At 40.0% G+C, this 49,308-nt stretch carries 41 protein-coding genes, 1 pseudogene and 1 riboswitch (1 of these 43 running past the window's edge); of the genes and pseudogenes, 27 read left to right on the forward strand and 15 right to left on the reverse strand.

Going from position 1 to position 49,308, the window contains the following annotated elements; all coding sequences use genetic code 11:
* Positions 1-1,563, forward strand: the 3' portion of a protein-coding gene (nt5e, locus tag HMPREF2979_RS08540) for a cell surface ecto-5'-nucleotidase Nt5e (protein ID WP_070656217.1). It extends 684 nt beyond the left edge of the window; only the last 1,563 of its 2,247 coding nucleotides appear in the window; its start codon lies beyond the left edge, outside the window; the stop codon is at positions 1,561-1,563.
* A 35-nt stretch (positions 1,564-1,598) separates the two neighbouring features.
* Here nt5e and HMPREF2979_RS08545 read toward each other — a convergent pair whose 3' ends face one another.
* The 3 genes from HMPREF2979_RS08545 to HMPREF2979_RS08555 form a co-directional block, all read right to left on the reverse strand.
* Positions 1,599-2,540, reverse strand: a complete 942-nt coding sequence (locus tag HMPREF2979_RS08545) for an AraC family transcriptional regulator (RefSeq protein WP_083312383.1) — start codon at positions 2,538-2,540, stop codon at positions 1,599-1,601.
* 142 nt (positions 2,541-2,682) lie between these two features.
* Positions 2,683-4,053, reverse strand: a complete 1,371-nt coding sequence (mnmE, locus tag HMPREF2979_RS08550) for a tRNA uridine-5-carboxymethylaminomethyl(34) synthesis GTPase MnmE (protein ID WP_048675770.1) — start codon at positions 4,051-4,053, stop codon at positions 2,683-2,685.
* Between the two features lie 127 nt (positions 4,054-4,180).
* On the reverse strand, positions 4,181-5,524 hold the full coding sequence (locus HMPREF2979_RS08555; RefSeq protein ID WP_070656219.1) for an alanine/glycine:cation symporter family protein: 1,344 nt from the start codon (positions 5,522-5,524) through the stop codon (positions 4,181-4,183).
* Positions 5,525-5,620: 96 nt separating this feature from the next.
* Positions 5,621-5,727, reverse strand: a riboswitch (glycine riboswitch).
* 305 nt (positions 5,728-6,032) lie between these two features.
* Between HMPREF2979_RS08555 and pcrA the strand changes: the two genes are divergently transcribed.
* The 20 genes and pseudogenes from pcrA (at position 6,033) to HMPREF2979_RS08655 (ending at position 26,081) form a co-directional block, all read left to right on the forward strand.
* Positions 6,033-8,342, forward strand: a complete 2,310-nt coding sequence (pcrA, locus tag HMPREF2979_RS08560; RefSeq protein ID WP_070656220.1) for a DNA helicase PcrA — start codon at positions 6,033-6,035, stop codon at positions 8,340-8,342.
* 120 nt (positions 8,343-8,462) lie between these two features.
* Complete coding sequence (locus tag HMPREF2979_RS08565; RefSeq protein WP_049553693.1) at positions 8,463-9,743, forward strand: O-acetylhomoserine aminocarboxypropyltransferase/cysteine synthase family protein; 1,281 nt, start codon at positions 8,463-8,465, stop codon at positions 9,741-9,743.
* Positions 9,744-9,803: 60 nt separating this feature from the next.
* Positions 9,804-10,559: pseudogene (locus tag HMPREF2979_RS08570) on the forward strand (HAD-IIB family hydrolase).
* Between the two features lie 64 nt (positions 10,560-10,623).
* Positions 10,624-11,118: a thiol peroxidase gene (gene tpx, locus HMPREF2979_RS08575; protein WP_070656224.1), complete on the forward strand. Its 495-nt coding sequence runs from the start codon at positions 10,624-10,626 to the stop codon at positions 11,116-11,118.
* A 126-nt stretch (positions 11,119-11,244) separates the two neighbouring features.
* Positions 11,245-11,865 carry a restriction endonuclease subunit S gene (locus HMPREF2979_RS08580; protein ID WP_070656226.1) on the forward strand — a complete coding sequence of 207 codons (621 nt, stop codon included), beginning with the start codon at positions 11,245-11,247 and terminating at the stop codon, positions 11,863-11,865.
* Between the two features lie 88 nt (positions 11,866-11,953).
* Entirely contained in the window at positions 11,954-12,187 is a 234-nt protein-coding gene (locus HMPREF2979_RS08585) for a DUF1858 domain-containing protein (RefSeq protein WP_004182516.1), read from the forward strand.
* 1 nt (position 12,188) lies between these two features.
* The gene (locus HMPREF2979_RS08590; protein WP_004182517.1) at positions 12,189-13,535 is read left to right on the forward strand and encodes a DUF438 domain-containing protein; all 1,347 of its coding nucleotides are present in this window, start codon (positions 12,189-12,191) and stop codon (positions 13,533-13,535) included.
* A gap of 119 nt (positions 13,536-13,654) precedes the next feature.
* Positions 13,655-14,536 (forward strand): tRNA pseudouridine(55) synthase TruB, encoded by an 882-nt coding sequence (gene truB / locus HMPREF2979_RS08595; RefSeq protein WP_004182518.1) that lies wholly within the window; start codon positions 13,655-13,657, stop codon positions 14,534-14,536.
* Positions 14,533-15,444 carry a bifunctional riboflavin kinase/FAD synthetase gene (locus tag HMPREF2979_RS08600; RefSeq protein ID WP_070656228.1) on the forward strand — a complete coding sequence of 304 codons (912 nt, stop codon included), beginning with the start codon at positions 14,533-14,535 and terminating at the stop codon, positions 15,442-15,444. Before truB ends, HMPREF2979_RS08600 begins: the two co-directional genes overlap by 4 nt.
* 69 nt (positions 15,445-15,513) lie before the next feature.
* Complete coding sequence (locus tag HMPREF2979_RS08605; RefSeq protein ID WP_004182520.1) at positions 15,514-15,927, forward strand: Spx/MgsR family RNA polymerase-binding regulatory protein; 414 nt, start codon at positions 15,514-15,516, stop codon at positions 15,925-15,927.
* Positions 15,920-16,201, forward strand: a complete 282-nt coding sequence (locus tag HMPREF2979_RS08610; protein WP_004182521.1) for a UPF0223 family protein — start codon at positions 15,920-15,922, stop codon at positions 16,199-16,201. Before HMPREF2979_RS08605 ends, HMPREF2979_RS08610 begins: the two co-directional genes overlap by 8 nt.
* The gene (locus HMPREF2979_RS08615) at positions 16,191-16,958 is read left to right on the forward strand and encodes an inositol monophosphatase family protein (RefSeq protein WP_004182522.1); all 768 of its coding nucleotides are present in this window, start codon (positions 16,191-16,193) and stop codon (positions 16,956-16,958) included. The genes HMPREF2979_RS08610 and HMPREF2979_RS08615 overlap by 11 nt, the downstream gene beginning before the upstream one ends.
* Positions 16,959-17,037: 79 nt before the next feature.
* A complete protein-coding gene (locus HMPREF2979_RS08620) occupies positions 17,038-18,348 on the forward strand; it encodes an RsmF rRNA methyltransferase first C-terminal domain-containing protein (protein ID WP_070656231.1) in 1,311 nt (436 codons plus the stop codon).
* 125 nt (positions 18,349-18,473) lie between these two features.
* Positions 18,474-19,349 carry a phosphate ABC transporter substrate-binding protein PstS family protein gene (locus tag HMPREF2979_RS08625; protein WP_014634491.1) on the forward strand — a complete coding sequence of 292 codons (876 nt, stop codon included), beginning with the start codon at positions 18,474-18,476 and terminating at the stop codon, positions 19,347-19,349.
* A 2-nt stretch (positions 19,350-19,351) separates the two neighbouring features.
* Positions 19,352-20,266, forward strand: coding sequence for a phosphate ABC transporter permease subunit PstC (gene pstC / locus HMPREF2979_RS08630; protein WP_002885101.1), 915 nt, complete (start codon positions 19,352-19,354; stop codon positions 20,264-20,266).
* Entirely contained in the window at positions 20,256-21,140 is an 885-nt protein-coding gene (gene pstA / locus HMPREF2979_RS08635; protein WP_013990602.1) for a phosphate ABC transporter permease PstA, read from the forward strand. Before pstC ends, pstA begins: the two co-directional genes overlap by 11 nt.
* Positions 21,141-21,150: 10 nt before the next feature.
* On the forward strand, positions 21,151-21,954 hold the full coding sequence (gene pstB, locus HMPREF2979_RS08640) for a phosphate ABC transporter ATP-binding protein PstB (RefSeq protein ID WP_070656234.1): 804 nt from the start codon (positions 21,151-21,153) through the stop codon (positions 21,952-21,954).
* A 12-nt stretch (positions 21,955-21,966) separates the two neighbouring features.
* On the forward strand, positions 21,967-22,725 hold the full coding sequence (gene pstB / locus HMPREF2979_RS08645; protein WP_070656235.1) for a phosphate ABC transporter ATP-binding protein PstB: 759 nt from the start codon (positions 21,967-21,969) through the stop codon (positions 22,723-22,725).
* 28 nt (positions 22,726-22,753) lie between these two features.
* Entirely contained in the window at positions 22,754-23,407 is a 654-nt protein-coding gene (phoU, locus tag HMPREF2979_RS08650) for a phosphate signaling complex protein PhoU (RefSeq protein WP_021146873.1), read from the forward strand.
* 133 nt (positions 23,408-23,540) lie between these two features.
* Entirely contained in the window at positions 23,541-26,081 is a 2,541-nt protein-coding gene (locus tag HMPREF2979_RS08655) for a M1 family metallopeptidase (protein WP_070656240.1), read from the forward strand.
* Between the two features lie 163 nt (positions 26,082-26,244).
* Here the strand turns inward: HMPREF2979_RS08655 and xerS are convergent, their stop codons facing one another.
* Together xerS and HMPREF2979_RS08665 are read right to left on the reverse strand one after the other, a co-directional pair.
* Positions 26,245-27,315, reverse strand: a complete 1,071-nt coding sequence (xerS, locus tag HMPREF2979_RS08660) for a tyrosine recombinase XerS (RefSeq protein ID WP_002884881.1) — start codon at positions 27,313-27,315, stop codon at positions 26,245-26,247.
* A gap of 284 nt (positions 27,316-27,599) precedes the next feature.
* Positions 27,600-28,589 carry a lipoate--protein ligase gene (locus HMPREF2979_RS08665; RefSeq protein WP_014634486.1) on the reverse strand — a complete coding sequence of 330 codons (990 nt, stop codon included), beginning with the start codon at positions 28,587-28,589 and terminating at the stop codon, positions 27,600-27,602.
* Between the two features lie 108 nt (positions 28,590-28,697).
* Between HMPREF2979_RS08665 and HMPREF2979_RS10180 the strand changes: the two genes are divergently transcribed.
* Complete coding sequence (locus HMPREF2979_RS10180) at positions 28,698-29,837, forward strand: hypothetical protein (protein ID WP_083312384.1); 1,140 nt, start codon at positions 28,698-28,700, stop codon at positions 29,835-29,837.
* Between the two features lie 114 nt (positions 29,838-29,951).
* Here HMPREF2979_RS10180 and glgP read toward each other — a convergent pair whose 3' ends face one another.
* The 3 genes from glgP to HMPREF2979_RS08690 all read right to left on the reverse strand — a co-directional run bounded on the left by glgP (position 29,952) and on the right by HMPREF2979_RS08690 (position 34,972).
* Complete coding sequence (gene glgP / locus HMPREF2979_RS08680) at positions 29,952-32,213, reverse strand: glycogen/starch/alpha-glucan family phosphorylase (protein ID WP_070656243.1); 2,262 nt, start codon at positions 32,211-32,213, stop codon at positions 29,952-29,954.
* A 1-nt stretch (position 32,214) separates the two neighbouring features.
* Positions 32,215-33,714: a 4-alpha-glucanotransferase gene (malQ, locus tag HMPREF2979_RS08685; RefSeq protein ID WP_070656245.1), complete on the reverse strand. Its 1,500-nt coding sequence runs from the start codon at positions 33,712-33,714 to the stop codon at positions 32,215-32,217.
* 253 nt (positions 33,715-33,967) lie between these two features.
* Entirely contained in the window at positions 33,968-34,972 is a 1,005-nt protein-coding gene (locus HMPREF2979_RS08690; protein WP_002885097.1) for a LacI family DNA-binding transcriptional regulator, read from the reverse strand.
* A gap of 180 nt (positions 34,973-35,152) precedes the next feature.
* Between HMPREF2979_RS08690 and HMPREF2979_RS08695 the strand changes: the two genes are divergently transcribed.
* From HMPREF2979_RS08695 to HMPREF2979_RS10185, 5 genes are all read left to right on the forward strand, one after another.
* Positions 35,153-36,400 (forward strand): extracellular solute-binding protein, encoded by a 1,248-nt coding sequence (locus HMPREF2979_RS08695; protein ID WP_070656250.1) that lies wholly within the window; start codon positions 35,153-35,155, stop codon positions 36,398-36,400.
* An 89-nt stretch (positions 36,401-36,489) separates the two neighbouring features.
* Positions 36,490-37,848 carry a carbohydrate ABC transporter permease gene (locus tag HMPREF2979_RS08700; protein ID WP_070656251.1) on the forward strand — a complete coding sequence of 453 codons (1,359 nt, stop codon included), beginning with the start codon at positions 36,490-36,492 and terminating at the stop codon, positions 37,846-37,848.
* Positions 37,848-38,684, forward strand: coding sequence for a sugar ABC transporter permease (locus HMPREF2979_RS08705; protein WP_004182537.1), 837 nt, complete (start codon positions 37,848-37,850; stop codon positions 38,682-38,684). Before HMPREF2979_RS08700 ends, HMPREF2979_RS08705 begins: the two co-directional genes overlap by 1 nt.
* Positions 38,685-38,699: 15 nt before the next feature.
* Positions 38,700-39,836, forward strand: a complete 1,137-nt coding sequence (locus HMPREF2979_RS08710; RefSeq protein ID WP_070656254.1) for an ABC transporter ATP-binding protein — start codon at positions 38,700-38,702, stop codon at positions 39,834-39,836.
* 159 nt (positions 39,837-39,995) lie between these two features.
* Positions 39,996-40,088 carry a type I toxin-antitoxin system Fst family toxin gene (locus HMPREF2979_RS10185; RefSeq protein ID WP_004182539.1) on the forward strand — a complete coding sequence of 31 codons (93 nt, stop codon included), beginning with the start codon at positions 39,996-39,998 and terminating at the stop codon, positions 40,086-40,088.
* Positions 40,089-40,234: 146 nt separating this feature from the next.
* On the opposite strand, the gene HMPREF2979_RS08715 is transcribed toward HMPREF2979_RS10185, so the two are convergent.
* From HMPREF2979_RS08715 to HMPREF2979_RS08745, 7 genes are all read right to left on the reverse strand, one after another.
* Complete coding sequence (locus HMPREF2979_RS08715; protein ID WP_004182540.1) at positions 40,235-40,423, reverse strand: twin-arginine translocase TatA/TatE family subunit; 189 nt, start codon at positions 40,421-40,423, stop codon at positions 40,235-40,237.
* 12 nt (positions 40,424-40,435) lie between these two features.
* Complete coding sequence (gene tatC / locus HMPREF2979_RS08720; protein ID WP_070656255.1) at positions 40,436-41,164, reverse strand: twin-arginine translocase subunit TatC; 729 nt, start codon at positions 41,162-41,164, stop codon at positions 40,436-40,438.
* Positions 41,151-42,836 (reverse strand): FTR1 family iron permease, encoded by a 1,686-nt coding sequence (locus HMPREF2979_RS08725; RefSeq protein WP_070656258.1) that lies wholly within the window; start codon positions 42,834-42,836, stop codon positions 41,151-41,153. The genes tatC and HMPREF2979_RS08725 overlap by 14 nt, the downstream gene beginning before the upstream one ends.
* On the reverse strand, positions 42,814-44,019 hold the full coding sequence (gene efeB, locus HMPREF2979_RS08730) for an iron uptake transporter deferrochelatase/peroxidase subunit (RefSeq protein WP_070656261.1): 1,206 nt from the start codon (positions 44,017-44,019) through the stop codon (positions 42,814-42,816). Before efeB ends, HMPREF2979_RS08725 begins: the two co-directional genes overlap by 23 nt.
* A 5-nt stretch (positions 44,020-44,024) precedes the next feature.
* Positions 44,025-44,897, reverse strand: a complete 873-nt coding sequence (gene efeO / locus HMPREF2979_RS08735; RefSeq protein ID WP_070656264.1) for an iron uptake system protein EfeO — start codon at positions 44,895-44,897, stop codon at positions 44,025-44,027.
* 251 nt (positions 44,898-45,148) lie between these two features.
* Positions 45,149-48,862: a pullulanase gene (locus tag HMPREF2979_RS08740; RefSeq protein WP_070656268.1), complete on the reverse strand. Its 3,714-nt coding sequence runs from the start codon at positions 48,860-48,862 to the stop codon at positions 45,149-45,151.
* A 119-nt stretch (positions 48,863-48,981) separates the two neighbouring features.
* Positions 48,982-49,308 (reverse strand): N-acetylmuramoyl-L-alanine amidase family protein (locus HMPREF2979_RS08745; RefSeq protein ID WP_148132242.1); only part of this gene is annotated, 327 nt, incomplete at its 5' end.

Consider the following 49,308-nt stretch of genomic DNA (forward strand, 5'->3'; position numbering starts at 1 on the left):
TTCCAACCATCTACAATCGTTGACAAAACACCTGGTGTTGATGGAGATGAAGTAGTCGTTATTGGTGTTACAACACCTGAGACAGCTACTAAGACACACCCACGTAATATCCCTGGTGTCTCTTTCACTGATCCTATTACTGAGGTTAAGGCTGTTGTTGACCAAGTGGAATCAAATGCCCGTGCCGAAGGTAAGGAATACAAGACTTATGTTGTCCTTAGTCACTTGGGTATTGATACAACAACCCCAGTTGAATGGCGTGGATCAACTTTGGCAGAAGCTCTTTCAAACTATGCACCTTTGAAAGGAAAACGTGTTCTTGTCCTTGATGGTCACTCACACACTCTTCACACAGCGACATACGGCGATAACGTCACTTACAACCAAACTGGTAGCTACCTTAACAATGTTGGTCGCGTCGTTTATAATTCTGACCGTGTCTTGTCACATGGCGTGATTTCACACGACGAAGCTAAAAAGAATTATCAAGTTAACCCAACAGTTAAAGCTATGATTGATGATATCCAAGCTAAGTACAAGGCAGATTCTTCGAAAGTCGTTATTGAAAATAGCCCTGTTAAACTTAGTGGTGACCGTATGGACGTTCGTGTTCGCGAAACGAATCTTGGTAATGTGGTCGCTGATGCTCTCTTAGATTACGGACAATCAGCCTTCACACACAAGTCTAACCTTGCCGTAACAAATGGTGGTGGTCTTCGTGAAACAATCGCTAAAGACAAACCAATCACTAAAGGTGATATCATTGCCGTTCTTCCATTTGGTAACTCAGTTGCTCAAATTCAAGTAACAGGTCAAAATATCCATGATATGTTTGTCAAATCTCTTGGTTCTATTCTCCAAGTTGACGAAAGTGGTAAAACTGTTCTGGATGAAAATGGTCAACCTCTCCTTGAACCATCTGGCGGTTTCCTTCAAGTTTCTGGAGCTCGTGTTTACTATGACACAACTCTTCCAGCTGAAAAACGTATCTTGTCAATTGACATTTTGGATCCAGAAACTGGTGTCTATAAACCACTTAACACAAACGGAACTTACTACCTTGTAACGAATGACTTCTTGGCTGCTGGTGGTGATGGCTTTACAATGTTGGGTGGCCCTCGTGAAGAAGGTCCTTCAATGGATACCATCTTTGCTGATTACTTGACACGTGCAGACCTTTCTAAGTATGCCGTTATCAATCCAAACTCACGTACCATTTCAATTTCAAGTGCTGATTTTGCTGCCTTGAACAAGAAAGAAAATGCAGCAGACCCTACACTTAATCCATTGGCACCAGTCACTCCATCAACTATCGCTAAAGATTTAGAAACTAGTAAACCAGTCGTATCTAAAGTAGTGACGACTCCTAATGGCAAAGTATTCTTCATTTCAACAAGAAGCGAAGCGCTTAAAGAAACAGAAAAAGTGACAGAAGCTTCTACACAAACTGAAATCCTTCCTACAACAGGTGACAAGGGCTCACACGCAGGTCTCCTCGGACTTGGTATGTTGCTCACTCTCTTTGGACTTAGTGGTAAACACAAAGGCAAAGAGAAAAACTAAGAAGTTTGCAGATAAAAAAAGAGTTAACCATTTGGCTAACTCTTTTTTGTTTTCTTCTTGTTGCTATGTGTTTTTCGATACTGGCTTGGTGTTTGGTCGTAATAGTGTTTAAATTGGCGGTTGAAATTGGATAGGTTATTAAAACCAACATTGGTAGCGATTTCCAAGACTGGTTTAACGCTATTACGAAGCTCCTCGCAGGCAGCATTAAGTCTTGCTTGAATGATAAATTCCGTACAAGAAGTACCGGTATGTTGCTTAAAAATCGTCATAAAGTGTGTCTTACTATAACCCATAAGTTCTGACAACTTTTCAATCGTGAGATTTTCAGCATAGTGTTGATTAATGTAATCTATGATTTCTCGAATTTTTTCGTTTTTGCGGTAATGATCATCAGAAGTTTTTCGCTCGACCAATCGATAGAAGTAGAAGAGGTAGATTAATTCCTCCAACTTTGACTTGAGAAGAAGTTCATAGTGACGGTCTTTCTGACGAATCATTTTAAAAATCTCAAGGAGGAGAGTTTTGATTTCCCTATACCCTTCATCTGATGGTCGTAGACATTGTTTAAACTTGAAATTAGAATTCTGCAAAGGCTGTAGATAACGAAGACTAAGTGGGTCCACCAGCGACTGCCCCAACATATCCAAATGAAAATGTAGGGTGTCCGTATGATGAGGCTGATTATCTACTGGGTGAATCGAATGAAGGCCATTCGGACGAATTAAAAAGATATCTCCAGCTTGACTGTCAAAATAGTCATAATCAATGTGATAACGAGCTGTCCCCTCATAAACATACTGAATCTCAAGTTCAGGATGCCAATGGAAAAGAATATCAGGGCGTCCATTTTCAACCTTGGTTTCCGTCAGTCGAAATGGAAGCAGGTTATCGTCAAAATCTATCAAATGTTTAAAATCAGTATCAGTAGCTGTTTGACCCATCGTAAACCTTTCAAAATCATAGGATAGTACCATGATAGCATTTTCTTTCTTAAAAAGCATGAGTAAATCGTTTTATGGTATTGATAGGTTTTAGTTTACATAAATATATTTCTGTATTTATATTATGAACAAAAAAAAGATGACAAAGCATCTTTTTACATAAATTTAGTTATGTTTATTTTCCTAGACAGAACTGACTAAATAGTTGAGTAATCAGTTCATCTGGAGCAGCATCACCAGTAATTTCACCAAGAATTTCCCAAGTACGTGTCATATCAACCTGTAAGAGGTCAACAGGCATGCCTAACTCAAGACCTTGATTGACTGCTTCAAGACTTTCGAGAGCTTTTTCAATGAGTGAAATGTGACGAGCATTTGAGAGATAAGTAGCATCTTTCTCTACTAAACCAGCATTATCAAAGAAGAGTTGATTGATGCGGTCTTCGATTTTATCAATGTTCTCATTTTTCAAAACTGAGATTGGGATGACATCTTCGGGAAGTTCTTCCATTTGGATTGCTTGAGGAAGGTCAGTCTTATTTAGGAGAATGATGCGATTGCTATTTTGGCTGATTTCTAGTAATGTACGGTCTTGTTCAGTTAGCGGTTCAGAGCTATTGAGGACAAGAAGAACCAGGTCAGCCTCTTCGAGAGCTTTTTTAGAACGCTCTACACCAATCTTTTCAACAACATCGTCTGTGTCACGGATACCAGCGGTATCAATTAACTTAAGGGGAACGCCTTTGATATTAACGTATTCTTCAATGACATCACGTGTTGTACCCTCAATGTCTGTAACGATAGCTTTCTCTTCACGTAGAAGATTGTTAAGGAGACTAGATTTTCCGACATTTGGACGACCAATGATTGCCGTTGAAAGACCTTCTCGTAGGATTTTTCCTCGTTTGGCAGTAGCCAGAAGATTTTCTAGAAGTGCTTGGAACTCTTGAGTTTTTTCACGGACAAGATTTGTGGTCACTTCTTCAACATCATCATACTCTGGGTAATCAATATTCACTTCAACTTGAGCCAAAGTGTTAAGGATTTCTTGGCGCGTGTTATTAATGAGATCCTTGAGCGAGCCATCAAGTTGAGAAACGGCAACGGCCATAGCCTTATCAGTCTTAGCACGAATCAAATCCATGACAGCTTCGGCCTGGGTCAAGTCCACACGACCATTCAAGAAGGCACGCTTGGTAAATTCTCCAGGTTCGGCCATACGAGCACCAGAACGGATAAGGAGTTGAAGGATTTCATTGGTTACAGCGACACCACCATGGGTGTTGATTTCTACGACATCCTCACGTGTAAAGGTCTTTGGTGCACGCATAACACTGACCATGACTTCATCAATGGTTTCATCATTTTCCACGATATGACCGTAATTGATAGTATGTGAAGCGACCGTTTCTAAATTTTTTCCTTTGAAAACCTTATTAGCAATAGCAACTGCATCGGTTCCAGATAGGCGAACAATACCGATAGCACCTTCACCTAAAGGTGTTGAAATTGCAGTAATCGTATCAAATTCTTTGGTAATTGACATAGTTATTCCTTTGGATTTTTTCTGTATTAGTTGTAAAATGATTTAATTTCATTGTAACGCAAAAGACCAGTAGTAGCAAGGATTGGTGCCGATAAAGTCAAGAAAAAAGAGCCTAGGCTCTTTTTGTTTATTTGTGACGTTCAAAGTATGATTTAGTTTCTTTGAAGATGATTGGTGAGAGGACAAGTAGGGCAATCAAGTTAGGCAATGCCATCAAACCGTTTACGATATCCGCAATTTTCCAAACAACATCAAGAGTGAGGTAACCACCAAGAGCAACCATGACTACAAAAATGAGGCGGTAGAGTGGAAGGAATTTCGTTGATTTGAAAATGAATTCGAAACAACGTTCACCGTAGTAAGACCAACCCAAGATTGTTGTGAAGGCAAAGAGAACCAAAGAAAGTGTTAAGGCAATTTCACCAAATGTACCAAAAACAGAAGAGAAGGCTGCTTGTGTCATTGGGGCACCTTCCAGGCTACCTGACCATTGACCCGTTACAAGGATAGCAAGACCAGTAAGCGTACAGATGATGATCGTATCAATGAAAGTACCTGTCATTGAAATCAAACCTTGTTCAACAGGTTCTTCGGTCTTAGCAGCAGCTGCAGCGATAGGAGCTGATCCAAGACCTGACTCATTTGAGAAGACACCACGCGCAATACCAAGACGCATTGCAACCATGACTGTCGCACCAGCAAAACCACCAACGGCTGCTTTACCAGTAAAGGCAGATTGGAAGACCGTTTCAAGGACTGGAAGAAGTTGATTAAAGTTAGTAAAGATAACTACAAGAGCTGCTAGGATATAAAGTCCAGCCATAAACGGTACGACTTTTTCAGAAACTTTAGAGATAGATTGGATACCACCAAAAATGATGGCCGCAGTGATAAGTGCAAGTAAGATACTTACAATTTTTGGTGACCAGTCAAAGCTATTTTGAAGTGAAGCGGTGATTGAGTTAACTTGAGAGAAAGTACCAATCCCCAACCATGCAACAAGCACACCTGCAAAGGCAAAGAAGTAGGCCAAAGGTTTAGCAATTGTTTGCCATTTCCCAGAAAAACCGTGTGTAATGTAATACATTGGACCACCAGAAACATTACCTTGGTCGTCAAGTGTACGGAATTTAATAGCCAAAAGACCTTCGGAATATTTGGTTGCCATACCAAAGAAAGCGGCAATCCACATCCAGAAAAGGGCACCAGGTCCACCAGTCTTGATGGCAGTAGCTACACCGACAATGTTACCTGTACCAACAGTTGCTGCAAGAGCTGTTGCAAGGGCAGCAAAACTAGAAATGTCACCTTCCCCTTTATCTTCAGCAAAGATAAGTTTAAAAGCTTTAGGAAGACGAAGAACCTGCAAAAGTCCAAGGCGAATCGTTAGGTAAATCCCTGTACCTACAAGGAGGAAGAGAAGGGGTGGCCCCCAGACAAAATCATCAATAGTAGTAAAAAAGTCTAACATAAGTATACAATCTCCTTGAACCGAGACGTCAAAAAAGAGGTTTGGCTTAACCAGACCTCTGAGAATACAAAGCTATTACTACAAGTTAAAAAACTTGCAATGCTTTCTGTCCTTTTACCTGAGAGTTTCGGTTGTTACCCCTTGCCCCTTCGGTGTCTTGTTTACAGCTAAGGCTGCTTCAAGATCTCTCCAGAAGTCCGTCAATCACCAGTCATCCTGATGACATCATTCGGTTGTTATTTTATTGTGATTATATCTTATCGAAAAAACCGAACAGTGTCAACACTAATTTTCATCAAAACTATAAAAATCCGAATATTATTCTTTAGAATGTCTTCCTCTAAAGCTAGAAAAATCTAGGAAAATCAGTAATCTTAAGCAAAATCCATCTAAATAAAAACAAACAATTATTTTCTAAGGATATTTGACACTCATTATGAATAGAGTCTGCATTTTCATCCAAAAAATGATAAAATAGTAGAGCTTATTTTTGAGAATGGAGAATATGATGAACCCATTATTAACTGGTATGAATGACAAACAGGCCGAAGCCGTCCAAACGACTGAGGGGCCTTTATTGATTATGGCTGGTGCAGGATCTGGGAAGACACGTGTGCTTACCCACCGCATTGCCTACCTCATTGACGAGAAAATGATTAACCCCTGGAATATCCTAGCCATTACCTTTACCAATAAGGCAGCTCGTGAGATGCGTGAACGTGCTATGTCTTTAAATCCAGCAACTTCAGAAACCTTGATTGCGACCTTCCATAGTATGTGTGTGCGAATCCTTCGTCGTGAAGCGGACCATATTGGCTACAACCGAAATTTTACTATCGTAGATCCTGGGGAACAACGTACTTTGATGAAACGTATTCTCAAGAATCTTAACCTGGATCCTAAGAAGTGGAATGAACGTGCCATCTTAGGGACGATTTCCAACGCCAAAAATGATCTATTGGATGAAGTGGCCTATGAGCATCAAGCTGGTGATATGTACACCCAAATCGTTGCTAAATGTTACAAGGCCTATCAGGAAGAGCTCCGTCGTAGTGAAGCTATGGATTTTGACGATTTAATTATGATGACTTTGCGTCTCTTTGACAAAAATCCTGATGTCCTCGCCTATTATCAGCAGCGTTATCAGTACATTCACGTCGATGAGTACCAAGATACCAACCATGCTCAGTATCAGTTGGTAAAACTCTTGGCTTCTCGCTTCAAGAATATCTGTGTCGTAGGTGATGCGGACCAATCAATCTACGGTTGGCGGGGGGCTGATATGCAGAACATCCTTGACTTTGAGAAGGACTATCCTGAAGCCAAGGTAGTTCTCTTGGAAGAAAACTACCGTTCAACCAAGAAAATTCTCCAGGCAGCCAACGAAGTTATCAAGAATAACCGCAACCGCCGTCCAAAGAAACTTTGGACTCAAAATGACGACGGTGAACAAATCGTTTATTACCGTGCTAATGACGAGCGTGATGAAGCTGTTTTTGTTGCTTCAACTATTGATAACATTATTCGTGAAGAAGGTAAGAACTTCAAGGATTTTGCTGTACTTTACCGTACCAATGCTCAGTCTCGTACTATCGAGGAAGCCTTGCTCAAGTCAAATATTCCTTATACCATGGTTGGAGGTACCAAGTTCTACAGCCGTAAAGAAATTCGTGATGTCATTTCTTACTTGAACTTGATTGCCAATCCTGCGGATAATATTAGCTTTGAACGTGTGGTTAATGAACCTAAACGTGGAGTTGGACCTGGTACACTCGAAAAAATTCGTACCTTTGCCTATGAGCAAAACATGAGTCTCCTAGATGCATCAGCTAATATTATGTTGTCACCGATCAAGGGGAAAGCAGCTCAGGGCGTTTACGATTTTGCTAACATGATTCTGAATCTACGTGACCAGCTAGACGGGCTAAGTATTACTGAAGCGGTAGAGGCTGTTTTAGATAAGTCTGGTTATCTGGATGCTCTTTCTATGCAACAAACACTTGAAAGTCAAGCACGCATTGAAAATATCGAAGAGTTCATGTCTGTTACTAAGAATTTTGATGAAACCAACTCCGATGGTACGGAAGATGAGACTGGTATTGACCGTTTAGGCCGTTTCTTGAACGATCTAGCTTTGATTGCTGATACGGACGATGGTGATATGGAAGCAGCAGAAGTAACCTTGATGACTCTCCATGCTGCTAAAGGACTTGAATTTCCAGTTGTCTTTCTTATCGGTATGGAAGAGGGGGTCTTCCCTTTGTCTCGTGCCTCAGAAGATCCAGAAGAACTCGAAGAAGAGCGTCGCTTAGCTTACGTAGGTATTACCCGTGCTGAAGAGATTCTTTTCCTTACCAACGCTAATACACGTACGCTTTTTGGTAAGACTAACTATAATCGTCCTAGCCGTTTCTTGCGTGAAATTTCAGATGATTTATTACAATATCAAGGTCTAGCACGTCCAGCAAATTCATCATTTGGTGTTCGTTTTACAAAGGAAGAGCCAACACAATTTGGTCAAGGCATGAGTTTACAACAAGCGCTTCAGACCAGAAAAGCAAATGCACAACCTCAAAGACATACTGGCGCTCAGCCATTTTCAAAAGCTACTGGCGGACTACCTTTTGGTAAGACTTCAGACTCTGGGAATTCAGCTACTGACTGGGAAATCGGAGATATCGCTCACCACAAGAAGTGGGGAGATGGGACCGTCCTAGAAGTAACTGGAAGTGGCAAGACACAAGAACTTAAGATAAAATTCCCAGAAGTTGGACTTAAAAAGGTTTTAGCAAGTGTAGCACCTATTGAGAAGAAATAGAAAGGGACCGAAAGGTCCTTTTAATAAGCCCTCCCTATCACATTGATAAAAAATTTCTATTAGACAGCTAGCTTTTCTGGGTGTAGAATGAAAGCAACTTTTGTTTTGGAGGACACCCATATGTCACGAGAATTTTCATTTGAAACCTTACAATTACACGCTGGACAAACACCTGACAAGGAAACAAAATCACGTGCGGTTCCAATTTACCAAACGACTTCATATGTTTTTGACGATGCTCAAGAAGGTGAAGATCTCTTTGCTCTTAGAAAACCGGGTAATATTTACACACGTATTACCAATCCAACAGTAGCAGTACTTGAAGAACGTATTGCAGCCCTCGAAGGTGGTGTTGGTGCCTTGGCTACGGCTTCAGGTATGGCGGCAATTACCTATGCGATCCTTGGTTTGGCACATGCTGGCGATCATGTTGTTGCTGCGACAACCCTCTACGGTGGAACATTCAATCTCTTAAAAGAAACTCTTCCACGCTATGGTGTCACAACAACTTTTGTAGATGTTGACAATCCTGAAGAAATTGAAGCTGCTATCAAAGATAATACCAAACTAGTCTTGATTGAGTCTTTAGGTAATCCGCTTATCAACATTCCTGATTTTGAAAAGATTGCTGAAATTGCTCACAGCCATAAGATTCCATTGGTTGCTGACAATACTTTTGGTACTCCATATCTCATCAATGTTATCTCCCATGGTGTAGATATCGTAGTTCATTCTGCGACTAAGTTTATCGGTGGACATGGAACAACTATCGGTGGTCTTATCGTCGATTCTGGTAAATTTGACTGGGAAGCTTCAGGCAAATTCCCACAGTTGGTTGACGAAGATCCATCTTACCACAATATCAGCTATACACGTGATGTTGGTCCTGCAGCATTTATCACTGCCCTTCGTACACAACTTTTGCGTGACACAGGGGCTGCCTTGGCACCTTTCAATGCTTTCTTACTTTTACAAGGACTTGAAACACTTTCACTTCGTGTCGAACGCCACGTCGAAAATGCTAAAAAAATCGTAGACTTTTTGGAAAATCATCCAAAAGTTGAAAAAGTGAACTATCCTGGATTACCATCAAGTCCTTACTATGATTTGGCACAAAAATACTTCCCTAAAGGACCAGGTTCTATTTTCACTTTCCATGTTAAAGGTGGACAAGACGAAGCACGTACCGTTATTGATAATCTTGAAATCTTCTCAGATTTAGCTAACGTTGCTGATGCAAAATCTTTGGTGGTTCACCCTGCAACAACAACTCACCAACAATTGGCAGAAGCAGATTTGCTAGCTTGTGGTGTCACTCCAAATCAAATTCGTATCTCAGTTGGTTTAGAAAATGCAGATGATTTGATTGAAGATTTAAAACTAGCCCTTGATAAAATCTAAGTATTTTGATACTAAATATTCAAACCAGCTATAGAGCTGGTTTTTTGTTATACTATCCCTATGAAATTTGTTTTTGATTTGGATGGAACCCTGTGTTTCGATGGTATGACCATGTCAAAAGAACTACAAGAGGTTCTTTTAACAGCACCTAAATACGGTCATGAGATTATTTTTGCAACAGCACGCTCTTAGAGAGACTGTCTTAGTATTTTGGAGGGAGAATTGAAAAAGCTGACAGTAGTTGGCTTAAACGGTGGTGAAGTCTTTCAAGATGGATATTTAGTATCGCAATACACAATACCTTCACATGCTCTCAGAACGATTGTTAGCTACTGTGATACCTATAATCTCCCTTATTTTATTGATGATACCTTTAATTATGCTATTCAAAATCCTGAACAGATTCCTTTTCTCTCAAATGTTGACCCATTAAACAAAGCAAAGATTTTGCCTGTCCAAGAACTTAATAAGCCCATTAAAGCTGTTATTCCACTTGCAGAGCATGAGGATATACGAGAAGACCTTATCTTTAATCTAAACAAACTGGAATGTTTAGACCTTACTTACCATGATATCGAAAGGTGTCTCTACATTAATCCAAAAGGAGTGACTAAGGCTAGTACTGTTTTAAACCACTTTGGTAGAGACTTTGTAGCTTTTGGAAATGACCAAAATGATATTTCTCTTTTCAAATATGCTATATATGGTGTGCAAGTTGGCGATTATCCCTATCTGAAAGACTTTGCGGATGAAGTTATTCCTGCAATTAATACAGTGATTGCTGAAAAAATTAAACTACTGTTTGAAAAGTTCTAAACAAATGCTTAGGCTTCTTGCTCTATTTGCAGTACAATAGTAAAAAAAGTATTGGAGGACTAGCATGCCAACATTTATTGGAAAACCAGTTACTGTAGCAGAAGACAAACAACTTCAAGTTGGAGATACCTTGCGTGACTTTAATTTGACAGCAACAGATTTGACGAAAAAATCACTTTCAGAATTCGATGGAAAGAAAAAAGTTATCTCTATCGTTCCATCAATCGATACTGGTATTTGTTCAACTCAAACACGTATCTTTAACAAGGAATTGTCAGAACTAGATGATACTGTCGTTATTACTATTTCAGTGGACCTACCATTTGCGCAAGCTCGTTGGTGTGGTGCTGAGGGCCTTGAAAATGCTATCATGCTCTCTGACTACTATGATAATAGTTTCGGTAAAGACTATGGTGTCCTTATTGAAGAATGGCACTTGTTAGCGCGTGCCGTTTTAGTGGCAGACGCTGACAACAAGATTACTTATGTCGAATATTTGGACAATATCAATACTGATCCAAATTATGAAGCAGCAGTAGCAGCAGTTAAAAGCTTATAAAAAAGGGCCCCGGTCTCTTTTTTATTTTGCCTTTCTTACAGTTTTTACTTGCAAAAGTATTAGCTTCTTGCTATTATTGTATAGCAATACTCAATGTGGATAGTGAAATATAAAAAAGGAGATTCAATGTCTGAAAAAGAAAGACCTCAACTGATTATCGATTACGAAGCTAACACAGACAAACTTGTTCGTTTAGGCGATGTTGTCGATCAATTTAAAGGAAAAGCTGTTCCAGCTAAGGCAGAACCCGGTGAATTTGCTGTCATTAATCTATCGGATATGACACCCAACGGCATTGCCTACGATGACCTAAAAACATTTTCTGAGGAACGCCGCAAACTTTTACGCTTTCTCTTAGAAGATGGAGATGTGCTTATTGCCTCTAAGGGAACTGTTCAAAAAGTTGCTGTTTTCGAAAATCAGGGCAAGCGTGAAGTTGTTGCCTCATCAAATATCACAGTATTACGACCTAAGGAAAAACTCCGTGGTTTCTACATCAAGTTCTTTCTTGAGACCGAAATTGGTCGTGCCTATTTGGACTATGCTGATAAGGGAAAGGCTGTCCTCAATTTATCGACAGCTGACCTCTTGGACATCAAAATTCCTGAGATACCGATTGTTAAGCAAGATTACCAAATTGCGGCCTATCTACGTGGTCGTGCCGATTTCCACCGTAAGATGGTTCGTGCAGAGCAAGAGTGGGAAAATATTCAGAATAATGTTACAGAAGCTCTATTTGGAAATTAACTAAAAGCCAGCAAACTAGGATTTGTTGGTCTTTTTTTATTATTCTCGTGTATAATGGTAGTAGCAAATATGTTATTAGGAGGTCATTATGACTACCAACACCATAGATTTATCACAACCAGTCGCAACAATCATAAAAGAACATCCAGAGGTTAAGGATTTACTGATTGACCTTGGTTTTAAGCCCTTGTCTAACCCAGCTATGCTAAATACTGTCGGTAAGGTAACCAGTCTAAAAGCTGGCTCCAAGTTAGCTAATATTCCCCTAGATAAAATCAAGCAAACCTTACTATTCAATGGTTATGATGTCATCGGAGACTAATATGGAAAACAATCGTATTCAAATACTCAAAGAAATTCTCCTTGATTTACACCAGGGAGCCAGTCCTGAGAGTGTTCAAGAGCGCTTCAATCAACACTTCAAGGGAGTATCTGCCCTTGAAATCTCTATGATGGAGCATGAATTGATGTCTTCTGAAGATGGAGTTACCTTTGAAGATGTTATGAGCCTTTGTAATGTCCACGCTAACCTCTTTAAAGGAGCTATTGCAGATGTGGAAGTGGCGGACGCTGATCAAGAGGGCCACCCTGTCTATGTGTTTAAACAAGAGAATTTAGCCCTACGTTCAGCTATCCTACGTATTCGACGTATCATCGAAAACATTAGTAAGCCTGAAAATGAAGATTTCAAATCTGACCTACTCAATGGGCTTAGACATCAGATGTCTTTATTGGGACAATTTCATAACCATTACACACGTAAAGAAAAGCTCTTCTTTCCAATAATGGAGCGTTATGGTCATGATTCTCCTCCAAAGGTTATGTGGGGTGTAGACGATGACATCCGAAAACTTTTTAGAGCGGCAGAAGCTAAACTAAAAGAACTTCCAGATGCTGATTTAGAAGAATTTTCAAAGTCCTTCGAAGCTTTTTCAGAAGAATTTGAAGCTATGATTTTCAAGGAAGAAGCTATCTTACTTATGATTCTGCTTGAAACCTTCACGCAGGATGATTGGCTTTCAATTGCCGAAGAAAGTGATGCCTATGGCTATGCAATTATAAAACCTACAGCCGTTTGGAAACCTAAGCGTGAGCGTTTTGAGGAAGACAATACGGAGACATTGCAAGAACAGTCTGGTCTGAGCACTGACGAACATACGGGCAATACCCGAATTATTGATACCCCGGAAGGACAATTTACCATCAGCTTCACCCCAAAACCAAAAACTGAAACTGTCGTAGATAGAGAAACAACGCAACCTTTTGGCAATGGTTATCTTTCTGTGGAGCAGGCCAATCTCATTCTTAACCATCTCCCTTTGGAAATCACTTTCGTCAATAAAGACGATATTTTCCAATACTATAATGATAATGTTCCTGCTAGTGAAATGGTTTTTAAACGAACACCTAGCCAAATTGGACGAAACGTTGAACTTTGTCATCCGCCCAAAGTGCTTGATAAGGTCAATAAAATCTTTGAATTACTAAGAAGTGGAGAGCGTGACCAAGTTCCAATGTGGTTCAAATCTGAACGTTTAGGAAAATTCGTCTATGTTACCTATGCAGCTGTTAGAGATGACAAGGGAGACTTTCAAGGTGTCCTAGAGTATGTGCAAGATATTAAACCTTTCTTTGAACTAGAAAGCGATCTTAAAAGAGATATTGATTAAAAAGCTAGCAGTCCTGCGACTGCTTATGACTATAATCCGTAAGAGGTTAGAGACTTTGCTCTCTGCCTCTTTATGTTTCTACCTAGCTCTTTAGGATTGCTTTTGATATAATTAAAAGTATGATTTCAGGAATTATTAATCTAAAAAAAGAGGCTGGAATGACCAGTCATGATGCTGTATTTAAACTACGCAAAATATTACAAGAGAAAAAAATTGGACATGGTGGTACCCTTGATCCAGATGTTACTGGTGTCCTACCTATAGCAGTTGGAAAAGCGACTCGTGTCATTGAATACATGACTGAAGCAGGGAAGGTCTATGAGGGAGAAATTACCATTGGCTTTTCGACAACTACCGAGGATGCTGGTGGAGAAATCGTCCAAACTACCCCAGTAACTGAGCTAGATGAAGAAACTGTTGACAAAGCAATGGCTAGTTTTGAGGGAGAAATCACACAAATTCCCCCTATGTACTCAGCAGTTAAGGTCAACGGAAAGAAACTTTATGAGTACGCACGCGCTGGAGAAGAAGTAGAACGTCCACAACGTCAAGTGACCATTACCGAATTTGTCCGTACCTCACCCATCGAGCTAGAAAACGACACTGCGAGATTCAGCTTCCGTGTTGCTTGTAGCAAGGGAACTTATGTCCGTACCTTATCTGTTGATTTGGGTGCTAAACTCGGCTACGCGAGTCATATGTCTGCTCTTCGTCGAACAGCCTCAGCTGGTTTAACCTTAGATAAGGCACTAACTCTCTCTCAAATTTCAGAAATGGTAGAAGCAGGGGATACATCCTTCCTCCTTCCCATCGAATTTGGTGTTCAGGATCTGCCAGCAGTACAGGTCACTGAAGATGATGCTAAAGAAATCTCATTTGGTCGCTTTATTGCTATTGATAGCCAAGAACCCTTGGTTGCGGCCTTTTTAGGAGACAAAGTTCTAGCCATCATGGAAAAGCGAAATCAAGTTTATAAACCTAGAAAAGTATTAAGTCAATGAAAATAACTTCTATTAACGATTATAAAGATATCCATCAGGAAAAGGATACAGTCCTTGTCTTAGGCTATTTCGATGCGCTTCATCGTGGTCATAAGGTCCTTTTTGATAAGGCGCGCCAGATTGCTGACGACAAACAGCTTGAAGTAGCAGTCCTTACCTTTAATGAAAGTCCTCAACTGACTTTTCAACGGTATACGGATGATCTCCTCCTTCATATCACAGCACCCAAGAGACGTTGTGATCTTTTTGAAGCCTATGGAACAGATCAGCTTTATTTAACAGATTTCAATAGTGATTTTGCCCGAACGAGTTCGGATGACTTTATTGCTCGTTATATTGATCGTTTAAAAGCTCAAGAGGTTGTTGTGGGCTTTGATTACAAGTTTGGACATCATCGAACAGATGTGGACTATCTTGCCCGTAATTTTTCAGGTACCGTCCATGTGATTGAGGAGCAGCAGAGTGGTGGCGAAAAAATTTCATCAACACGTGTGCGCCAATTAATTCGGGAAGGTAAGGTTAAAGAAGCTAATAAACTTCTTGGCCACGAATTCTCGACACGTGGCATCGTGGTACATGGTGATGCCCGTGGGCGTACCATTGGTTTTCCAACTGCTAATTTAGCACCAATCGACAGAACTTTTCTCCCTGCTGATGGCGTCTATGTTGCTGATGTGGTGATTGATGGTAAACGCTATCGTTCCATGACTAGCCTAGGTAAAAACGTTACCTTTGGGGGAACAGAACTCCGCCTTGAAGCCAATATCTTTAATTTCGAAGGCGATATTTATGGAAAAACAATCGAAGTTTTTTGGCTAGATTATATCCGTGATATGATTAAGTTCAATAATATAGAGGAACTTTGCGCTCAACTGGAGGCCGATAAAAAAATCGCGGAAAAATTTTAAGAAAGCGTAGCCAAAACTAATCAAATAATGTATAATGATTAGGAATGTTAAAGTGAAAGGGGTGTTTGCATGGTAACTTTATTTTTATCACCTAGCTGCACCAGCTGTAGGAAAGCACGAGCCTGGTTGACAAATCATGAAGTTGCTTTTGACGAACACAATATTATCACGAGCCCATTAACTCACGATGAGTTGATGAAGATTTTGTCTTACACGGAAAATGGTACCGAAGATATCATTTCAACCCGTTCAAAAGTCTTTCAGAAGCTGAATATCGATGTGGATGATTTGACCATCAAGGAACTCATTCAATTGATTTCTGAATATCCAAATCTTCTTCGTCGACCTATCATTATGGACAACAAACGCATGCAAATCGGTTTCAACGAAGATGAAATTCGTGCCTTTTTGCCTCGTGATTATAGAAAGCAAGAATTGCGTCAAGCGACCATTCGAGCTGAAATTGAGGGTAACAATGACTAAAGGAAATTATTCCTACCCACTCGATCCATCATGGAGCACTGAGGAAATCACCACAGTGCTTCATTTTTTGAGTCAGGTAGAAAAAGCATACGAGAGCAAGGTTGACCGTGACCAACTCTTGCAAGCCTATAAGGCATTTAAAACCGTTGTCCCAGGCAAAGCGCCTGAAAAGCAACTAGACAAGGCCTTTGAAGAAGCTAGCGGTTTTTCAACCTATCAAGCTGTCAAAGCTGCTAAAGCAAAAGATAAAGGATTTGTATCACTTGGAAAATAAACTGATTTTCGCCAAAGAAATCATCAAAGAAGCTGGTGCTTTTATCAAAGAAAGTTTAAGTAAAACAATTACGGTCGAAGAAAAGACGGCTTTTGATGATTTAGTCACTAATATTGACAAACAAACACAAGATTTACTCGTGGCACGTATTAAATCTGCCTTCCCTTCAGACAATATTTTCGCTGAAGAAAATGGATTGGTGCATAATATCAAAGATGGAAATGTCTGGGTCTTGGATCCTATTGATGGGACGGTCAATTTTATTGTCCAACAAGATAATTTTTGTGTGATGATTGCCTACTATGAAGAGGGGCAAGGAAAATTTGGTCTCATTTATAACGTCATGGCTGATCAACTTTTCTATGGTGGTGGCCAGTTTGATGTGTATTGCAATGACAAATTGCTTCCAGCCTATAAAAGTCGCCCATTAGACCGCTGCCTAGTCGCTAGCAATGGAGCCATGTATGCTAAAAATTTTCACGGCTTAAAAGACCTTATTGATAAGACCTTGGGTGTTCGTGTCTACGGTGGTGCCGGTTTAAGCATGTCAAAAGTCCTATCTGGTCAAATTTTAGCTTACTTTTCAGTTATTTACCCATGGGACTATGCTGCAGCAAGTATTATGGGAGAAAAATTGGGTTATCACCTTGAGACCATTACCGGAGAACCACTGGATTATTCTAGTCGTCAAGCTGTGATGCTTGTGCCCAAAGACAGACTTGAAGAAATCAAGGATATTATGGGCTCAGAAAATTAATTTAAAACAAAAACCATACTGGACAAATCAGAACAGTAAGTTCTCTTGGTTAGTCCAGTTTTTTGATAGAAAGGAAACTATGCAATTTCCATCAGACTTTATAGAAAAATATAATAAGCTCCTTGGAGATGAAGCGGAGGAATTCTTTGCATCATTTGATCAAGAAGCCGTGTCCGCCTATCGTACCAACCCTCTGAAAAAGCAACAGAAGGACTTTCCTGATGCCATTCCTGAAACACCGTGGGGCCATTACGGAAAAATTTCTGGAAAATCTGCCGATCATGCAACTGGTTTGGTTTATTCTCAGGAACCAGCTGCTCAAATGGTTGCTCAAGTAGCAGCTCCGGCCAAGGGAAGTCGAGTCTTAGACTTGGCAGCTGCTCCAGGCGGAAAGTCTACTCATCTTCTTAGTTACTTAGATAATACAGGACTGCTGGTCAGCAATGAAATCAATCCAAAGCGTAGCAAAATTCTGGTTGAAAACATTGAGCGTTTTGGAGCGAGAAATGTTATTGTGACAAACACGTCAGCTGATAAACTAGCCAAAGTTTTCAAAAATTATTTTGATACGATTGTCTTTGATGGACCATGTTCTGGAGAAGGAATGTTTCGTAAAGATCCTGATGCAATCCAATATTGGCATAAGGAGTATCCTAGTGAACTGGCACAATTACAGAAGGACATCTTATCAGACGGTTTGAAAATGCTCGCTCCTGGTGGACAATTGATCTACTCAACCTGCACATGGTCTCCTGAGGAAAATGAAGGTGTTGTTGCTTGGATTTTAGAAAATAATCCTGATCTTGAATTGGTGGCAATCCCTAAATTGAATGGCATGAGTGATGGAATTGATTTTCCGGAAACAGCTCGAATGTATCCACACCATTTCAAGGGTGAAGGCCAGTTTGTGGCAAAATTCCAGGATAAGCGTGTGTCTGAGCAAACACGTATCAAAGAGGGAAAATCTAACCTAAACAAGGAGCAGAAGCAACTTTGGGAAGAGTTTGCAAAAAAACACCTTAAAACTAGACTGGATGGTTTACTGCAAGTTTTTGGGGACAATCTCTACCTGCTTCCAAAAGGGCTCCCAGACCTTTCTAAAGTTAAAATCGCTCGTAACGGTTTGCATCTTGGTGTCTTCAAGAAAAAACGTTTCGAACCAAGTTTTGCTCTTGGAATTGCTTTAACATCTGATGAAGTTGTTTCAAGTATAGAGCTAACTCAAGACCAGTTTGCCCAATACGTTTCTGGTAATGTGGTTACTCTAGATCAAACACATCCTAACGGTTGGTATCAGCTTTTAGTGGACGGCAATGGTTTTGGGTTTGCTAAAGTTGTTGGAAATACGGTTAAAAACTACTATCCTAAAGGATTAAGATTTCACATTTAAGAACCTGTAACCAAACTTTAATATGACTTAATTATCCTATACTTGTTATAATTAGATAGGTGTCTTTTAACAGCATATCTATGAGACACTTTCTTACTTAAGTTACAAAATGTCGGAGGACAAAAATGAAAAAAACAAAAGTCCTTGCAGTGATTATGTCACTGGCAATGGCCATGCTAGTCTTAACTGGCTGTGCTTCTTGGATTGACCGTGGCCAGTCCATTACAGCAGTTGGTTCCACGGCCCTTCAACCCTTAGTGGAGGCGGCAGCAGATGGGTTCGCTGAAAAGAACCCTGAGAATATCGTTAACGTCCAAGGTGGCGGTTCTGGTACTGGACTTTCTCAAGTACAATCCGGTGCCGTTCAAATTGGGAACAGTGACCTTTTTGCCGAGGAAAAATCTGGAATCGATGCCAGTAAGCTTGTTGACTATCAAGTTGCTGTTGCTGGAATTGCAGTGATTACAAATAAAGAAGTCTCTGTCGATAACCTGACAACCGAACAACTTCGCAAGATTTTCACTGGGGAAATCACAAACTGGAAACAGCTTGGTGGTAAAGACCTTGAGATCACTATTATTAACCGTGCAGCCAGCTCAGGATCACGCGCAACTTTCGATGCAGTGATTATGGACGGCAAATCGCCAATCCGTACCCAAGAGCAAGATTCTAATGGTATGGTTAAGTCAATCGTTGCTCAGACACCAGGTGCTATTTCATACCTATCATTTGCCTACCTTGATGATTCTGTTAAAACATTGAAGTTAAATGGATTTGAACCAAAAGCTGAAAATGTTGCAACTAACGATTGGCCGATTTGGTCTTACGAGCATATGTATACCAAGGGAAAACCGGATAGCTATACCAAACAATTCTTAGATTACATGATGAGTGACGAAGTCCAAGAAAATGTCGTCGCAAAAATGGGTTACATTTCCATCCATAGCATGAAAGTTACCAAGGATGCTGATGGTAACGTCTCAAAGAAGAGTGAGGAGTAAGCATGAAAAATGAAGAATTGGTGAAACAATTAACATCACCCTCTAAAAATTCACGCCTCGAGAAGTTTGGTAAAACAATCACTTTCCTTTGCCTAGCTTTGATTGTTTTTATCGTAGCCATGATTTTACTTTTCGTTGCTCAAAAAGGGCTGGCGACTTTCTTTGTTAATAAAGTTAGCTTGATCGAGTTTCTCTTTAGTGGCGATTGGTCGCCATCTGAAGGCAAGTTCGGAGCTCTTCCAATGATTTTGGGATCATTCGTAGTTACCTTGCTCTCAGCCTTGGTAGCAACGCCATTTGCCATTGGAGCAGCCATCTTTATGACTGAAATTTCTCCGAAAGGGGCTAAATTCCTACAACCAGCTATTGAACTTTTGGTTGGGATTCCATCTGTTGTTTATGGATTTATTGGTCTCCAAGTGGTGGTTCCATTTGTTCGCTTAATTTTTGGTGGAACAGGTTTTGGTATTCTTTCAGGTACCTTTGTCTTGTTCGTCATGATTCTACCAACCGTAACCTTTATGACAACAGATACGCTTCGTGCAGTGCCTCGTCACTATCGTGAAGCTAGTCTTGCCATGGGAGCTACACGCTGGCAAACGATTTGGCGTGTGACACTTAACGCTGCTAAACCAGGTATTTTCACGGCCGTTATCTTTGGTATGGCCCGTGCCTTTGGTGAAGCTCTGGCCATCCAAATGGTTGTCGGAAATTCCGCCGTGATTCCAACTTCTTTAACGACACCAGCAGCAACATTGACATCTGTCTTGACTATGGGAATCGGAAATACAGTCATGGGTACTGTTTCAAACAATGTCCTTTGGTCTCTCGCCCTGGTGCTCTTATTGATGAGTCTTGGTTTCAATATGTTGGTGAAATTCATTACCCGTGAGAGAAAGAGAAATTATGAACGCTAAAAAAATTGATAAAATTGCCATCAGCACACTCTATGTGATTGCTGGCATTATTGTAACAATCCTGGCAGCCTTGATTCTCTATATCTTGGTTCGCGGGATACCACACATCAGCTGGTCTTTCTTGACTAGTCGATCATCATCCTACAAAGCTGGTGGAGGAATTGGGGTTCAACTCTACAACTCATTCTTCCTATTGGTTATTACTTTGATTATTTCTGTGCCTCTTTCAATGGGAGCTGGCATCTTCTTATCAGAATATGCTAAAAAAGGACGACTTACCAACTTTGTCCGTACCTGTATTGAAATCCTATCTTCACTACCTTCAGTGGTAGTCGGACTCTTTGGTTATTTGATTTTCGTTGTCCAATTTCAGTATGGATTTTCAATCCTATCAGGTGCCTTGGCCTTAACTGTCTTTAACTTGCCACAAATGACTCGTACGGTTGAAGATAGCTTAAGAACCGTTCACCATACCCAACGTGAAGCTGGCCTAGCTCTAGGTTTGTCTCGATGGGAAACTATCTGTCACGTTGTTGTTCCAGAAGCCTTACCTGGTATTGTTACTGGTATCGTTCTTGCTTCTGGCCGTATTTTCGGAGAAGCAGCAGCGCTTATCTATACAGCAGGTCAATCTGCACCAGCACTTAACTGGAGCGACTGGAATCCGCTTAGCATCTCTAGTCCAATTTCGATTTTCCGCCAAGCAGAGACACTTGCTGTTCACATCTGGAAGGTCAACTCAGAAGGTACGACACCTGACGCCACTGCAGTATCTGCTGGTTCGGCAGCAGTGCTCTTGATTTTCATTCTGATTTTCAACTTTGGTGCACGTCGTTTGGGAGCTTACCTCCATAAGAAATTAACATCCGCTTAAAGGAGTTATCATGACAAAATATAATTGGGACGAGCGTCATATTATCACCTTCCCAGAGAAGGAGCTCGCTCTTGAAACAAAGGACTTGCATGTCTACTATGGTCAAAAAGAAGCCATCAAAGGCATTGGCATGCAATTCGAGAAAAATAAAATCACAGCTCTTATTGGGCCTTCAGGATGCGGTAAATCAACTTTTCTTCGTAGTCTAAACCGTATGAATGATACGATTGATATTGCTAAGGTTACTGGACAAATCCTTTATCAAGGAGTCGATGTTAACGCAAGTAATATCAATGTTTATGAAATGCGTAAACATATTGGAATGGTTTTCCAACGTCCAAATCCATTTGCCAAGTCTATCTACAGAAACATTACCTTTGCTCACGAACGTAAAGGTGTGAGAGATAAGCAAACTTTGGACGAGATTGTTGAGACATCGCTTAAGCAAGCAGGTCTTTGGGATCAGGTTAAAGATGATCTTCATAAATCTGCCTTTACCCTATCAGGTGGTCAGCAGCAACGTCTTTGTATTGCAAGAGCTATTGCCGTGAAACCGCAGATTCTTCTCATGGATGAACCTGCAGCTTCATTGGACCCTGTAGCTACTATGCAGCTAGAAGAGACCATGTTCGAACTTAAGGAAGATTACTCTATTATCATCGTGACGCACAATATGCAGCAGGCAGCGCGTGCTAGTGATTATACAGCATTCTTCTACCTTGGTGATCTTATCGAATATGATGAAACCAAGAAAATCTTCCAAGATGCCGCCCTACAGTCAACCAATGACTATGTATCAGGACGTTTTGGATAGAAAGGAGCACTCATGACTAAACCAATCATTTCAATCAATGATTTATCGGTGTACTTCAATAAGAAAAAAGCCCTCAATAACGTGACAATGGATTTCTATCCAAATGAAATCACAGCCCTTATCGGACCTTCAGGATCGGGAAAATCAACCTTGCTCCGTTCTATCAACCGAATGGGAGATTTAAACCCCGAGTGGACACTTACTGGTGCTGTTTCTTACAACGGTCACAATGTCTATAGTCCTAGAACAGATACTGTTGAGCTCAGAAAAGAAATCGGAATGGTCTTCCAACAACCTAACCCTTTTCCAATGTCAATCTATGAAAACGTTGTTTACGGACTTCGTATCAATGGTATCAAAGATAAGGCTGTTCTTGACAAAGCAGTAGAAGAGTCACTAAAAGGTGCTTCAATCTGGGAAGAGGTTAAAGACCGTCTCCATGACTCAGCACTTGGACTTTCAGGAGGGCAACAGCAACGTGTCTGTATTGCACGGGTACTTGCCACGTCTCCAAAGGTTATCCTTCTTGACGAACCAACGTCTGCCCTCGACCCTATCTCCGCTGGTAAGATTGAGGAAACCCTATATAACCTTAAAGACCAATATACCTTGCTACTTGTTACACGTTCTATGCAACAGGCAAGCCGTATCTCACAACGAACAGCCTTTTTCCTCGATGGAGAACTCATTGAGTATTCATCAACGAAAGACATGTTCCTAAATCCACAACATAAAGAAACAGAAGATTATATTACTGGTAAATTCGGTTAAGAAAGGACAGATTACTAAAACAATTATGATGTTACGAACACCCTTCGAAGAAGAATTAGAAAAACTCCACAACCAATTTTACGCTATGGGTACAGAGGTTGCAGCTCAGCTTAAGAAAGCTGTACGTGCCTTTATCAGCCATGATCGTGATTTGGCTAAGGAAGTCATTGAAAATGACGAAATCGTCAATAACTACGAAACCAAACTTGAGAAAAAATCGCTTGAAATTATCGCTCTTCAGCAACCTGTATCAAGTGATTTGCGAACAGTTATCACAGCGCTCAAAGCATCTAGTGACGTTGAACGCATGGGTGACCATGCCGTTGCTATTGCTCAAGCAACTATCCGCATTAAAGGTGAGGAACGCCTAACTGAAATTGAAGCTGAAATCAAGAAAATGGGGAAAGCAGTTCGCCACATGGTCGAAGATGCTCTAGATGTTTACTTGAACAGTGACGAAAAACGCGCTTATGAAATCGCAGCTTCAGATGAAATCATTGATAACTATTTCCGTGATATTCAAGCCATGACAGTAGAAGGTGTTCGCAAGAATCCTGATGCTGCCTTCGCTGCCAAAGAATATTTCCAAGTACTTATGTATTTGGAACGTATTGGTGACTATGCCCGCAATCTCTGTGAGTGGGTTGTCTACCTCAAGTCTGGGAAAATCATAGAACTGTAGGCAAAGCTTCCAATCTATGTTATAATGGGTCTGTATTGAATAATTCAGACCCTTTTCTTTTGCAAAAGAGTCTGATATCGAAACATATGTCAGTCTGTTTCGATACGAAAAGTTAGATTAGGAGTATATACGTATGACAGCATCTGTTGCTCGTTTTATCGAAAGTTTCATCCCTGAAAACTACAATCTTTTCTTGGACATTAATCGTTCTGAAAAGACCTTTACAGGGAATGTTGCCATCACAGGTGAAGCCCTTGATAACCATATCTCCCTTCACCAAAAAGACCTTACCATTAGTTCCGTTCTCTTGGATAATGAATCATTGAACTTCCAAATGGATGATGCTAACGAAGCCTTCCATATTGAACTTCCAGAGACCGGTGTTTTGACGCTTGTCATTGAATTCTCTGGTCGTATTACAGATAATATGACAGGGATTTACCCATCATATTACACCTACAATGGTGAGAAGAAAGAAATTATTTCAACGCAGTTTGAATCTCATTTTGCGCGTGAAGCCTTCCCATCAGTTGATGAACCAGAAGCCAAAGCCACTTTTGATTTCTCATTGAAATTTGATGCTGAAGAAGGCGATATCGCCTTGTCAAACATGCCTGAAATCAATAGCCATTTGCGTGAAGAAACTGGGGTTTGGACTTTTGAGACAACCCCTCGTATGTCAACATACCTCCTTGCCTTTGGTTTTGGAGCTCTTCAAGGTAAGACAGCGAAAACACAAAACGGAACTGAAGTTGGTGTCTTCGCTACAGTTGCACAAGCTGAAAACAGCGTTGACTTTGCCCTTGATATTGCGGTTCGTGTCATTGATTTCTACGAAGACTACTTCCAAGTTAAGTATCCTATCCCATTGTCATACCATCTCGCGCTTCCTGACTTCTCAGCAGGTGCCATGGAAAACTGGGGACTTGTTACCTATCGTGAAGTTTACCTACTAGTAGACGAAAATAGCTCAGCTGCAAGTCGTCAACAAGTAGCTCTTGTGGTTGCCCACGAATTGGCTCACCAATGGTTCGGTAACCTTGTAACGATGAAATGGTGGGATGATTTATGGCTTAACGAAAGTTTCGCCAACATGATGGAATATGTATCAGTGGATGCTATTGAACCAAGCTGGAACATCTTTGAAGATTTCCAAACAACTGGTGTACCTCATGCCCTCCAGCGTGATGCTACAGATGGTGTTCAGTCTGTCCACATGGAAGTTAATCACCCAGATGAGATTAACACCCTCTTCGATAGTGCTATCGTTTATGCCAAAGGTAGCCGTCTCATGCATATGCTTCGCCGTTGGTTAGGTGACGAAGCCTTTGCCAAAGGACTTAAAGCTTACTTCGAAAAACACCAGTACAACAACACTATTGGACGTGACCTCTGGAATGCACTCTCTGATGCTTCTGGTAAAGATGTCTCTAGTTTCATGGATACTTGGTTGGAGCAACCAGGTTACCCTGTTGTTAGTGCAGAAGTTGTTGATGACACTCTTATTCTTAGTCAAAAACAATTCTTCATTGGCGAACATGAAGATAAAGGGCGTCTTTGGGAAATTCCATTGAACACAAACTGGAAAGGACTTCCAGACACACTCTCAGAAGAGCGTATTGAGATTCCAAATTATAGCCAGCTTGCTGCTGAAAATAATGGAGCTCTTCGCCTTAATACAGCAAATACGGCACATTACATCACAGACTACCAAGGACAACTCTTGGACCAACTCTTAGAGGAATTTGCTAACCTTGATACTGTAAGTAAACTTCAAATTTTGCAAGAACGTCGTCTTCTTGCTGAAAGTGGCCGTATCTCCTATGCAAGCCTAGTGGCTCTTCTTGATCTTGTCGAAAAAGAAGAAAGTTTCTTAATTGCACAAGCTAAGTCTCAAATCCTCGCTGGTTTGAAACGCTTTATCGATGAGGATACAGAAGCAGAAGTACACTACAAGGCTTTGGTACGTCGTCAATTCCAAAATGACTTTGAACGTCTTGGTTTCGATGCCAAGGATGGAGAGTCAGATGAAGATGAAATGGTTCGTCAAACGGCACTAAGCTACTTGATTCAAGCAGACTATCAACCAGCAGTCCTTGTAGCTGCAAGTGTTTTCCAAGCTCATAAAGAAAACATTGAAAGCATCCCTGCAAGTGTCCGTGGTCTTGTCCTCATTAACCAAATGAAACAAGAAGACAGTCTTACCCTTGTTGAGGACTATGTCAACGCATACGTCACAACAAATGATAGTAACTTCCGTCGTCAATTAACTCAAGCAGTTTCATACCTTAAAAATCAAGAAGGCCTCGACTACGTGTTAAGTCAGCTTAAAGACAAACATGTCGTTAAACCTCAAGACTTGTATCTCTGGTATATGAATTTCCTCAGCAAATCATTTGCTCAAGAAACCGTTTGGAACTGGGCAAAAGATAACTGGGATTGGATTAAAGCAGCCCTTGGTGGTGATATGAGCTTTGATAGCTTTGTTAATATCCCAGCATCAATCTTTAAAACGCAAGAACGTCTTGATCAATATATTGCTTTCTTCGAGCCACAAACAAGTGATAAAGCCTTGGAACGTAATATCTTAATGGGAATTAAGACAATTGCCGCACGAGTAAACTTGATTGAAAAAGAAAAAGCAGCCGTTGAATCTGCTCTTAAAGATTATTAATAAGAAAAACAAGCTTTCCGTGAAGGAGAGTTTGTTTTTTTGTGTACGACAGTTTACATAAATATAGTTGTGTGTTTGAAGGAATAACAAAACAACTTTAGCATAATTAAATTTATGTAAACTAAAAACAACCACTCCAAATTGGAATGGTTAGGATAGCTAATTATAAATTGTCTAGAGCATTTTTTTGTTCATCATTAACAATATGCGTATATAGATCGGTAACCTGAGTGGAAGCATGGCCAAGTTGGTGACTCACTAAAACTTGAGACTTGGTAGCATCATAAAGGCGTGTTGCCAGAGTATGTCGAAGCTTGTGGGGAGTCACACGAATTTTGAAATCCTGAGAATATTTGGCAACCATCTTTTCGATACTTGAAGCATCAATACGGTTTGGAACCCCTCGATATTCCGTTAAAAAGAGGGCAACATCTTGCTTTTCAGCCTTATAGCGTTTATCACGTATACTGAGATAAGTTTCAAGATAGGGCTTTGCAAAACTTGCTACATTAACTGAGTCCCGTTTGCCACCTTTTCGAGTGACGTCGATGACCATCATTTTTAGATTGATATCTTTAAGGTCCAGATTAACAGCTTCAGAGAGTCGAACACCTGAAGCCAGTAGCAAGGCAATGATAGCCAAATCACGTTCTTTATTCTTATAAAACGAAGATTTGGCGCGATTTGAGAGCTTGACTTCGTATTCATTTTCTACATAATCAAGGAATTCCATGGTTTCATCGCCAAGAAAGAGTTTTTGTTTGATATTCTCAGCACGTGCAGCTAGAGTTTCTTTCTTTTTCTTAGTAGAAACTTTTTTCATGACGTTACGATAGAAATAAGGCTCACCGTCAGGACCCTCGACCTCCTCGGTTAAATACTTATAGAGACTAGATAGGGCTGAAAGTGTACGATTAATAGTCGTTTGAGAGACACCCTGTTTCTTGGAATAGGTATTCAAAGATGGACGTTCACGTAGATAAAGGACAAATGACTCCATATCTTTTTTAGTTAGATTTTCCAAGGTTTTGATGTCAATTGAGGCAATATCATCAGCATCTGAAATACCTGAGTCAATCAACCAATCAAAAAAGCGTTTATATTCCTTAAGGTATTCGTATAAAGTTGTAAAAGAATACGGTACCGATAGTTTAGATTGATAATACTCCAGAACAAACCAGGGCATTAGAGATTTGTATTCCTCAATTTTTTCGAGTAAGAGTTCACGTTTCATTTGTTTTTTCTCCAAAGTTACTTAATAGAAGTATATCATACCCTTATCTTTCTTTCAAGAAAATTACAGTTTTTCGGAAAGATGCTATAAGATGTTTTTCACTTAAAGACTTTATAGGTTTAATGTCCAAATATATAAATACCACACTAAATCAATCCTAAACCAACTTTTGAAAAAATCTTTATGGTTCTTTGACTTTTAAAAATCTTTATAACGTATTATTTACTTTTAGAATTTTCCCAAGAAAAAACAACCTGGAGTTTTCCAGATTGTTCAAATAATGATTAAGCTACGATAGCTTTTGCAACGTCCTCGGTTGTCATACGTGAGAAATAATGTGTTGTGTCAATGGTTTTAAGTTTAGCCAAGACATCTTCGTACTCGTAAGGTACACCGACCAGCAAGTTTTCAATATCAGATACATCTCCAATACCAAAGAAATCTCCGTAAATCTTAACAGATTTAATGATAGAATTTTCAACATTGGCATAGGTTGAGATCTTACCAGCTGGGTAACGAACATTACGTTCTACTGTGTATTCTGGTGATTGACCGTATGTCCAGTCCCAGGTATTGAATTGTTTCTCATAAGACTCTTGGATTTTAGCTAATTCATCCTCAGAAAGGACGTATTCAGTCATGTCAGGGTAAAATTCCTTCATTTTTTCCAAGATTTTATCTGAGAATTCATTTACTGTAATCTTTTCTGGCAATTCGTCTACGATGTTTGTCACACGAGCTCGTACAGATTTAACACCTTTTGATTCAATTTTGTCTTTGCTGACTTTAAGGGCTTGGCCAAGAACGGACATATCAACGTCAAAGAGCAAGCAACCATGGTGCATCATACGACCTTTATAGTAAGCTTGAGCATTTCCACAGAACTTTTTACCGTCGATTTCAAGGTCATTTCGGCCAGTAAATTCAGCTTTAACTCCCAAATCAGCAAGTGTCGCGATTACAGGTTGAGAGAAAGTCTTAAAGTCAAAAGCACCTTCATCTGCCTTATTAGAGATAATAGTATAGTTGAGGTTATTCAAATCGTGATAAACAGCGCCACCACCAGACAAACGACGAACAACCTTGATACCATGAGCATCTGTATATTCTTTGTTAATCTCTTGAATGGTATTTTGGTGTTTACCGACAATGATAGCTGGACGGTTAATCCAAAGAATGAACAATTCATCTTCATTCACCAATTCACGAAAGGCATAGGCTTCCAAGGCAATATTATAGGCAGGATCATTTGATGTGTTTACGATATATTTCATGAGGTCTCCTCTTGTAATGTGATACTTATATTATAAAGGAAAACGGTGACAAAGTACACGAAGACGCCTTAGCTATAAGGATTTTCATGATATAATAGTAAAAAATATATGGGGAGTTTTGGAATGATACAAAATCCTAGTAAATTAAGTCTCTTTTTCTCGAGGCTAACCAGTAAAATAAATAAAAATGTCAAAATAGCATTTGCTCTGCTTCTTTTGGTCGCTCTTGGAATGTTTCTCTATAATGCCTACCAAAGAGCTTATAAGCCTTATCTCTACGACAAAAACAATTACTATTACAAAGCCTATAATTACAGCGTTAAGAAGATAATACCTCAAAGAAAAGTTGTCAAAGATATTGAGATTGAGGTCCTACACTTCGGAAAAGACGATTTCCCTGATAATCTGTCTACATATAAGGTCGGCCATTATATCGATAAAGGAATTGATCCCCGCAGACTTCTATTGCATATCACTTTTACTGATAAGACCAAAATCACTTTACCATTTGGACAGGTGACTTCTACTGAAAACTTTTTCGACCATTATGAACGCTATTTTGACCGTAAAGTTTTTGAGGTTGGTCCAGGTTTTGATAAAGAATGGTTTTCTAATGCAGAGAATTACAGACAAATAATTCAGCGTTTCCCTGGATTACATGACAAAACAATGGATGCCGACTTCGAATTATATCTAAGAGATTTTCTTTTTTTGATAGTCCCTGGGGATACCCTATATCAAACTGGAGCTGTCAAAGAAGGTGTCAGTAAATACCACTTTCAGTTGAAAAATCCTAAATCAGGAAAAATGCAAAGTTATTTTATCTATGGAAATGAAGGCAAAATTCCATTATGGGATTGGCAAACTCCCTTTGTTACTTTTGATAAAGATTTTGCTAACAAAGAAAGAATCCAGGAATTTTTCGATGACTACGAAATTAGAGAGTATGGGAATTACTGGGATGGAATGTACAATATAACGTTTCCTCACTTAAATAGCTTTAGGGGTGACAGGTACAACTTTTATAAAATGGCTTTTTACTCAGATGAATTTACAAATTTTCCACTAAGCCTTGATTTAACAGGTAAGAGCGAGAATTTTAAAATTACCATAACAGATTCATACCTACAAGAAGAATCCAGAACTGCAAAAGATCAAATCCATTATCTAAAATACTCAACATCTAAAACTTATGATGCATCAAATAAAGAAGCATATATGAATAATATATTGAATTATCACTCATAGGTAACATAACATTATTTATGTAAACACAGCTAATTTATCTATTGGCTGTGTTTTTTTCATGCAAAAAAAACAAGACCATTTCTGATCTTGTTCTTCTTCTATGCAACTAGATTATTATTTTGTGTGCCAGATGTCTTTGTCATACTGTTCGATTGTACGGTCAGATGAGAAGAATCCTGCTTCAGCAATGTTGTAAACAACTTTTTTGTTCCATGCATCTTGATCTTCGTAAGCTGCATATACTTCTTCTTTCTTGTCGATGTATTCAGCCAAGTCGATCAGAGTCATGAACCAGTCTTTAGAGATAAGTTCTTTGTGGAGACGTTCCAAGCGTTCTTTATCTCCAACTTTAACGAGGTCTTCGCTTACGATAAAGTCAACAGCTGCTTTGATGTTAGCATCTTTTTCGTAGTAATCACGTGATACATAACCTTCTTTTTCATAAAGGTCAATGATTGTATCAGAGTCTTTACCAAATGTGAAGATGTTTTCTGGTCCTACCAATTCAGCAATCTCAACGTTGGCACCGTCCATTGTACCAAGTGTAAGGGCACCGTTAAGCATGAATTTCATGTTACCTGTACCTGAAGCTTCTTTAGAAGCCAATGAGATTTGTTCTGAGATATCTGTTGCTGGGATAAGGTGTTCAGCAACTGTTACGTTGTAGTTTTCAACCAAGTGAACGTTGAGGTATTTGCTTACTTCTGGATCATTGTTGATGAGTTCAGAAAGTGACAAGATCAAGTGGATAATGTCTTGAGCAATAACGTAGGCAGGAGCTGCTTTACCACCAAAGATGATAGTGATTTTACGTTTTGGAAGGTTTCCTTTTTTGATTTCCAAGTATTTGTGGATGACATACAAAGCGTTCATTTGTTGACGTTTGTATTCGTGGAAACGTTTGATTTGTGTATCAATGATTGAGTTTTCATCAAGATCGATACCTTTGTTGGCTTTAAGATAACGTTTAAGTGACAACTTGTTATCATATTTGATTTGAGCCAAACGTTTGTGAACTGCTGGATCATCTGCAAAGGCAGCCAATTTTTCCAATTGAGTTGCGTCAGTAAGGTAACCATCACCAATCAATTCTTTGATGTAGTCAGCAAGTTCTTGGTTTGAGAATTCCAACCAACGACGGAATGTAATACCGTTTGTTTTGTTGTTGAAGCGTTCTGGGTAAAGGTCGTAGAATGGTTTCAACTCAGAAGCTTTAAGGATTTCTGTGTGAAGTGCTGCTACACCGTTAACACTTGTAGAGAAGTGGATGTCCATGTGTGCCATGTGAACACGGTTGTGTTCGTCAATGATTTGAACACGTGGATCTTCGTATTTTTCACGAATGATAGCATCCAATTTCTTGATGATAACAACAAGGTGTGGAACAACTTCTTCAAGGTAGTCAAGAGGCCATTTTTCAAGGGCTTCAGCCAAGATAGTGTGGTTTGTGTAACCAACCATTTTGCTTACGATTGCTACTGCTTCATCAAATTCAAATCCATGTTTTTCTGTCAAAAGACGAATCAATTCTGGAATTACCATTGATGGGTGAGTATCGTTGATTTGTACGTAAGCGTAATCTGGAAGGTCGTGAAGGTTAGAACCACGTTCGATAGCTTCGTCAATCAAAAGTTGAGCAGCGTTTGATACCATGAAGTATTGTTGGTAGATACGCAAGAGCTCACCTTTACGAGTTGAGTCGTCTGGGTAAAGGAAAAGTGTCAAGTTCTTTTGGATTTCGTCTTGATTAAAAGTGATTCCTTTTTCAATCAAACCGTAGTCCAAACCATTGATATCGAAGAGGTTAAGGTAGTTCTTAGTTTCTTTCTTGTAACCCAAGATATCCAAACGATCCAAACGTGATTTCAATGTGAAGTTTTTGAATGGAACATCATAAGAGATATCAGTTGGTACCAACCATGATTGATCTTCAATCCAGTAGTTTGGTTCTGCATCTTGTTTGTTATCTTTGAAGACTTGTTTGAAAAGACCACAGTGGTAGTTAAGACCAACACCTTCACCATTGATGCCAAGTGTTGCCATAGAGTCGATGAAACATGAAGCCAAACGACCCAAACCACCATTACCAAGAGATGGTTCTGGTTCAACGTCTTCAATTTCACTGATTGATTTACCAGCAGCATCCAATTCAGCTTTAACATCCTTGTAGATGCCCAAGTTGATCAAGTTGTTAGACAAAAGTTTACCAATCAAGAATTCAGCTGAGATATAGTAAACTTTACGTTTGCTATCGTTTTTTGGTTTTGGAGCAGCTGCTTCTTTTACGAATTCCAACAAAAGATAGTAGATTTCTTCGTTTGAAAGGTCCTTAAGATTTTTGTTTTTTGCTTCAACATATTGTGTAAATGTAGCCATTTTAGTTATTACCTCGATTATATCTTTCTGTAATGTCTGTCAAAAATTCTTTCTTGTCGACAGTGATTTCACCTGGGAGCATACGCCATTTCCAGTTTTCACCAACTGTGTTAGGGAAGTTTGTACGGCTATTTTCAGGTTTATCAAGGATATCCTGCATAGTCGCAATAGCTGTGTTGCTTACAGTAGCAAAGAGGGTGCGAAGAAGAGCACGTGTGATTGGTTCACCTTGACGACGGTTGATGTATGCATCAGTATAATCACGTTGCTCTTGCGTCAAGTTGTCGTACCAACCGTTGATTACTTCGTTATCATGTGTACCTGTGTAAGCGACTGAATGTTGTGTGTATACGTGTGGAATGTCTATGCTGTTTCCAGTAGTATCGTAGAATCCAAATTGAACGATCTTCATTCCAGGGTAACCACAGTCTGCAAGAAGTTTACGTGTCTTATCATCAATGTTACCAAGGTCTTCGGCAATGATTTTAAGATCACCCAATTCTTCTTTAACCACTTTGAAAAGGTCATAACCAGGTCCAGGAACCCATTCACCATTTTCAGCAGTTTCATCACCTCCAGGAATTTCCCAGAAGTCAGAGAACCCTTTGAAGTGGTCAATACGCAAGTAATCATAAAGTTTAAATGATTCTTGAATACGGAATACCCACCAAGCATAATTTTCAGCTTTGTGTTTATCCCAAGCATAGATTGGGTTACCCCAAAGTTGACCAGTTGCTGAGAAGTTATCAGGTGGAACTCCTGCAATGTAACGCGGTTTACATTCAGCGTCTAGTTTGAAGAGATGTGGTTGAGTCCAAACTTCAACACTATCAGCTGAAATGTAGATTGGCATGTCACCGATGATTTGAATACCATTTTTGTTAGCATAAGCTTTTAGTTCTGCCCATTGGCTAAAGAAGAGGTATTGTACCACTTGGTGATATGTGATAACATCAGCAAGTTCTTTGCGAAGTTTCTCAAGAGTTGCTTCATCGCGTTTAACTGCTTTTTTATCATCCCAATCTTGAAGTGCTTTGTTATCGAAGTGTTCTTTGATAGCCATGAAATCAGCATAATCAGCTAACCAGTTAGCATTTTTAGTTTTAAAAGCTTCGAATCTTTTAGTTTCTTTCTTATCTGCTAAAATTGCTTTAACTGCTTTTTCAAGAATTGGACGACGTGCTTCGTAAACTTTAGCATAGTCAATAAACTCAGGATCTGACCCAAAGTCAGCGTCTTTAACATCAGCTTTAGTTAAAAATTTGTCACGAATAAGGAAATCCAAATCGATAAAGTGTGTATTTCCTGCTACCGCTGAGAATGATTGGTAAGGTGAATCCCCATAACTTGTTGTAGTAAGTGGCAAAATCTGCCAGAAAGTTTGTTTTGTTTCTTTTAAGAAATCAACAAAGTCATAGGCTGCTTGACCGAAAGACCCGATCCCGTAGTCACCTGGAAGTGATGTGATGTGCATCAAAACACCGCTTGCTCGTTTGTTCATAACGTTTACCTCAAATTATTTTTTACACTTATTATTATAATGCAAACGTTTGCATTAGTCAAGAATTTTTAACAAAAAAATAGATTTTTTTTTATTTTTTCTTGAATAATTGTTCGCAAAACAAACGCTTACAATTTGAGAGAGTGTTTTTAAGCCGAGGCTTCTAGTAAATTCCGGAAAATAGTCATCTTACATAAAATAAAAAAGTAGCCGGCTAATTTACTAACCAACTACTTAGATTCTCCTTAAGATATTATGAATGCGTTAAGACGCTTTCTCTTTCTATAAGTTTAAATGGAATGATGACTTTCTGTGACTTGTTCTTAGTTGACTTAAGGAGTCCCATAAGACTTTGTACACTTTCTTTAGCAAGTTCTTGGATATTAATATCAAAAGTGGTCAAGAACGGATGCATGATTTCTGCAAAAGTAGAATTATTGAAAGAAATAATGGCATAATCTTCAGGTACTCTAATTCCTTGATTGTTTAGCCATTGAATGAGACGAAGGGCGATAAGGTCATCCTTGACAATCAAAGCTGTCGGAGAAAATCTATCTAATTCCTTCTTTAGCTTATCGATTGTTTTAGATGAAAATACAAGTTCAGGTAAGATTTCTAATTCTAGTTCATCTGCTGCTTCTTTATAACCTCGATAACGTTCCTGTCCCACTTGACCAAAAAGGTCATCCGTAATAAAACCTATTTTTTTATGACCATGAGATGATAAATAAGTCACTGCTTCCTTACCTAAGGCCTTATTGTCATTATCGATGTAGGTAACCTTATCTTTTGTATCACCTGCAGCTCCAATGACGACAAAAGGAACTTTTTCTTTTAGGAGATAGGATTTAACAGGATCATTCTTCTCAGAGTAGAGAATAATGAAACCATCAGCTCGTTTTTGGCGATGCATGAGTTCGACTTGTTTAACTAATTCATCCAAACTAGCACCTGTGGCAATACTGACGACCTGAGAATTGCGACTTGCTTCTTCATTAATTGCTGTTAGAATTTCCATATAGAAGGGTTGACTGATATTTTCTCTATTCGCCAAAGGAGGAAGAATCACACCTAAACTATGAGTTAAGCCAGTTGCCAACATCTGAGCTGCAAGATTGGGGACATAACCTAATTCATCCATAGCCGCCCGCACCTTGTTTTTTGTTTCTTCAGAAATGGCTGGATTATCTTTTAAGGTCCTACTAACCGTTGAAGGACTTACTCCTGCTTTTTGGGCAACATCCTTAATTGTAGCCATTATTTTCCTCTCATTCTAATAAATATTTATAGTCGTAAAATACAAGAACAATTATAACCGAAACAATTTAGTTTTGCAATCGTTTGCACAAAGTTAAAAATTTTTTTATAAAATACTTGACAGATTGTGGAAACGGTTGCATAATGTTTATCGTAAACTAAATTTCTGGAGGAAATAGAAATGAAAAAATGGCAAAAGGTATTACTTGGTAGTGCTGGATTACTTGTGGCTGGATCGCTCTTGGTAGCTTGTGGCTCAAACTCAAGCAAGAGCTCAAGCTCAGATAGCAAGACTTTGAAACTTTGGGTACCAACTGGTGCTAAGAAATCTTACTCAGATACAGTAGCACAGTTTGAAAAGAAATCTGGTTACAAAGTTGATATGGTTGAAATGGAAGATCCAAATGCTCAAGAAAACTTGACTAAGGACGCTTCTACTGCTGCAGATGTCTTCTCACTTCCACATGACCAACTCGGTAAATTGGTAGACGCTGGAGCTATCCAAGAAATCCCAGAGCAATACTCAAAAGAAATTGCTGAGCAAGATACTGAACAAGCTGCTGTAGGTGCTCAATACAAAGGTAAAACTTACGCCTTCCCATACGGTATCGAAACTCAAGTTACATACTACAACAAATCTAAACTTAATGAAGAAGATGTGAAATCATATGAAACAATCACTTCTAAAGCTAAATTTGGTAGCAACTTGAAAGAAGTTAATGCTTATGTAACTGGTCCTCTCTTCCTTTCAGTTGGTGACACACTCTTTGGCTCTAACGGTGAAGATGTTAAAGGGACTAACTGGGGCAATGAAGCTGGTGTGAACGTTCTTAAATTCATCGCAGCTCAAAAAGACAATAAAGGATTTGTTAATGTCGATTCAGTTAATATGATGGCTAAATTCGAAGATGGTTCTGTTGATGCTTTCCAATCAGGACCATGGGACTACGCTGCAGCTGCTAAAGCTGTTGGTAAAGACAATCTTGGTGTTGCTGTTTACCCAACAGTTAATATCGGTGGTCAAGACGTTCAACAAAAAGCCTTCATGGGTGTTAAACTTTACGCAGTTAACCAAACACCATCTAAAGGTAACGCAGAACGTATCGCTGCTTCTTACCAATTGGCACAAGCTTTGACAAGCAAAGACAGTCAAAATAACCAATTCACTAATGAAGACCGTCACATCATCCCAGCTAACAAAGAAGTTCAATCTTCTGAAGCTGTTCAAAAGGATGCACTTGCACAAGCTGTAATCACTATGGGTTCATCTGATCAGTACACAACTGTTATGCCTAAACTTAGTCAAATGTCAGTCTTCTGGACTGAAAGTGCTGCTCTTATGAGTGATGCATATAACGGTAAAATCAAGGAAGACCAATTCCTTACTAAATTACAACAATTTGATAAAGATTTGGCAGCAGCTAAATAAGAATCCTAACTATGAGAAGGTAAAGAGGCAGGTCAGGTTCCTAGCCTCTTTATCTATCACTAATTAAACATTTATCTGAGGAGATATCTATGTCACAAACAATCTACGACACAACTCCTATGCGCCAGGTCTTCAAAGAAGGTACATGGGATGTCAAATTATCCTTTCTGGTAATGGGATTGGCAAACTTGGTCAACAAACAGTTCACCAAGGGCTTGCTCTTCCTCTTTTCTGAGATTGCCTTCTTAGTAGCCTTCGTTATCCAAATCATCCCTGCACTTAAAGGGATGATTACCTTAGGGACTCAAGAACAGGGTGAAGCCATTAAAGAAGTTAATGGGGTTAAGCTTACTGTTCAAGTCGCTGGAGATAACTCTATGCTCTTGTTGATTTTTGGACTTGCATCATTAATCTTCTGTGCAGTTTTCGCTTATATTTACTGGTGTAATCTTAAGAGTGCTCGTCATCTCATGGCTCTCAAACAGTCTGGACGTAAAGTTCCCAACTTTGTCGAAGACTTCAAGACCTTGGCTGATGGTCGTTTCCACATGGGACTTATGACTGTACCATTGATTGGAGTTTTGCTCTTCACAATCTTGCCTTTGATCTACATGATCTGTTTGGCCTTTACTAACTTTGACCACAATCACCCAGCACCTAAATCACTCTTTGACTGGGTTGGTTTCTCAAGTTTTGGTGAAGTTTTACAAGGTCGTATGGCTGGTACTTTCTTCCCACTTTTGACATGGACCTTAATTTGGGCAGTTGCTGCAACAGCAACTACTTTCTTCTTCGGTATCGTCCTTGCTCTCCTGCTCAACACTAAAGGACTTAAATTCAAGAAAGTTTGGCGTACACTCTTTGTTATCACTATCGCCGTTCCTCAGTTCGTATCCCTTCTTTTGATGCGTAACTTCCTTAATGACCATGGTCCTTTGAATGGTTTGCTTCAAACCTTGCATCTTACTAATGGACCAATTCCATTCTTGACTGATCCTCTCTGGGCTAAGTTCTCTATTATCTTTGTAAATATGTGGATTGGTATTCCGTTCACAATGTTGGTCGCAACTGGTATCATCATGAACTTGCCAACTGAGCAGATTGAAGCTGCTGAAATTGATGGAGCAAGCAAATTCCAAATTTTCAAGAGTATCACTTTCCCACAAATTCTCTTGATTATGGCACCATCATTGATTCAACAATTCATCGGTAATATCAATAACTTCAACGTTATCTACTTCCTTACTGGTGGTGGACCTACTAATTCTGAATACTATCAAGCGGGTTCAACTGACCTCTTGGTAACTTGGCTCTACAAACTGACTGTTAGCGCTAAAGACTACAACTTGGCATCTGTTATCGGTATCTTGATTTTCGCCATCTCTGCAACATTCAGTCTCTTGGCCTACACAAGATCATCTTCATTCAAGGAAGGGGCTGCTAAATAATGAAACGTAAGAAAAATCTTTACCTAACTGGTACTTATATTCTATTGACAGTTCTAGCTGTTATCTGGTTGATTCCTATTATCTGGATCTTCCTTACAAGTTTCCGTGGTGAAGGAGCCAATGCGGTGCCTTACTTCTTCCCTAAGACTTACACTTTTAATAACTACATCAAACTGTTTACCAGCGATGCTTATCCATTTGGAAAATGGTTCATCAATACTTTCATCGTTGCCACATGTACATGTATCCTCTCAACTTTGATTACCGTAGGTATGGCCTACTCACTTAGCCGTATTAAATTCAAACACAGAAATGGCTTCTTGAAATTGGCACTTGTACTTAACATGTTCCCTGGATTCATGTCAATGATTGCGGTCTACTACATTTTGAAGGCCCTCAATTTGACACAAACCCTGACATCTTTGGTCTTGGTATATTCTGCTGGGGCAGCTCTTGGTTTCTACATTGCGAAAGGTTTCTTTGATACCATTCCTTACTCTTTGGATGAATCAGCAATGATTGATGGGGCAACTCGTCTTCAAATCTTCACTAAGATTACCTTGCCACTTTCTAAACCAATCATCGTCTACACTGCCCTCATGGCCTTCATGGGACCTTGGGTAGACTTCATCTTTGCATCTGTTATCCTCGGTGACGTTAAGGATAAATATACGGTTGCCCTTGGACTCTATCAAATGCTTAACCAAGACGCTATCAATGAATGGTTCCTTCCATTTACCGCAGGTGCTATTATCATCGCCATCCCAATCACCCTTCTCTTTATCTTCATGCAGAAATACTATGTTGAAGGTGTAACCGGCGGATCAGTTAAATAATAAAGGATAAATGATATGACAACTCTTAAACTGGATAAAATTTATAAAAAATACCCAAATGCAACTCACTACTCTGTCGAAGATTTCAGTATCGACATCAAAGACAAGGAATTCATCGTTTTCGTAGGTCCTTCAGGATGTGGTAAATCAACAACTCTCCGTATGGTTGCTGGTCTCGAAGAAATCACAGAAGGTAAACTCTATATCGATGGTGAGATGGTTAATGACAAATCACCAAAAGATCGTGACATTGCCATGGTATTCCAAAACTACGCACTTTACCCTCACATGACTGTTTATGAAAATATGGCCTTTGGTCTTAAACTTCGTAAATATAAAAAAGACGATATCGACAAACGTGTGCGTGAAGCTGCTGCTAGCCTTGGTTTGACTGAGTTCTTAGATCGTAAGCCTGCAGACCTTTCTGGTGGTCAACGTCAACGTGTAGCTATGGGACGTGCCATCGTTCGTGATGCTAAAGTCTTCCTCATGGATGAGCCTCTCTCAAACTTGGATGCTAAGCTTCGTGTGACCATGCGTGCTGAAATTGCTAAAATCACTCGTAATATTGGTGCAACAACTATCTACGTTACCCACGACCAAACAGAAGCTATGACTCTTGCTGACCGTATCGTTATCATGAGTTCTACTAAAAACCCTGATGGTTCTGGTACTATCGGTCGTATCGAACAAATTGGTACACCTCAAGAACTTTATAATGAGCCAGCCAATAAATTTGTTGCTGGATTCATCGGAAGTCCTGCTATGAACTTCTTCAATGTTAAGGTTGATGGTAACCGCATTACTAACTCTGAAGGCTTGGATATTGCAATCTCTGAAGGTCAAGCTAAAATCTTGAAAGAGACAGGGTATCAAGGCAAGGAAGTTATCTTTGGTATCCGTCCTGAAGATGTTTCAAGTCGTCCAATTGTTCAAGAAGTTTATCCAGATGCCAATGTAGATGCTGAAGTCGTCGTTTCAGAGCTTCTTGGTGCAGAAACAATGCTCTACCTAAAACTTGGAGAAACTGAGTTTGCTGCTCGTGTTGATGCGCGTGACTTCCACAATCCAGGTGAAAAAGTTAACCTTACTTTCAACGTTGCTAAAGGTCACTTCTTCGACGCTGAAACAGAAAAACGTATCAGTTTGTAAGATAAAAAAATCAGCTCAAAAGGCTGATTTTTTGTTTGGCATGATTAAATCACATTCTAACTTTTACTTCCTGATACTCACTAAACATAACTCTCTCAATCTATGATATAATATCCTTTGGCACCTCGACACCGCCTACGAAGGGAGGTGAGTTTGCCTATGATGGATTTACTATTCAAAACTATCATCGGACCTATTGTGGTCGGTGTTATCCTTCGTCTGATCGACAAGTGGTTAAACAAGGATAGATAGTGCTAAAAAAGACCCCGAGCTTATGTGGAAGTTAGCTTGGGGTCTTTTCTTGCCTATGATATAGACTTACTATTCAATACAAGTGTATTATGTCATAAAAGCTTAGAATTGTCAAGAAACTTGAAGATAACCTTTAGATAGAGATCTTAGTCTTTAGTCTTGTCTTCTTCGTCTTTTTTATCATTATCGGTCTTATTTACGGCTGCTTTAAACTCGGCTAGCATTTTACCGATAGATTGACCGAGTTCTGGCAAGCGTTTAGGACCAAAGATGAGGAGGGCTCCTAGGACAATAATGATAAGTCCTGGAGCTCCGATATCACGTAGAATTCCCATGAGATCTCCTTTCTATTTATCTTTATATTTTCTTCGTTTACGTTTATAAATGAGCTTACTAAGCGTTACGCTAACTTCATAGAGTAAGATTAAGGGAGCAGTCATGGCCAAGTCACTAATAAAGTCGGCTGGTGTCAAAACAACTGCCAAAACCAAGAGAATAAAGTAAGCATAGCGTCTATAGCGTGCCAGAAATACTGGTGTCAAAATGCCAATGGACGTTAAGAAGCTCACAATTACGGGAAGTTCAAAGAGAACAGCTAAAGGCACTGTCGTATGCAGTAAAAAACTAAGGTAGTTTTGTGCTGTAATCTGGGTATCAAAGAGCCCTTCACCTAGTTTTAAAAGCACTTCTAAGATAGCTGGACTAACAAAATAATAACCAAAGGCAAGACCCAAAACAAAACAGACAAAAGTTGCTGGAATATAGGCAAAAATGGCACGCGCTTCATTGTCCCTCAAACCAGGTTTCACAAACTGCCAAATCTGGTAGGTGGTAAAGGGCAAAGTGACCGTAACAGCCATGAGACTGGCTAAGTTAATGTAAATCCAGAGAATATCGTTAGGACCAAGAACCAATAAGGGCTTATCAAATCCTCTAGTCAAATAAGCATAGAGCTCCCCAGCAAACAACAAGGTGATACAAAAAACTAGGAAAAAGCAAATCACTACTGCAATAAAACGTCTCCGAAATTCCACCAGATGCTCAACAATGGTCATCTCATCCTTACTTCTTGCCATGCTGCTTCACCGTTACAAAGGCAATAATAACAATAAAGATAAGTTGTGGAATTAGGACTTCCCAGCTAGGATAGATACCAGCCCAATCAATGGTTGGGAAACCACTAATCAAATGATTGGACATCATATTAGTCAACTGAAGGGCATGAATGCTGACACCGAGCATCTTGAAGGCCAAGGCATAAATCAACCAGGTCAAAATAAAGAAGATACGATGTGGTTTAATATAGTGACTAGCTTTAGTCATAGCAACGGCAATAATAACAAGAACTGCAATGGCTAAAGCAATACCAATCAAGAAATTAGCTGTCGTGATACGTGGGATAATACCAACATAGAAAAGAATGGTCTCGGCACCTTCACGGAAGACAGCCAAGAAACTAAGGGCAAACATAGATACAAAACTTCCAGTAGCCGTCACTGTCTTCATCTGACGGTCCATAAAGTCATTCCACTGTTTGACTGAAGACTTGCTATGAAGCCAAATACCAATCAGAATCATCATCGCAACTGCAAAGATACCAACGCCACCTTCAATAATTTCTCGGTTAGAGCCCGAAGTTACGGCTGGAAAAACAACTTGTAAGATAACAGCTATAACTGCGCTGGCAAGAACACCAGCAATGCCTCCGCCATAAACCCATTTGAGTCCCTTACGCATCTTAGCTGCCTTAAGAGTTGTCACAAGAGCCATGACGATGAGGAGGGCTTCAACCCCTTCACGCAAGAGAATCAACATGGCATCAAAGGCATTATAAGAAGCACTGGTATCGATAGCTGATAGGTCTGTAATCAAGGCTTGCAGTTTGTCCTGATAAGCTTTTTCTTTCCCCTTAACCATGATAACCGGCGTTTCACTCTCCACGCGCGTATAGAGGCTTGGGTTAGTCGTGCTCACGTCACCTTCAATGGTTGGCCAGATAGTGATGAACTTCTTCATAGTTGCCGCAGCCGTTTTTTCATCACCTGATTGGAATTGACCGAGAGCTTTTTCCAAGAGCCTAATACCATCTTTTAGGGTTAAACTTGAGCTTGTACTATCAAGAGGGACGCCCTTGATAAAGTCATCAATCCCACCCTTGAGATCATCGTAAGATGACTGGATGCTGGTGAAATCAGTAGGCTCCGTCTCAATGCTGCTGCGCAAAAGTGAAATAGCCGTCTCAATCTTGCCGTAGTAGGCAGTACTGTGGTCTCGGACAACAGCTTCATTTCGCGTCCAAGCATTATTCAATTCGCCGTAAGTTTTGCGGGTCGCAGCTAGGTCTTTAGCCGTAATGGCATCCTGTAAATTCTTGAAATAAGGATTGAGACGGGTCTCAAGTTTTTCCTTTTCGGCATCCAAGTCAACAGGATTTTGCTCTTTCTCAAATTTAAGAAGGGCTGACGAGATAGAGGTTAGGTCCTCTTCTGTCACGTCACCTTTAATATCAAGAGCCTTGCTAACTTTTTTACCAGCCTTGGAATCGTGATTTTCTTTTGTTTCGAAATCAGTCTTAATCTCACCAACCAATTCCTTAGCTTTTGCTTGATCCTTGTTTTGAACAGCTGTTGTTGCATCTGTGATTTTGATATAGAGATCGCTATAGGATTCAGCAGCTACTGGATAGGTCCAGAATAGGGCTAGAAGTCCAATCAAAACGAGGAGTTTATTCAAAGAGTGCTTGACCAAGGTAGCCTCCTTTCTCCACGCCAGCAAAGCAAGCAAATAGCCCACTTCCGATATGGGTGATATACTCATTCATCTTGTCTACAGCTCCAAGATTGGTCTGTATTTTGACAAAACGGTCGGGGTCCTTCTGGTAGGCAATGAAAATCAACCCTGCATCAAACTGGCCAGTTCTCTCATCAATACCATCAGAGTAAGAATAGGAACGGCGTAAGATAGGAAGATCTACTTCTTTAGCCAAACGGACATGCGAATCTACAGGAAGTTTAGATAAATCTACTTCATCAAACTCATCTTTCTTACCAAAGGGAGCGCCTGATTCCTTGTAACGACCAAAGGTGTTTTCCTGTTCCTGCAAGTTGGTACGATCCCAAGTCTCCAAATGCATCTGTACCAGACGAAGAGCCATATAAGAACCACCCTTCATCCAATCTTTACTATCAGTCCAGACAACCTTGTCGAATTCCTTTTCCGTCGTAACATTGGCAGTACCGTCCTTGAAACCAAAAAGATTTCGAGGCGTTTCCTTACGGTCTCCAATTGCAGCAAAACCTGATTTGCTCCACTTCATGGTGATTTTATTACGACCTTTGCGAATCAAATTGCGAACAGCATGAAAGGCCACTTGTTCATCATCTGCACAGGCTTGAATAACGATATCTCCACCCGTATACTTGTCCTGCAACTGCTCCTTAGGAAATGGAGGCAAATCACGGAAGAGCTTAGGACGTTTGGATTCTAAACCAAGTTTTTTAAGAAAATCAGCCGAAACTCCAAAAGTCAGACTCAGGCGATAGGGATTGAGTCCCACCGTTTCGCCTGTATCCGTAGGAGGCAAGAGGGCATTAGAACCATCTTTTTTGACTAACTCTCCTTCGACCAATTTACTACTATAATCGGTCCAGTCTTTAAAAAGCTGGATGACTTCTTTTTTATCGGTTGTATGAAGATCTAGCACCACCAAGTAGCAAGCCTTCTGCATAGGAGTCGTAATCCCAGCCTGGTGCTTGCCAAAGAAGCTAATATCTTCATCACCATCATAAGCCTTTTTACTTGAACTATCCTGATTAGCGAAAAAAGCAGATGCACCAGAAAGACCAAGCGCAAGCCCAGCCCCTCCAATACCTGCTTTTTTAAGAAATTCACGACGGTCCATTTTTTGATCTAAAAATTTTTCGTCAGTCATTTTTCTTATTTCCCATCTAGGATAACACCCATTTGTGATAATGGTTCACCAAGTTTAGTTACAGCTTCGGCCAATTCCTTAGTATCTGCCTCACTCAAATCTGTATAAGACTTATAGTTTTTCTCATCAGTCATGTGTTTGTCCAAAAGACCATTCACATTCTTGAATTCAGTTTCCAGAGTCTTAACAAGTTTAGCATCTTTCTTTTGGATCAACGGCTTGAAAAGTTCAAAGATTTTTTCTGCTCCCTCAATATTGGCACGGAAGTCGTAAAGATCAGTGTGTGAGAAGACTTCTTCTTCACCTGTAATCTTTTGAGTGGCAACTTCATTAAGAAGGTCTACAGCACCCGTCAGCATGATATCTGGAGTAACTTTAACAGTTGCAATTTTAGCCTTGAGTTCCTTGATATCGTTGACCAATTGATCTGCATAGGCAGCTGTACCATCGGTCGTGTTGTCTTGCCACATGATACGTTCAATACGGTGGAAACCTGACCAGCCATCTTCTGATTTATTTTCGTCCATGTAATCAACCAAACGGTAGTCGATTTTCACGTCAGACTCACCAAAGCTTTCTGCAATCGGTTCTGAACGCTCGTAAGCCATACGAATCAATGGGTATTGTTTCTTAGCTTCTTCAAGATTTCCTGACTTGAGGGTTTCACTGAATCCCTCAGTATCTTTCAAAAGCTGATCAATTTCGCCTTCTACGAAAGTCTTATAATCACTTGTGGCCTGCTTCAATTGCTTTTGCTCACTGGCTGTGAGTTTTGAGTTAGTTGAGCTTGAATTACTTGAATTACCAGATTTGGCACAAGCCGTCAATAAAAGTCCTGATGCCAAAAGAACAACACCAAGTTTGCTAAGTTTTTTCATGAATGTCTCCTATTTTCAAGATAGTGTTCGACATTTGTCGTTATATATGTGAATCGTTTGTTTTTTCTATATGAAAAACAAACGATGATAAGTCAATTATGATCTCTTGTATGTAAGAGATCATAATCTAAACTAACAGAAGAAACCAGCACTGTCAACGGTTTTAGGCTATTTAAGAACTATTCTAAAGAGCAGATAAGAATGATTATAAATAAAAGAAAAACAACAGGAAATAACCTGTTGTCACTTATTTATTTCATACGTCGTTTTCTAAGGAATCCTAGGCTAAGAATGCTTAGAAGACCTGCTAAAAAGAGTCCACGATTTGTCTTTTCACCAGTGGATGGTAGTTGTTTATTAGTCTGACGACTAGCTTCAGTCTTAGCCTGACCATTGTCACGATTAACAAGTTCAGCATCTCCAACAAGGTCCTCTTTACCTGAAGCCTTGACATTTGCTTTAGTTGCCTCAGTATCTTTACCACCAAATGACTCGGTCTTTTCTGAAGGCTTAGCTACTTGGTCAGTTGGTGTCTGAGCATTGGTCAAACGAATAATAGTCGCTGTTAGTGGATCCAAGGTCAAGATGTGATTGTTGATAGTCACACCTGATAACTCACTAATTCCATATAAATTGACTTGACTGCCATCTGCCAAAACCAGATAAGATAGGCCATTTGTAATCTTGCTCAAATCAAACTGACGAGCCTTGCTATCAGCATTGACATAGACAAGGTAACGGTCTCCATTCGAAGCAACAGTTTGGTATCCCAATACCAAATCTTCTTGAGCAACATTATCCTGACCAGGAACTGTCAATAGTGTCACACGAGCATCCACATCTGCTTTAGATTTGAAATTGAAGGCATCCGTAGACTTACGTAAGGCAATTAACCCTTTGGTAAAGGCACGCGTTTTCGTATTTTCTGGGAACGCCTGACTATTAGTCGCCTTAGTCCAGTCAAAATGGTTAACCGCATCACTAGAATCATAAGAATCATGGATGAAGTAAGGATAGTCAAATGGATTGCCCTTTTCATCAACTAAGAGGTGTGACTTATTCGGCACCTTGTCCTCAGATACAGGATAACGGTAGGCAGGATCACGGAACTGTTTGGTGCGGCCGTATTCCTGACCAGAGTGAATAAATGGTGTTCCCTGAGCAGTCAAGACCATGAGGTTTCCTAGACGCAAGCGACGATGAATTTCAGCATTATTTTCAGGCTTGCTTGGATCCTTCTTAATTGATTGTGCGATGATATCAAAAAGGGTCAAATTATCGTGAGCAGCAATATACTGGATAACATCTCCTGGTGAATCAGCCTCAAAGTTAGTTGGCTGTGCCTTGATATTATCAAAAACCTTATTAATATCACGTTTTCCACCTGTGATGAAGGCCGGTGTCCCCTCGTTTGGATAACCTGATTTGAGGGTATTTCGAATATCATCTGAAAATACAGCTACGGTATCTGTGTCTTTCATCCAAGACTGATCGGCAGGCTGAACAGGGCTATTTTCATCACCAGCATAAGTCACCCAACCCTCACCAAGCATAATGAGATTTGGATTAAGGGCGCGTGCAGTATTGTAAGCTTGCTCGATACTTTCAGCGTCATGGTCACCCATCATATCAAATCGGAAACCATCCACTTTATATTCCTTAGTCAAATAAGCAATAGAATCTACCAAGACACGACGGCTCATATAGTGAGTCGTACCTAGACGACCGCCTCCAAAACTCGAACGAGGAGTGCCATCAGCATCCATAAAGTGATAATAATTTGGCTCAAGGTCTTCAAAAATAGCTGTCTTGGCTGTATGATTGTAAACTACATCCAAGATAACACCCATACCATGGGCATGGATAGCTGCAACTAAATTCTTGAATTCTTCAATACGTTTAGCTGGATCACTAGGTTTTTCAGAATACATACCCGTCAAAGAGAAATAGTTTTGTGGATCATAGCCCCAGTTGTAGTTACTATCGCTTGAGGCATAATCATCCAAACGCTTCCCATTTTGCAATTCATTAACGAAATAGTAGCTCAATACTGGCAAAAGCTGAATATGGGTAACCCCAAGGTCTTTAAGATAATCCAAACGCTCCGCAAAGGCTGCAAAAGTACCAAACTGGTGCTTCAATTCAGCTGAGATAGCCTTGTCAGAGGTGAAATCACGGACATGAGCCTCATAAATGATAGCATCTTCACGAGACTTAAAGTTAGGAATCTTAGCGTAGTCAAGGTCTTTTGGTCCATAATTAGCAGGATCTACAAAGGCAGCCTTGGCAATCTTGTGTTCGGGACCCTTGCTAGCATCGTCACTATTCCAAGCTGCCAGAGACTTCGCATAAGGATCAAGAACAATTACTGACTGATCACCACGTTTAATGCGGTATTGATAGAAATAACCAGTTAAGTTTTCAAGACCAAAATCAGTCGCAAGGAGGTCAGCTTGCCAAGTACCTCTAGGGCCTTTGCTTAGAGCATGTTCAGCCAGCACCTTGTATTGATTATTCTTATCATAGACAATGATGTCTACTTGATCAGCACTTGGTGACCAAAGTGTCACATGTGCCTTAGTACCATTCTCTTCTAGTCGAGCACCCAACTCGCCATCATAACTGTAGAGGGCATCCTTTAATTGCCAGCTCTCAGACGTTTTAAAACTATCACTGCCCAAAGTGACCTTGTAAGGCAGATTTTCTGCAGCAAAATCACCTGTTAATGTAGCTTTTTTGAGTTTAGCATCCAAGTCAAGCTGTTTAAGAGTGACACTGTTACCATCCTTATCCGTCACCTTAAGGTCTTTGAGAATATCCTCAGATGAGACCTCGTCTAAGTTGGTGAAGCTAAGTTCGATTTTGCTTGGACTAAGCTGCTGAGCCCCAGTCAAACGCACATCCTTGACAAAGTAAGGGTTGGTGTAGACTGTCGGATCAGTATCTCGTACGAAAAGCTGACGAGATTTTTTCAAGTCACTAAATTTATAATCATTTGGTTGAATTTTCACATCATCTCCAGTTTTGCTCTCATCTAAGAGTAAAAATCCTATCGATTTTGCCGCTTGTGTTAGTGGAATATCTAAGTAGGCACCATACTTACCATTCGGTTGGAAATTGACACCATCAGGCCAATTACTTGGAGCGTCCTTAACATCACCCCAATACCAGACAGACTTATTGCTATAGTCGCCATCCGTACGGAAATAATTGATACGAACGTGGTCTTGAGGGATAGGTTGATAGCTGTAAACTTGGAAATCCTTGTCAATCCAGGCCTCATTCATTTGAGGGCTAAGAATTTCGACTGCTTTATCCCCTGAAAGGTTTGTTCCAGCGGCATTATTAATCAAGAAGCTAAGTTTTTTAGGTGCTGAAGACAACTTCACATCTAAATAGACACCATAATCATCCTGTTTGGCTTCAGCAAATGAGGTTGCCCCTGTCGGCCAGGCCCCCTTCTGAGATGATGGTGTCTCAACATCATCCCAAGTCCAAAGTCCAAGCGATGCCTTGTCTGGACTTGGCAACTCTTGAAAATGCAAGCGAATAGACCCGTCAGCAATAGGATCCTCAGACGCATTCGTAAGAGCTTGACTATTATTTGTACTTACTGTTTTTGGTGTGTTTTCCCTAGTTTCAGTTAGCTTGGAAGTCTCAGTAGGGCTAGTATTTTCTTCTGGAAGAGAAACTGGCTCATTTACCTTGGAAACAGAAGTATTCTCAGCTGTTACAGGAGCTGTTGGCGTTTCAGTTACTAGTCCACTGGTAGTAAGACTAGGATCAGCTTGTTCTACCTGTGTGCTAGAGTCGGGCGTTGATACTGCTTCATCTGCTTTTACTCCTTGAACTGTAGCAAAGCTCAAAAAAATAGCTCCAATGGTTACAGAAGCCAAACCTAACTTGTACTTGCGAAGGCTATAACGAAGAACTTTTTCATCATTAGCTTGAGTATTTCTTTTCATAAAAACTCCTTTTGTTAACGTTTTCATGGTTTTTAATATACCATTTAGCTTTCGTTTATGCAAGCGTTTTCTCTCTTTAAAAATTAAAAAAGAGAGAACCATAAGATTCTCTCAATCTATTAATTATAAATAGAATAGTAACGCTTAATCCCTGCCACAATTGCGTTTGCTAAAGTCTCCTGATAAGCAGAGGTATTCAAACGGGCTGCTTCTTGAGGATTTGACAAGAAACCAAGTTCAAGGAGAACTGCTGGTGCTGTTGTCTCACGCAAGACCGCAAAGGTTTGACGTTTCACGCCCTGATTCTGTGCTCCTGTCGCATTAATCAGGCTGGACTGGATGGCATTGGCCAAGGTATCACTCATGCTCAATCGAGTCGGATTAGCATGGTAGGTTGCATTAATACGTGATGGATATTCTGCATAAGGTTGGTAATAATAAGTCTC

Source organism: Streptococcus sp. HMSC078H12 (assembly GCF_001814615.1).
GTDB classification, from domain to species: domain Bacteria; phylum Bacillota; class Bacilli; order Lactobacillales; family Streptococcaceae; genus Streptococcus; species Streptococcus salivarius_F.

What these genes read in the sequence shown, in the direction of transcription:
- HMPREF2979_RS08545 (WP_083312383.1), bottom strand. Translation starts at nt 2,540, where the DNA reads ATGGTACTATCCTATGATTTTGAAAGGTTTACGATGGGTCAAACAGCT.
- mnmE (WP_048675770.1), bottom strand. Translation starts at nt 4,053, where the DNA reads ATGTCAATTACCAAAGAATTTGATACGATTACTGCAATTTCAACACCT.
- HMPREF2979_RS08555 (WP_070656219.1), bottom strand. Translation starts at nt 5,524, where the DNA reads ATGTTAGACTTTTTTACTACTATTGATGATTTTGTCTGGGGGCCACCC.
- pcrA (WP_070656220.1), top strand. Translation starts at nt 6,033, where the DNA reads ATGAACCCATTATTAACTGGTATGAATGACAAACAGGCCGAAGCCGTC.
- HMPREF2979_RS08565 (WP_049553693.1), top strand. Translation starts at nt 8,463, where the DNA reads ATGTCACGAGAATTTTCATTTGAAACCTTACAATTACACGCTGGACAA.
- tpx (WP_070656224.1), top strand. Translation starts at nt 10,624, where the DNA reads ATGCCAACATTTATTGGAAAACCAGTTACTGTAGCAGAAGACAAACAA.
- HMPREF2979_RS08580 (WP_070656226.1), top strand. Translation starts at nt 11,245, where the DNA reads ATGTCTGAAAAAGAAAGACCTCAACTGATTATCGATTACGAAGCTAAC.
- HMPREF2979_RS08585 (WP_004182516.1), top strand. Translation starts at nt 11,954, where the DNA reads ATGACTACCAACACCATAGATTTATCACAACCAGTCGCAACAATCATA.
- HMPREF2979_RS08590 (WP_004182517.1), top strand. Translation starts at nt 12,189, where the DNA reads ATGGAAAACAATCGTATTCAAATACTCAAAGAAATTCTCCTTGATTTA.
- truB (WP_004182518.1), top strand. Translation starts at nt 13,655, where the DNA reads ATGATTTCAGGAATTATTAATCTAAAAAAAGAGGCTGGAATGACCAGT.
- HMPREF2979_RS08600 (WP_070656228.1), top strand. Translation starts at nt 14,533, where the DNA reads ATGAAAATAACTTCTATTAACGATTATAAAGATATCCATCAGGAAAAG.
- HMPREF2979_RS08605 (WP_004182520.1), top strand. Translation starts at nt 15,514, where the DNA reads ATGGTAACTTTATTTTTATCACCTAGCTGCACCAGCTGTAGGAAAGCA.
- HMPREF2979_RS08610 (WP_004182521.1), top strand. Translation starts at nt 15,920, where the DNA reads ATGACTAAAGGAAATTATTCCTACCCACTCGATCCATCATGGAGCACT.
- HMPREF2979_RS08620 (WP_070656231.1), top strand. Translation starts at nt 17,038, where the DNA reads ATGCAATTTCCATCAGACTTTATAGAAAAATATAATAAGCTCCTTGGA.
- HMPREF2979_RS08625 (WP_014634491.1), top strand. Translation starts at nt 18,474, where the DNA reads ATGAAAAAAACAAAAGTCCTTGCAGTGATTATGTCACTGGCAATGGCC.
- pstC (WP_002885101.1), top strand. Translation starts at nt 19,352, where the DNA reads ATGAAAAATGAAGAATTGGTGAAACAATTAACATCACCCTCTAAAAAT.
- pstA (WP_013990602.1), top strand. Translation starts at nt 20,256, where the DNA reads ATGAACGCTAAAAAAATTGATAAAATTGCCATCAGCACACTCTATGTG.
- pstB (WP_070656234.1), top strand. Translation starts at nt 21,151, where the DNA reads ATGACAAAATATAATTGGGACGAGCGTCATATTATCACCTTCCCAGAG.
- pstB (WP_070656235.1), top strand. Translation starts at nt 21,967, where the DNA reads ATGACTAAACCAATCATTTCAATCAATGATTTATCGGTGTACTTCAAT.
- phoU (WP_021146873.1), top strand. Translation starts at nt 22,754, where the DNA reads ATGTTACGAACACCCTTCGAAGAAGAATTAGAAAAACTCCACAACCAA.
- HMPREF2979_RS08655 (WP_070656240.1), top strand. Translation starts at nt 23,541, where the DNA reads ATGACAGCATCTGTTGCTCGTTTTATCGAAAGTTTCATCCCTGAAAAC.
- xerS (WP_002884881.1), bottom strand. Translation starts at nt 27,315, where the DNA reads ATGAAACGTGAACTCTTACTCGAAAAAATTGAGGAATACAAATCTCTA.
- HMPREF2979_RS08665 (WP_014634486.1), bottom strand. Translation starts at nt 28,589, where the DNA reads ATGAAATATATCGTAAACACATCAAATGATCCTGCCTATAATATTGCC.
- HMPREF2979_RS10180 (WP_083312384.1), top strand. Translation starts at nt 28,698, where the DNA reads ATGGGGAGTTTTGGAATGATACAAAATCCTAGTAAATTAAGTCTCTTT.
- glgP (WP_070656243.1), bottom strand. Translation starts at nt 32,213, where the DNA reads ATGGCTACATTTACACAATATGTTGAAGCAAAAAACAAAAATCTTAAG.
- malQ (WP_070656245.1), bottom strand. Translation starts at nt 33,714, where the DNA reads ATGAACAAACGAGCAAGCGGTGTTTTGATGCACATCACATCACTTCCA.
- HMPREF2979_RS08690 (WP_002885097.1), bottom strand. Translation starts at nt 34,972, where the DNA reads ATGGCTACAATTAAGGATGTTGCCCAAAAAGCAGGAGTAAGTCCTTCA.
- HMPREF2979_RS08695 (WP_070656250.1), top strand. Translation starts at nt 35,153, where the DNA reads ATGAAAAAATGGCAAAAGGTATTACTTGGTAGTGCTGGATTACTTGTG.
- HMPREF2979_RS08700 (WP_070656251.1), top strand. Translation starts at nt 36,490, where the DNA reads ATGTCACAAACAATCTACGACACAACTCCTATGCGCCAGGTCTTCAAA.
- HMPREF2979_RS08705 (WP_004182537.1), top strand. Translation starts at nt 37,848, where the DNA reads ATGAAACGTAAGAAAAATCTTTACCTAACTGGTACTTATATTCTATTG.
- HMPREF2979_RS08710 (WP_070656254.1), top strand. Translation starts at nt 38,700, where the DNA reads ATGACAACTCTTAAACTGGATAAAATTTATAAAAAATACCCAAATGCA.
- HMPREF2979_RS10185 (WP_004182539.1), top strand. Translation starts at nt 39,996, where the DNA reads ATGATGGATTTACTATTCAAAACTATCATCGGACCTATTGTGGTCGGT.
- HMPREF2979_RS08715 (WP_004182540.1), bottom strand. Translation starts at nt 40,423, where the DNA reads ATGGGAATTCTACGTGATATCGGAGCTCCAGGACTTATCATTATTGTC.
- tatC (WP_070656255.1), bottom strand. Translation starts at nt 41,164, where the DNA reads ATGGCAAGAAGTAAGGATGAGATGACCATTGTTGAGCATCTGGTGGAA.
- efeB (WP_070656261.1), bottom strand. Translation starts at nt 44,019, where the DNA reads ATGACTGACGAAAAATTTTTAGATCAAAAAATGGACCGTCGTGAATTT.
- efeO (WP_070656264.1), bottom strand. Translation starts at nt 44,897, where the DNA reads ATGAAAAAACTTAGCAAACTTGGTGTTGTTCTTTTGGCATCAGGACTT.
- HMPREF2979_RS08740 (WP_070656268.1), bottom strand. Translation starts at nt 48,862, where the DNA reads ATGAAAAGAAATACTCAAGCTAATGATGAAAAAGTTCTTCGTTATAGC.